The organism is Bradyrhizobium sp. Ai1a-2, from assembly GCF_000426245.1.
GTDB lineage: Bacteria > Pseudomonadota > Alphaproteobacteria > Rhizobiales > Xanthobacteraceae > Bradyrhizobium.
This window is the reverse complement of the sequence record NZ_AUEZ01000019.1, coordinates 1-54,998: the sequence shown is the minus strand read 5'-3', so window position 1 is coordinate 54,998 and position 54,998 is coordinate 1. Positions and strand designations below refer to the sequence as shown.

Here is a 54,998-nt window from a genome sequence, read left to right as displayed (position 1 = left end):
ATCTGCACATGGCAGAGGCCGGCGTCGGCGAGCGCCGCCAGTCTTTCCTTCGTCAGCAGCACGGCCGACGTGATCAGGTTGGTATAGAGCCCGACATCGTTAGCGTGCTGCACCAGCTCGACGAGATCCTTGCGCGCGGTCGGCTCGCCGCCGGAGAAATGGATCTGCAGCACGCCGAGCTCGACGAGCTCGGTCATCACCTTCTTCCATTCCTCGGTGGTGAGCTCGCTGCCGGAGCGGTCGAGCTCGACCGGGTTGGAGCAATAGGGGCATTGCAGCGGGCAGCGGTGCGTCAGCTCCGCGAGCACTGCCAGCGGAATGCCATAGCTCGTCGCAGTCGAGCGGCGCTGCTCCAGCACTGTAAGACCGTCAGTCGGAGCCACAGCCTCCGTCTTGCCTTCGGTGAGAATGTCGCTCATGGCGTCTTCTCCCGTACCTCCGTGAGAAAACCCTTGTCCGCCAGGTCCTGCAGCATCGCGATCACGTCGGTCAAGATCGCCTCGCGCGGTGCGGCGTATTTCGCGGCAAGGTGATCGACCATCTCGGCGACGCTGCGCTCGCCGTCGCAGAGCTGCAGCACTTCGACCGCGATCTCATCCGGCGCCAGCACGCGTTCCGGCGCCAGGATCACCCAGACCTGCCGTGTCTCGTCGAACTTCAGCTTGGCATGCCGCGGCAATTTCGGCCGGCTTGCCTCGCTGACGCTGATGTTGCGGCCCGCCATCAAAAAATCCTCTAGCTCGCCGTCGGCACGAAGGCGCCGGGCGGGATATGGCCGTCGACATAGGCATGATAGAGCGCGTCGAGCTGCACCCACAGCACGCTGGTCTTGAAGATCAGCGCATTGCAGACCGCCTCGCGCTCAGCCTGTGTCGTGGCGTGCTTCTTGACATAGTCGAGCGCAAAGCCGGCATCGCGCGGCGCCTGCTGCAGGCGGCGCTTGAAATAGCTCATGATATCAGGATTGACGAAGTCATAGTGCTGCAGCATCCCGGAGATGCGCTCCTCATGCAGGTTCGGCGCGAACAGCTCCGTCAGCGACGAGGCGATTGCCTCCAGGGGCGTGCGGTCGCGGCAGAAATGCACATAGGCTTCGACTGCAAAGCGCGTCGCCGGCAGGATGCCTTCGGTCGATTCGACATAGGCGCTGTCGAGGCCGAGACCTTCGGTCAGCTTCAGCCAGCGCTCGATGCCGCCTTCGCTATCGACGTCGCCGTCATGGTCCTCGATGCGGTGGCGCCATTCGATGCGGGTACTGCGGTCGCGGAAGCGCGAGATCACGATCGCGTCCTTGATCGGGATCGTGCTCTGGTAATAGTAGCGGTTCAGCGCCCAGGCCTGCACCTGGCCCTTGTTCAGCTTGCCGCCGTGCAAGAGCTTATGGAACGGATGCAGGTTGTGATAGCGCGTCGCGCCGATATGGCGCAGCACGGCTTCCAGCTCCTCGGCGCTATCAAGCGACACGCCCTTGCCGATCGAATAGGCGGTCATCGCGCTGGGTAAAGGTGCGTTCAAAGTTCAATCTCCGTTCCATCGGCGGGGATTTGCCAGCCGGCCCGCTCTGCGGCCTTCCGCTCGGGCGAACCTTTCAACAGGGCCGGGTTGGAGTTGTTGATATGCAGGAACAGTTTTCGGCCGATATCAAGCTCCGAAAGGCTCTCGATCGCGCCATGGCCGCCTGACATCGAAATATGTCCCATCCCCTGACCGGTCTTGTTGCCGAGTCCCGCCGCGATCAACTCGTCGTCGCGCCACACCGTGCCATCGAAGAACACCAGCGGCGCACCTGCAAGCCGAGATTTCAAATCGTCGGTCACGCGCGCGCAGGCGGCGAGGAAGTAGAAATATTTGCCGCTGGCCTTTTCCGCAATGCGTAAGCCCAGCGTATCGCCTGCGCCGTCACTGCCGGCCGGATGCGCCTTGCCCTCGAGATACCACGCGCCCTTGCCGGGAACCTCGAACGGCAGCACGTCGAGCCCGGAAGGCGAGCCGTCGGGCAAAGCGGGCTCGAAGGCGCGGTCCACCTCGATCGGCCGGCGCTTCACGTTCTTCTCGCTCAGCACGTCGAAGACGCTGTTGGACTTCAGGATCGCGAGCACCCGCTGGTGCGCGTAGATCGTGAACGGCGAGCCCTCGCGCATCGACAATAGTCCCGCGATCGCGTCGATCTCACCGTTGGTGAGGATGACGCCCGCGATCGGACTGTGGCGAAGCTCGCCACGCCTGGGGTGCAATTGCGGCGCAGCAATCACTTGCTGGCGCAGGTCCGGCGAGGCGTTGATCAGGAACCAATGCGCGCCGTCAGCGCTGACCGCGATCGAGGCCTGGGTGCTCTGCAGTTCCGGCGCTTCGCCTCTTGCCTTGATGCAAACCGGGCAGCCGCAGTTCCACTGCGGAATACCACCACCGGCCGCCGCGCCGAGGACGACGACGCGAAGCATGATCCGTCTCCTGGCGAAAACCCGATAGACAGGGACACAACAAAATAGACCCGGGCGTCAACATCCATCCCTTTTGGGGAAGGTCGGACGCCCGCAAGTCCAGCTTAGGTGAGAGGATTTGGCTGTCGCGTCCGCTTACTTGCGGGTCGCGCACATATACATGTTGATTTCCATGCCCACGGAAACTTCGACGATCTTTGGTGCTTTCCAGGCCATTGAGCCCTCCTTAATTGAAACCGGGACGTATTCCGCCCTACTCGACAAAGTAATGCGGGCGAAAAAGTTCGCCAGTTAAATTTTGACGTGCTGCGCTGCATCAGTCATGCTGCGTCGCACCAGGGAATTCACGCAGTTGTGCGAGAGCCGCAAATCAAATCGCACGTTTCGTTATTGTTCGCATTGCGATCAGTAGCAATTCTGGGTTTGAGAGGGGGCTTCCACCGCAAGGGGTCTCAACCGGAGTGTCTGCCGCCGATGCCGCGCTATTTCTTCAACACCCGTATCGGCGATGAGCTGATCTCCGACCCCGAAGGTGAAATCCTGCGGGATCCCGATCGCGCCTGGGAGATGGCACGCGCGATGATTCGGGAACTGTTGCGGACGGAAGGCGCCGACGCCACGCTTTTGAATGCGGTCATCGAGGTGACCGACGACGAGGGCGATATCGTGCTCGAATTTCCATTCTCCGAGGCGATCATCGGTTTGCCGGATCCAGGTTCGGTCACGAAACATTGAAGGTCTGCGCGGTCGTTCTGCGGTAAATCGCTTTCCCGCCACGATTCCGACCATCTTCCGGATTGCGCATCCGCGAATGAATGTTGGAAACTGCCAATCACGAAGCCACGCCGGCATGCGCAGGGCGCTGCGCATGCGAGGACCAACAGGCTTTCGCATCTGGGGAGAACCACCACAATGAACAACTTGACCATGCCGCGCGGCCTTGTTTTGGCCGGCGCCCTCGTTGGCGCATTCACGCTCGCCGCCCATGCCCAGCAGCCCGCCAATCCGCCCGCGGCAGACGCAGCACCCGCCGCGGCGCAGCCGCTGCCGCCAGGCTCGCCCCTGATCGGGCGGCCTGACAACGAGGCGGCTGCCAAGCTTGCCCCGGTCGCGCCGCCGCCGCTTGCGGCCGCGCCCGACAAATTGCCCCTCGCCAAGCTCAAGGTGCCGGCCGGCTTCAACGTCGAGGTTTACGCCGCCGGCATGGCGAATGCGCGCTCGCTGGCGCAGAGCGACAAGGGCACGGTGTTCGTCGGCAGCCGCCTGGTCGACAAGGTCTACGGCATCGTCAACAAGGACGGCAAACGGCAGGTGAAGGTGATCGCCTCAGGCCTCTACCGCCCGAACGGCGTCGCCTTCAAGGACGGCACGCTCTACATCGCGGAACTCTCGAAGGTCTCCAAGATCGAGAAGATCGACGACGTTATCGACAATGCGCCGAAGCCGACGGTGATCTACGACAATCTCCCGAAGGACGAGGCCCATGGCTGGAAGTTCATCGCCATCGGCCCGGACAACAAGCTCTATGTCCCGGTCGGCCAGCCCGGCAACAACGTGCTGCATGACGATGCGCATGGCCAGATCCGGCGCATCAATCTCGATGGCTCGGGCGCTGAAGTCTATGCGGTCGGCGTGCGCAACACGGTCGGCTTCGACTGGAATCCGGAGACCAAGAACCTCTACTTCACCGACAACGGCCGCGACTGGCTGTCGGAGACGGTGCCGGAGGATGAGCTCAACCGCGTGACCAAGGCCGGCGAGGATTTCGGCGCGCCGTTCTGCTACCAGGGCAACATCATCGACCAGGAGCTCGGCTGGGGCAAATCCTGTAGCGACTACACCCCGCCGGTCGGCCTGATGGGCCCGCACACCGCCGCGCTCGGCATGCGCTTCTACACCGGCAACATGTTCCCGAAGACCTACAAGAACGCGATCTTCGTCGCGCGCCACGGCTCCTGGAACAAGTCGAAGAAGCAGGGCGGTGACGTCGCCGTGGTCAAGCTCGACAAGGACGGCAAGGTGAAGTCGGTCGAGCCGTTCCTCACCGGCTTCCTCGAGGACAACAAATATGTCGGCCGTCCCGTCGACGTGATGCAACTGAAGGACGGTTCGCTGCTCGTCTCCGACGACTGGAACGGCGCCGTCTACCGCATCAGCTACGGCAAGCAGAAGGTTGCGGGGCAGTAGGTCGTACTCTCTCCGTCATTGCGAGCGAAGCGAAGCAATCCATTCCTCCACTTGCGGAGGCATGGATTGCTTCGTCGCTTCGCTCCTCGCAATGACGACAGCGCGAGGAAGAGCATGCACAAAGCAATAGTGATCGCCTTGGCGCTCGCATCCATCACCTTCGCCGCCGGTGCCGCGACCATCCAGGAGCGCGCCGCGCCCTGTCTTGCCTGCCATGGCGAGCGCGGCATGTCGGAGACCGAGAACACGCCTTCGCTTGGCGCCCAGCAGGCGCCTTACGCGTTGATCCAGCTCTTCATGTTCCGCGAGAAGCTGCGCGCGTTCGACACCATGAACGAGATGGCAAAGGATCTGTCGGACGACGACCTCCGCACCTTTTCCGATTTCATCGCCACGCTGCCGAAGCCGGCGCCGCCGGCGGATGCCGGCGATTCCGCCCGCATGGCGCGCGGCCAGGCGCTCGCGCATCAATATCTCTGCAACAACTGCCACAGGCCGGATTTCTCCGGCAACGACAACGTCCCGCGCATCGCCAACCAGCGCGAGGACTATCTCAACAAGACGCTCAGCGAGTACAAGGACAACAGCCGCCACGGCTATGACGGCACCATGGCCGACGTGATGCAGCCGGTGACCAAAGAGCAAATCGCCGACCTTGCCTATTACATCGCCCGCTACCGCTAGGATTGAGGCGCTCTGGCGCTGGTCATGATCTGCGTGCGACGCTATAGCATGATGCAGTAGGGTTGATCGGCGCGGCTCTTCACCTTTCCCGCTTGCGGGGGAGGTCGGCGCGTAGCGCCGGGTGGGGGCTCTCTCCCCACAGATAGTCCCGTCGTGGAGACACCCTCACCCCAGCCCTCTCCCGCAAGCGGGAGAGGGAGCGGAGGTCGCAACGGAGTTGGCAATGGAAGAACTTTGGCGCCTGTCGGCCGCGGATCTGGCCGGCCTGATCAAATCGAAAAAGGTATCGGCGAGGGAGGCGGCGACTGCTGCCCTGGCGCGGCTGGATGCGGTCAATCCCAAGCTGAATGCCGTGGTCGACCATAGGCCTTCGGACGTGCTGGCGCAGGCGGACGCCATCGATGCCGCAATCGCCCGCGGCGAGGAGGTCGGCGCGCTCGGCGGCGTCCCCGTCACGATCAAGGTCAATGTCGACCAGGAAGGGTTTGCCACCACAAATGGGTTGAAACTGCAGCACGACGTGGTCGCGAACGCCAACAATCCCGTGGTCGAGAATTTGCGCAAAGCCGGCGCCGTCCTGCTCGGCCGCACCAATTGCCCGGCCTTCTCCTATCGCTGGTTCACCACCAACCTGATCCATGGCGACACCAAGAACCCGCGTGATCCTGGCATCACGCCGGGCGGCTCCTCCGGCGGCGCCGGGTCCGCGGTCGCGGCCGGCATCGGGCACATCGCGCATGGCACCGATATTGCGGGCTCGATCCGCTATCCGGCCTATGCCTGCGGCGTGCATGGCCTGCGGCCAAGCATGGGCCGCATCCCCGCCTTCAACGCGGCGCTGCCGGAACGGCCGATCGGCCCTCAGATCAGCGCGGTCTCCGGTCCGCTGGCGCGCACCGTCAACGACCTGCGCATCGCGCTCGCGGCGATGTCGGCCCGCGATATCAGAGATCCCTGGTGGATGCCGGTACCATTGGAAGGACCTGCGGTGCCGAAGCGCGTCGCGATGTGCCTCGATCCCGACGGGCTCAATCCGGTCGCGGAGGTGAAGGCGGCGGTCGCGGATGCCGGCAAGCGGCTCGAGCGCGCCGGCTGGACCGTCGAGGAGATCATGACAACGCCGTCGCTGCGCGAGGCCGCCGACCTCCAGACCAAGCTCTGGCTCGGCGACGGCTATGAGGCACAGCTCGCCGCCGCCGAGCGCGAGGGCGATCCCGGCGCGCTCGCCTGCCTGCGCGGCAACCGCGACAAGGTGCACCCGTTCGACCTTTCCAAGGCGCTGACCCGGCGGGCGACATTGACGCGCGAATGGCTGACGTTCTTCGAACAATACGCGGTGCTGCTGATGCCGGTCTCCGGCGAATTGCCGTTCCCGGATCAGCTCGATTGCAAGGACGATGCCTCGTTTACCCGGGTCTGGCACGCGCAACTGCCGCAGATCGCCATTCCCTTCATGGGCCTCCCCGGTTTGGTTGTGAGCACAGGATTGGTGGGCCGCATTCCGGTCGGCGTGCAACTGGTCTCGGGCCGCTACCGCGAGGATCTCTGCCTTGCCGCGGGCGAGGCGATCGAAGCCGGCGGCACGCCGTCTGCGGTCGTCGATCCCGCAGGCTGATCGAAGAATCGAACATGATGGTCTTAGGTCGAAGCGACGGCGCTGCTTCTCCCTCTCCCCGTCCTTACGGGGAGAGGGGCGGGGCGAGGTAAAGCGAATGACAAGCGTCTACGATTTCACCGCTCGCTCGCTGGCCGGCGAGGATGTTCCCCTGAAGCAGTTCGAGGGGCGGGTGCTGCTCATCGTCAACACCGCCAGCGCCTGCGGCTTCACGCCGCAATACAAGGGTCTCCAGGAACTCTATCTGGGGCTCTCGCCACGCGGCTTTTCGGTGCTCGGCTTTCCCTGCAACCAGTTCGGTGCACAGGAACCGGGCGATGAAAAGCAGATCGCAGAGTTCTGCGAAACCAATTACGCGGTGACGTTCCCGATGTTCGCCAAGATCGAGGTGAATGGTACGAACGCGCATCCGCTGTACGACTACCTGAAGAACGAGAAATCGGGCCTGCTCGGGCCGTCGATCAAATGGAATTTCACCAAATTTCTGGTTGACCGATCGGGCAGGGCGGTGGCGCGCCATGCACCCACCGCGCGGCCCGAAGGACTGAAGACAGCAATCGAGGCCTTGCTATGAGCGAGAACAACGAACCCACCCATGATGAACTGCCGGACCGCCTGTCGGTCGATCCGAACAGCCCGTACTACAACGCGGATGTCCTGGCGCGCGATGTCGGCATCCGCTTCAAGGGCGTCGAAAAGACCAATGTCGAGGAGTATTGCGTCAGCGAAGGCTGGGTGCGCGTCACCGCCGGCAATGCCAAGGACCGCTACGGCAATCCGCTGACCATCAAGGTCCACGGCCCGGTTGAGCCGTATTTCCGCGATAAGAAGTAGCGCCAACAGCTCTCAGCCGTCATTGCGAGGAGCGAAGCGACGAAGCAATCCATGTCTCCACAAGCGGTGAAATGGATTGCCGCGCTTCGCTCGCAATGACGGTGTAGAAAACCCCCACTCTCCAAGGCCAAAGAAACATGTTCGTCCGCATCATCGACATCCGCGAGGTGACCAAACCGATCTCCTCGCCGATCCGCAACGCCTATATCGATTTCACCAAGATGACGACGAGCCTGGTTGCCGTCGTCACCGACGTCGTGCGCGACGGCAAGCGCGTGGTCGGCTACGGCTTCAACTCCAACGGCCGCTACGGGCAGGGCGGTCTGATCCGCGAGCGCTTCGCGCCACGGCTGCTCGAGGCCGATCCGAAAACGTTGGTTGACGCGAGCGGCGACAATCTCGATCCGGACAAGGTCTGGTCGACCATGATGTCGAACGAGAAGCCCGGCGGCCACGGCGAACGGTCGGTTGCGGTCGGCACCATCGACATGGCGGTGTGGGACGCGGTTGCGAAGATCGCGAACAGGCCGCTGTTTCGCCTGCTCGCGGAGCGGCATGGCGTCAGGGCCAATCCGCATGTCTTCGTCTATGCCGCCGGCGGCTATTACTATCCCGGCAAGGATCTGTCCGCGCTGCGCGCGGAGATGCGCGGCTATCTCGACCGCGGCTACAATGTCGTGAAGATGAAGATCGGCGGCGCGCCGATTTCTGAAGACAGCGAACGGATCGAGGCCGTGCTGAAGGAGATCGGCAAGGACGCGCAGCTCGCGGTCGACGCCAACGGCCGCTTCGATCTGGAGACCGCGATCGCCTACGCCAAGATGCTGCGCGACTATCCGCTATTCTGGTACGAGGAAGCCGGCGATCCTCTCGACTTCGCGCTGCAGGCGGCGCTCGCGGAATTCTATCCGGCGCCGATGGCGACCGGTGAGAACCTGTTCAGCCATCAGGATGCGCGCAATCTCATCCGCTACGGCGGCATGCGGCCGGATCGTGACTGGCTGCAGTTCGACTGCGCGCTGTCCTATGGCCTCTGCGAATATCAGCGCACGCTGCAAGTGCTGAAGACCCACGGCTGGTCGCCAAGCCGCTGCATCCCGCATGGCGGCCACCAGATGTCGCTGAACATCGCCGCCGGCCTCGGCCTCGGCGGCAATGAGAGCTATCCCGACTTGTTCCAGCCCTATGGCGGCTTCCCCGACGGCGTGCGCGTCGAAAATGGCCACATCACCATGCCCGACCTTCCGGGCATCGGCTTCGAAGGCAAGAGCGATCTCTACAAGGAGATGAAAGCGCTGGCCGCTTAGGAAGTAGGGTGGGTTAGCGAAGCGTAACCCACCACTTCTGTTTCACTCGCGAAGACGACGGTGGGTTACGCTTCGCTAACCCACCTCACGAGGTCTTTCCGTCATTGCGAGCGGAGCGAAGCAATCCACCTCTCCACGCGTGGCGCTATGGATTGCTTCGCTCCGCTCGCAATGACGATGTGGTTGATTTGGGTGCGACAAATCAACCCGACGGGCAAATCACCAAAAGTCTGTCCACCCCTCGCACAAAAAACATTCCGCTTCCGTCGTCGGGCAAATCAGTGATTTAACTCCGCGCGTCTCACGGCGGATGAGGGGCGGCTCGCGATCGTCACGAACGTTGCGGTGAGATGCGGTGGACGTGAAGTGTGTGACTGACGAGCACGCGCATCACGGACGGCGAAGTCGTGTGGTCCTGGCGCCCCGACGCTGGCGCTAAGTCCTGGGGGATGGAAACATCCCCAAGGGCGACGGTGGCAAGAAAGCCCGGTCACCGGGGAGAGCACGAAGTAAGCCGTAAAACCATCGCGCAGGGAAAGCCGGAATGCTCCGGTTGAACCTGTGGTCCTACCCCCGTGCTTTTTGTTGCACGGGACCCACGGGTGCAACCAGCACCCGGCTTTCCCTGCGCCCTCTGTTATGGAGGAGGGTGAAACGAACGCAAAGCTCGGACGCAACGCGCCGCGAGAATGCGAACTCACATCCTCATGCTGTTTGAAATTTGAATCGGATATCACCCCGCGTCGTCCTGGGCTTGCGCGCCGCGGCGAAGCCTCTTGGCGTAGCCGGGACCCGGGACCCATAACCACGGCGTTTGCGATGCGCTCCGCTGCGACCGCTTGCTCGCCCACGACACCATCCTGTGGTTATGGCGACGGCGGTGCGAGGCGTGAGAGAATCGTAGGATGGGTAGAGCGCAGCGAAACCCATCATGCGCGCCGCTTGCTCCGAAGCCGATGGGTTTTGCTGCGCTCTACCCATCCTATGGAGCTCAAGTGGCGCCCCTCACGACAGCCGCATCTCGAGCAGGCGGCGGCCTTCGCCCTTGAGCAGCTTCTTCACGGCGCTGGAGGCGATCACGTCGCCGTTGTTGGCGTAGGCTTCGTGATTCTTCTCGATGTCGTCGAGGCGATAGAGATAGTTGACCATGATGCCGGCGGATTCGCGCAGACCCTTGGGCGAGAGGTCGCCGAGCCAGTTGATGCGCTCCAGCCGTGCGCCGTTGCCGAGGTGGAAGCGCGCCACCGAATCGATCAGCCGTCCCTTCGGTGTCCGCGCTTTCAGGAAAAAATAGGCGGCGAGCGGCTCGAGCACGGTGCGGAGCTGCGCGGCCAGTTCGGTATTCTCGAACCAGTCGGGCTTGGCGAGACTTTCGAGCAGCAGCCGGTCATCGTCGGAGAGCGGTGCGTCGGACGCTTGCCTCAGCCATTGCATGAAACCCGGCACCGGCGACAGCGTCACGAAGGTGTCGAGCTTCGGCAATTCGCGGCGCAGTTCCTCGACCACCTGCTTGATCAGGAAACTGCCGAAGGAGATGCCGCCGAGCCCACGCTGGGTGTTCGAGATCGAATAGAACACGGCAGTGCGGGCGCGCTCGATCGAGACCAGTTCGCGCTGCTCGGCGAGCAGAGGCGCGATCGCGCCGGGGATCGTCTCGGTCAGCGCGACCTCGACGAAGATCAGCGGCTCGTCATTCAGCGCCGGATGGAAGAACGCGTAGCAGCGGCGGTCGATGGGATCGATGCGGCGGCGCAGGTCGTTCCAGTCACGGATCTCATGCACCGCCTCGTAGCGAATGATCTTCTCCAGAATATTGGCCGGCGTCGACCAGTCTATCCTGCGCAGCACGAGGAATCCCCTGTTGAACCAAGAAGAGAGCAGATGGGTGACGTCGCGGTCGAGCGACTCCAGATCCTTGTTGCCTTTCATCAGGTTGAGCAGATCGGCGCGCATCGCCACCAACTCGCTGGTGCCGCCCGGCGCGCGATTGAGCCGGCGGATCAGTTCCTGCCGGCGCGGCTCGGAGGCGAAATGCAACTCGCTGGCTTCGCCGTCGTCGGAACCCTTGCGCCAGGCCTCGATCGCCTGGATCAGCTTGGCACGGTCAGGGCCGAAATCCCGCGACAGCGTCTGGAAGAACGCCAGCCGTCCTGCAGCATCGAGGTGGTGGTAGCGGTCGAGCACCTCGCGCGCCATGGCGGTGCCGGAGGCTTCACCGCGGCCCGATAACAGCGCCTCGCACAATTCAAGAAGCTCGGAGGCGTCCTGCTTCGTTTCCAACGAATTGCCTCGCCGGAGCAGCGTGCGGCCGCGCTCGGAAATCGTTGCAAGCAGATCGGAGAAAAAGGCGTTGGCCATGGGAAGGATCGAATCCGGTTACACCGAACCTTACATAGGATTTAGGTTCCTGCCGACTATAATCAAGAACACCATTTTGTCATGACCTGCCGACGATGTCTTGCCTTCATTCCTTGCCCGCAAATTTCGTCGGCGTCTTGCCGGTTACCTGGCGGAACGCGTGAGAGAATGCCGGAACGCTGGCATAACCGAGGTCGGAGGCGATCTGCTTGATCGACACGTTAGATTCTGTCGACAATCGTTCGATTGCAGCTGCGATGCGGGCGCGCTGGCACCAACTCTTGAAACTCAACTGCGTTTCCGACGAGAACAGACGCGACAAGGTTCGCGCCGACGTGCCAACCTCGCGCGCCAGCGTCTCGATTTCATATTGCGCGGTGGGATTGGCGAGGACGATGTCGGCGGCACGCCGACAGCGTGGTTCCTGCGGCAACGGAATGAAGGTCGCGGAATCCTCGGCCTGGTCCAGTTCCAGCATGACCAGTTGCAGCAGAAGCCTGGTCCGCTCGTGGTGATCCTGCCTGTCGAACAGCGCCAGGATGGTCTGGTGCAAGAGCGGCGATATCCGCACCACGAATTCGGAGCCGATGCTGTTGCCGCGCGCGTTGCGCTTCAGCCATGGCAATTCGAAATACAGCGTCCGCATCTGGATGTCGGCGAGCACGTCGATCGAATGCTCCAGCAAGGCCGGCACCCACACCGCGCGATCCGGCGGCACCAGCCAGCGGCCCTTGGGCGTCGTTACCTGCATCGTGCCCTCGGCGGCGTAGACCAGCTGGGATTCGCGGTGCATGTGGGTGTCGAGCCGGACGCCGCGCCGATAGTGGCGCGCGACCAGATGCACGCCATCGCCGGTGGCGCGCTGGCCCCGCAAGATCGCGGCAATTGGCGTTTCGGCGACAGTCATTGGCGACATCCCGTCAGGACAACTGCCTATAACCTGGTTCGGGAAGCAAGAGGATTCCCCAAGAGGACTTCTAAAGAGATCGAAACGGGATCAACGCATGAACAGCCCCGGCCGGGTGATAGCCTACGTCAACGCCGCCCATTTCATTGACCACTATGCAATGCTGATCTTCGCCGCCGCCGTCATCGTGATGGGACCGGCGCTTGGCATGGCCTATTCGGAATTGCTGCCTTACGCCACTCCGGGCTTCATCGCCTTCGGCGCCGGCTCGCTTCTCACCGGCTGGCTCGGCGACCGCTGGAGCCGCCGTCATATGATGGTCATCTTCTTCATCGGCATCGGCCTGTCGATGATCTCGGTCGGCTTCGTGCAGACGCCGCTGCAGCTTGGCGCGGCGCTGCTCGCGATCGGCGTGTTCGCGTCGATCTACCATCCGGTCGGCACCGCCATGATCGTGTCCTATGCCGACAAGCTCGGCCGCGAGATGGGGCTGAACGGCGTCTGGGGCAATCTCGGCGTCGCCTCCTCGGCGTTGGTCACCGGCGTGATCGGCCAGTATCTCGGCTGGCGCTTTGCCTTCATCATTCCCGGCGTCGTCACCGTGCTGCTCGGCATCGCCTTCGCGCTCACCGTGGTGCATGAGGATCGCAAGGGCACCAAGCAGGCCGCAGCCCAGGCGCGCGTCGCGAAGAAGGACATGTGGCGGGTGATCCTGTCGCTCTTGATCGTGGTGATCGCGATCTCGACCACATTCAATGCGGTCACGGTGGCACTGCCGAAACTGTTCGCCGAACGGCTCGCCGACCTGACGAAAAGCCCGGCGCTGCTCGGCGTGATCGCAGCCGGCGTCTATGTGTTCGGCGCGATGACGCAGTACACGATCGGCAAGCTGCTCGACCGCCATGCGCTCAAGACGGTGGCGCTGCCGCTGTCCTTCATGCTGGCGCCCTTCCTCTATCTGGCAGCGACGCTGTCGGACCTGCCGCTGATCCTGGTGTCGATCGGCATCGTGATGGGCGCGTTCGGCCAGGTCACGGTCAACGACGCCATGGTCGGCAAATACACCAGCGAGGAATGGCGCTCGCGCGCCTATGCGGTGCGCTATTTCGTCGGCTTCACGGCGGCCGGCGCTTCGGTCGGGCTGGTCGCCTGGCTCTACGAGCAGGGCGGGTTTGTCACCATGCTCCGTGCGTTCGCCGGGCTTTGTCTATTGGCGATTGCAGCGGCTATTATCCTGCCCCGCGAGATCAGGACGCCGGCGCCGCAGGCGAGCTAAGGCTGGGGATATTTTGTCGCGGACACGTAAGGTTGATCGTTATGTGAACTGCATCACTTCATGCGCCGCACAATTTCTGGCAAACTTGTTCCGGGTGGAGAGTGTGATAGGCTCTTAATGGGTAGATCATTAGGTTTCGGGGGCTGAGGCGCTTATATTCTGCCTCGAACGCTGCATTTGCGGTTTGTGGAGCCCAACCGATCCATGGGTGAGATTAGAGACTTCAAGTCGGGTAGGCACGAGCGGCCGCCGGGCGATTCGACGCCGCGGCGGCTCGCCGCGATTGTTGCAGGCGACATCGCCGGCTACAGCCGCCTTATGCAGCTCGACGAGGAGGGCACGCACAGCCGCGTCAAGCGGATCGAGCGCGACCTGATCGAGCCCACCATTTTGGAGCATCACGGCAAGCTGGTGAAGACGACCGGCGACGGCTTCATTGCCATGTTCGACAGTCCGGTCGAAGCCGTCCGGTGCAGCATCGTGATCCAGCAGAACCTGGTCGGCCGCAACGCGGCGGTGCCGAAGGACTACTGGATCGAGTACCGGATCGGCGTCAATCTCGGCGATGTCATCATCGAGCCCGACGACATCTATGGCGACGGCGTCAACGTTGCCTCGCGCCTGGAAGGGATCGCGGAGCCCGGGCAGGTCTTCATCTCCGGCGGCATCTACGAGCAGATCAAGCACAAGCTGGTGTGCGGCTACGAATCGCTTGGCGACCGCAAGGTCAAGAACATCACCGATCCGGTGCGGGTCTATCGCGTGCTGCCGGATGCCTCGGCGTTCCACCGCACACGCCGGCGGCGCGAGAACATCCTGATCTTCCTGCTCAGCATCACGCTCGCGATCATCGCCGGCGGCATCCTCTGGTCCTTGCTGATGCCGCGGGGCGAGAAGGTGGCAGACCGCACGCCGGCGCCAGCCTCATCGCCGTCGCCCGTGGCATCGCCGAAGGCGGCCGAACCGGCACCCGCAACGAAACAGGCGGCAGCCCCGGCTGCCAGCCCCACGGCGCAACCGCAGCCGCCGAAACCGCAGCCCTCTGCGAGCCCGGCCGTCACTGCGGTCACCCCGCCGCCCGCTCTATCGATGCGGGAGCCCGAGATGGTCGCCCTTCAGGGCGGCAGCTTCTCGATGGGCAGCAACGATGATGCGTCGGAGCGGCCGATCCGAAGGGTGACGATCAAGCCGTTCTCCATCGGCAAATATCCGGTCACGGTCCGCGAATGGAACGCCTGCGCCGCCGCCAAAGCGTGCGGCTTCACTGCGACCGGAAAGGACGAGGCGCCGATCACCAATGTGAGCTGGACCGATGCCAAGCAATACGCCGCCTGGCTCGCGGACGTGACCAAGAAAGCCTACCGGCTTCCGAGCGAGGCCGAGTGGGAGTTTGCTGCCCGCGGCGGGACGCAGACCAAATATTGGTGGGGCGACCAGATGCAGCCGGGCATGGCTGGTTGCAAGGATTGCGGCGACAGCACCGCCGCCGAGCAGCCGACCAAGGTCGGCAACTTCAAGCCGAATCCGTTCGGCCTCCACGACATGGGCGGCGGGGTCGACCAGTGGGTAGAGGATTGCTGGCACAAGAACTACCAGGGCGCCCCGGCCGACGCTTCACCCTGGCTTGGGGCAGACTGCACCTCCCATGTACTCCGCTCCGGCTCCTGGAAGAATGATACGCGTTATGTGCGACCGGCCAATCGAGACAACTACGACACCAACGTTCGGTATCCGACCCACGGCTTCCGGGTCGCACTGTCACCTTAAAGTGCTTGAAGTATTTGAATCGGGGAGGGGGCAATGAGAATTGCGCGCGCACTTCTGATTTCGGCGGTCCTGTCGTCGCTTGCGAACATTGCGCAGGCGCAAGACAAGCCTGCGCCCAAGGACGCAGTCCTGTATTTCGTCTGGCCGCAGAACGGCGCGACCATCAAGGGCGCATTCTGGGCCCGCTTCGGCCTGCGCAACATGGGCGTGACCCATGCCGGCGATGACTATGCGAACGCCGGCCATCACCATCTGCTGATCGACGTGAACGAGCCGCTCAACCCGGACGAGCCAATCCCATCGGATAAGTCCCATCTGCATTTCGGCGCAGGCCAGACCGAAGCGCGCATCGAGTTGCCGCCGGGCAAACATACTTTGCAGCTCGTACTGGGCGACGCCAAGCACTATCCCTTCAAGCCGCCGGTCGTGTCGGAGAAGATCACGATTCGCGTCAGATAAATTTGCAGCGTTGGCTGGCTTGCGAAAACCGGCAGTTGCGTGTTCTCCCATCATGCGGTTTGTTGCTGCAACAGCCGGGCAACAGACCCTGCGTGGAGGAAGCCGATGTCCAGCCAACTGCCCCTTATCACAGGCCTTGTTGTCGCGATCGCCATGATGGCCGCGCCGGCCGGCGCCGATGCCCTGAAGGACGAGATCGCACCGACCGGCAAGCTCCGCGTCGCGATTGCGATCAGCCCGGCAGGCGGCGCGTTCTGGTCCACCAGGACCGAGACCGGCTATGCCGGCGTGCCGGTCGATCTCGGCAAGGCGATGGCCGCGCAACTCGGCATACCCGTCGAATATGTCGTGCACCAGAACTCCGGACAGATCACCGATGCGGCATCCAAGGGCACCTGGGACGTCACCTTCCTGCCCAAGGATCCCGAGCGCGAATCCAAGATGACGTTCGGCCCGATCTATGAGGTCGCGGACGCCACCTACATCGTCAAGCCGGGCTCGACGGTCACGAATTTCGCAGGCCTCGACCAGCCGGGCGTCAAGGTCGCTGCCGTCAACAGCACCACCACGATGCGCGGTGCGATCGCACACCTGAAGAGTGCGAAGGTGACGGGATATCAGACCTATGACGAAATCTTCAATCTCCTGAAAAACGGCGAGGTCGACGCATTCGCGCTCTCGCGCGACCAGCTCAACGCGATGGCGAAAAAGATTCCGGGAACGCGGGTGCTGGACGAGACCTTCAAGCAGACGGTAACCGCGGTTGCGGTCCCGCTGAACCATCCATTGTCGGCGACCTTCGCAACCAAGTTCATGACGGAAGCGGTTGCCAATGGCACCCTGCGCAAAGCCTATGACAACAACGGGCTGAAGGACACGCCGATCCGGACTCAGGCCAAATAAGCAGCGTGCGCGCCGTATAGGCAATTTGCCCAAATCGACGGCATGACGTTCCCCGAGCCGGCGCAGCGACAACTGCCAAAGTCTCTGCAATTCCAGGCTGTTCTCGGATCGACCGGCGAAGACGGCTGTTGGCACATCGATTGCTTTTAGATGCGCCAGTCAATGACGACTGCCGTCCTCCGGATCGCCTAAGCCAGCGTTGGCTCAAGGCACAGGGATCAAAGCGACCTCATTAGGACGCGGCGAGCAGTCGCTAAAGACGCCACCCCACATCCCCGCGCGGTAGATCCGGCGCGCATCCAGGACGGCCACTCATCCTTCATATCAGCGTCGCGGTCCAAAGCCGCGGTGCCCTTGGTTTTGCGAATAAGGGGAACAGGAATGGCCTATCTCGTGCCTTCGGAATTTGTCACCAAGATGGTGGACGCGGGTGAGTCGAAGATCTTCATGTCGACGCGCGACACGGTGATCCGTGCCTATATGGCAGGTGCGATCCTGGCGCTCGCCGCGGCCTTTGCGGTGAGCGTCAACGTATCGACCGGTGTGCCTATCGTCGGCGCCGCGCTGTTTCCGGTCGGTTTCTGCATGCTCTATCTGTTCGGCTTCGATCTTCTGACCGGCGTGTTCGTGCTGTCGCCGCTCGCCTGGATCGACAGGCGGCCGGGCGTGACGCTCGGCGGCGTGCTGCGCAACTGGGGCCTGGTGTTCGTCGGGAATTTTGCCGGCGCCTTCACCGTGGCTGTGATGATGGCGATCGTCTCGACATTCGGCTTCTCTTCGCCGCCCGACAAGGTCGGCCAGATCATCGGCACCATCGGCGAGAGCCGCACGGTCGGCTATGCGGCGCACGGCACAGCAGGGATGCTGACGCTGTTCGTCCGCGGCATGCTCTGCAACTGGATGGTCTCGGCCGGCGTCGTCGGCGCGATGATCTCGACCACCGTCAGTGGAAAAGTGATCGCGATGTGGATGCCGATCATGCTGTTCTTCTTCATGACCTTCGAGCATTCGGTCGTGAACATGTTCCTGTTCCCTTCGGGATTGCTGCTCGGCGGCAAGTTCACGATCATGGACTACCTGATCTGGAACGAGATTCCGACGGTGCTCGGCAACCTTGTCGGCGGTCTCGCGTTCACCGGGCTGACGCTCTACGCCACCCATGTCAAGACAGCGCCGAGGCGCGAGCGCCTCGCGGCTTGATCTTGTGGGCTGACAGGCCTCTCCCGTCTGAGAGACGTGTCAGCCTCCGACACGCGATGCCGCGCGAACTCAAAATATCGGTCGGGCAGTGTTCCGATCAGGGCCGCAAGGAAACCAATCAGGATTTTCATGGCGTCCTGATTCCGAGCGAGCCGCTGCTCGGCCTGAAGGGCATCGCCATCGTGCTCGCCGACGGCATCAGTTCGAGCAGCGTCAGCCGCATCGCGAGCGAGTCGGCCGTCAAAGCGTTCTTGACCGACTATTACTGCACATCGGAATCCTGGTCGGTGAAGACCTCGGCGCAACGTGTGCTGGAGGCCACCAATTCGTGGCTGCATGCGCAGACACGGCGCAGCCAAAACCCTTACGAAAAGGACAAGGGCTGTGTCTGCACCCTGAGTGCCATGGTGATCAAGTCGACCACCGCGCACATCTTCCACGTCGGCGACTGCCGGATCTATCGCCTCGCCGGCAACAGCCTCGAGCAACTGACCACCGATCACCGTGTGGTCCTGTCCTCGGTGCAGAGCTATCTCGGCCGCGCCTTGGGAGTAAATCCGCAGGTCGAGATCGACTATCAGTCGTTCAGGATCGAGCAGGGCGACACGTTCCTGTTGGCGACCGACGGCATCTATGAGCATGTCGCACCGCGCCAGTTGGCGAAGATGATCGCCGACGGCGCCGACGACCTCGACAAGGCGGCCAAGGCGATCGTCGAGCAGGCCTATGAGCGCGGTAGTCAGGACAATCTCACCGTCCAGATCGTGCGTATCGACGAGCTGCCGGAGAGCAGCGCCAGCGAGGCGTTCGGGCAACCGAGCGAGTTGCCGTTGCCGCCGCTCCTGGAAGCCAGAATGGCGTTCGACGGTTACACCATCGTGCGCGAACTGCATGGCAGCAGCCGCAGCCACATCTACCTCGCGGTCGATGACGACACCGGCACCATGGTGACAATCAAGATACCGTCGATCGATCTGCGCGACGATCCCGCCTATCTGAAGCGGTTCATGATGGAGGAATGGGTCGCCAAGCGCATCGACAGTCCCCATGTGCTGAAGCTTTGGACGCCGTCGCGCAAACGCAACTATCTCTACGTCGCGACCGAATTCATTGACGGGCAGACGCTCCGGCAGTGGATGATCGACAATCCGAAGCCGCAGCTTGAAACGGTGCGTGGCATCGTCGAGCAGATCGCCAAGGGCATCCGGGCCTTCCATCGCAAGGAAATGCTGCACCAGGACATCAGGCCCGACAACATCATGATCGACAAGACCGGCACGGTGAAGATCATCGATTTCGGCTCGACCAAGATCGCCGGCGTGGTCGAGGCGGCGCCATCGGATGACCACAACGACATCCTCGGCACCCAGCAATACACCGCCCCGGAATATTTCCTGGGCGAGCCCGGCACGCCGCGCTCGGACTTGTTCTCGCTCGGCGTCGTCACCTACCACATGCTGACGGGAAGACTGCCCTATCGCGCCCGGGTCGCCCGCGCGAGGACGCGATCGGACTTCAACAAGCTCGTCTACGGCTCGGCCACGCACATCTGTCCCGAGATCCCGATCTGGGTCGATCGAACGATGGAGAGGGCTGTGCATCCCAATCCATATAAGCGATATGACAGCCTGTCGGAGTTCTTGTTCGACCTCCGCAATCCCAACGCAAAATATCTGACGACGTCATCGACTCCACTGATCGAGCGCAATCCGCTGTTGTTCTGGAAATGCACGACGCTCGTGCTGGCGCTCACCCTGGTTCTCTTGCTGGCCTACTGCGCACATCGTTTTCACTAGCGAGCGTACTCAAAACTTCGGTCAGGTCCGCTTTCCTCCGAGGGGGACGTAATTGCTGCACGATAGCGAAATGGCGCAATGGGCAACAGCGAACATCGTTCGGGCCGCCTCCACCGCGACTCCAACCGTAGCTGCTCCCACCGTAGTTGTTCCAACCGGGGTTATTCCAACCAGGGCTGTTCCAACCGGAGTTGTTCCAGCCGAAGTTGCTCCCGCCGTAGTTCATAGCGGGCTGCGTCCGGGCGTAACTGTGATGCGTCCTGGCGCCTGACTTATGATGCTTCGTGTATGCAAGTGCGAACGTACTTGAGAGCGCGAACGCCGAAGCCAGTGCTATCGTCGCAAGTTTCATGGTCGTTCTCCCTTGGTTTAGGGAATTCAATGCTCCACCCTCTACGACCGCGAACGCAGCGAGCGCATCCGCCTTCCAAAAGGAAAGTGGCATGCCTGCCTATGCACTTCCGGCAGATCGCGGTCTCGTGATGATCGAGGTCGCGGCTATACAAATTCGGCCATTCTCGCATGACCGCCAGGCTGAGAAGCAGTCGCTTGCATCGATCGGGCTATGGCTGCGCGTTATTGAGTCCACGCCTAGTGCGTGGTGCTGCTGGTGGGAATCGGGTCCAGTCCGCTCCTGATCAGCTCAGCGCGAGCGTCGGGCGATGCGAGGAACTGGATCAGCGCCCGTCCGGCGTCGGGCTCCTTCGAGGCCCTGGCGATCCCCGCGGAAAACACCGTGATCTTCTGCAGCTCATCCGGCAGCGGGCCGACGATGTCGATACCGGCGACTGGCTTCAGTTCGCTGATCTGTTGGAAGCCGATCTCGGCTTCACCCTTGGCCACGATCTCGCCGACCGGCGTGGCTGGAATCTTCCTCGCTCTGTCCTTCATCGCCTCGGCAATGCCGAGCCTCTGGAACATATCGGTCGAGACATAGACGCCGCTGGCGCTGTCGGAATAGGCGATCGACTTTGCCGCGAGCAGCGCGCGCTTCACGGCATCTGATGAAGTGATGTCCGGCTTTGGCGCGCCTGATTTCACGGCGATCCCGATCGGCGATTTGACGAGATCGACGCGGCTGTCGGCTATCACCTTGCCTTGCGCAGCGAGGTCGTTGAGGGCGTAGCCGACCATGATGAGAACATCTGCGGGCTCGCCGCGCTCGAGCCGCACCGGAATCGCGTTGACGGTGGTTCCCATCGACGGTCCATAGGCGGTCGATACCTTGTGGCCGGTCTTGCGCTCGAATTCGGGCACCAGGGCCTTGTAGGCGGCAGTCAGCCCACCCGAGATCATCACGTGGATTTCGGCGGCGGAGGCAGAAGTGGTGAGGAAGAGTACGGAGACGAAGGCGAGGGCGAATGCGCGGAAGGTGGCGCGGTGCCGCATGGATGTTTCTCCCCAACGATTCTCTGATTGCTGCGGGCACGTTACTTCGGCAAGCAATACGCGGCTAGCAGTAACCGCTCACGCTGAAGTGGGTTCAGCCATGCTATTGGAGAGGGACGAGGCGCTCGTCGCCTGTCACGAATTCACGTGCACGAAGTCGCGCAATAGCGGATAGATCTCGTTGTTCCAGCGCTTGCCGCTGAACACGCCGTAATGGCCGACGCCGGCCTGCATGTGGTGCACCTTGCGATAGCCGCGCACGCTGGTGCAGAGGTCTTGCGCGGCCAGCGTCTGGCCGATCGAGCAGATGTCGTCGCGTTCGCCTTCGACCGTCATCAGGCCCATGCGCCTGATCGCGGCGGGATTCACCGGCCGCCCCCGGTGCATCAGCTTGCCCTGGGGTAGTAGATGCTCCTGGAACACGTCGCGCACGGTCTCGATGTAGAATTCCGCCGGCAGATCCATCACCGCGAAATATTCATCGTAGAAGGTCTTGATGACGTTCGCCTTCTCCTTCTCACCCTTGGCAAGATGATTGGCGAGGTCCATGTGCTGCTTGATGTGGCGCTCGAGGTTCATGGACACGAAGGCGGTGAGCTGCACGAAGCCCGGATAGACCTTCCGGAACGCACCCCGGCACTGGATCGGCACATAGTTGATGAGGTTGTGCTCGAACCACTTTATCGGCTTGCTCTTGGCAAACTCGTTGACCTTGGTCGGTTGGATGCGCGTATCGATCGGCCCGGCCATCAAGGTCAGCGATGCGGGCCGTGCGGGATGATTGTCTTCCGACATGATCGCCGCCGCCGCCAGCGCCGACACCGAAGGCTGGCAGATCGCGACCATGTGCGCGCGCGGGCCAAGCTTGTCGAGGAAAGTGATGAGATGGTCGGTGTAGTCCTCGAGCCCGAAACGGCCCTGGTTGAGCGGAATGTCGCGCGGATTGTGCCAGTCGGTGATGTAGACGTCGTGATCCTGCAGCAGGGTTGCGACCGTGCCGCGCAGCAGCGTTGCGAAATGACCCGACATCGGCGCCACCAGCAACAGGCGCGGGTGCTCGGGTCCGTCGACTTTCTTGAAGTGCAGGAGCGATCCGAACGGCGTGGCGTAGGTGACTTCCTCCCGCACCTCCAATGCCCGATTGCCCACCTTCACGCTGCCGATGCCATAGTCGGGGCGGGTGTAAGTCAGGGTCGAGCGCGAGATCAGTTCGAGTGCGGCCGCAAGCCGGCCGAATCGCCGGCCCGAGATCCCCTGGGGTACGAGATTAAGATATCTAAGTGCCGCTGCTGCCCCCGTGCGCCATGGTGCCGTCAGGTCCATGTGATTCTGGTAGGCTTGGTACATCATTGACATCATACGCGACCGCCCTTGCCCCCTGTTGCTATGCAATATCGGAGCCAAGGCGGAGTCGAAGAGCCCTCGAAATTGGCACGTGGCTTGCTGTTTGGGATAGTCGGCGCCCAGGCAATAAGTGGGGGGCGCTGTCCGCACGGGTCGGCTGGCGGCTTTGAGGCCCTGCGGTTGACGTTGAGGCGTGAGGGGAAGGCCCTATGGCAACGACTCTGACCATCAGCAGCAAGAACTACTCGTCATGGTCGCTGCGCGGCTGGCTGCTGGCGAAATTCGCGGGGCTGGAATTCGAGGAAGTTGTCACGCCGCCCGACGACGCCTCGGCGCGCGCGGAGCTGCTGCTGCTGTCGTCGTCGATCCTGGTGCCCTGCCTGCGCCACGAGGGCGCTACCGTCTGGGACACGCTGGCGATCGCCGAGTACCTCAACGAGATCAAGCCGAATGCCGGCCTGTTACCGGAAGACCGCATAAAGCGAGCGCATTGCCGCTCGATCTGCGGAGAAATCCACTCCGGCTTCACGACGTTGCGGGCCTCGCTGCCGGTCAATCTGAAAGGCCATTTCCCTGGCTTCAAGATCTGGTCGCGCGCCCAGGCCGATATCGACCGGGTCTGCACCATCTGGCGCGACTGTCTTGCGGAGTCCGGCGGGCCATTCCTGTTCGGTGAGCGCCGGACCATGGCGGATGCGATGTATGCCCCGGTCGTCACCCGCTTCATCACCTATGACGTCAAGCTCGAGCCGACGCTTGCGGCCTATGCCGCGACCATCATGTCGATGCCGGAAATGCGGGAGTGGGGCGAGGCGGCCAAGGCTGAGCCCGCCGACGTCGAGGAGCTGGAGGTCGAATATTAGGCAGCGCTGCCTGCCGGCTGCGCGGTCAGCGGGCTCAAGCACGGTGCAGGTCCTGCCTAAAGCCCGTGCCATGGAAGCCGCGCACGAATAGCGGCGGCCAAGCGCTGGTTGCACCGCGAAAAACCGCCCGACTCAAATTCAGGCACGGTTCCAGACGCTTCGCCTGTCTGGCGACAGCGATCTGCAAAAATCGCCGCACCGCAACGCGGCTGGCGCGGATTTCGCATGGCAGCAATCAAGCTGTGAACGCGACGATGCGACGCTGCCGAAAATTTGGACGCCTTGCGTAGCCGCGCTCTCGCGATCGAGAACGTTGGAGGCTTCAAATGAACCAGCATGCCGTTGTCAGCAAGTTCTCTCACGTCAAACCAGGCGATACCGAATTCAAGGGCGGGGGCCTGCGCGACTTCTTCCTCTACCGCGATCTCGGCATAGCCGATGCCACCGGCGGCCAGGTGATCTGCCATCTGGTCAAGGCCAATCCCGATTGCCCGCCCGAGGACGGCACCGGTTGGCATCGCCATGATTGCGATTTTCAGATCGTGATCATGATGAAGGGCTGGGCGCGCTTCATGTACGAGGACAAGCCGACGCTGGTGCAGGCCGGCGACGTCGTGCACCAGCGGCCGGGCATCGTGCACTACCTCTTCGACTACTCACCGGACATGGAATATCTGGAAATCGTGAGTCCGGCGGACTTCAAGACCGTCGACATGCCGCCGGCTACCGACAATGTGCCGCCGGTGACGCCTTGGAAGTAACTGATTGGAGGTGACCGATCATGTCGTCCCCGGAGGAATTAACTTTTGTCGTTGGCCGATGGCTGCGGCCGCTGGTTGTTCTCCTGCATGTGGTGCGCTGGCTCGGATTGGCGCCGACATCTAGCCGTGAACAACAGCGTACGGCACTCCATCACTGATTCGGACGCGCTTCGTTCCACCGACGTTCCGAACCTTAAGGCGACGAATTTGCCGTCGCATTTTGATACAACCAGATGCGAGAGGGATGATGCTTCATCCCTCTCGCATGTCTTGTTTCAGCGTGAGCTTCGCGTGTCTCGCGAAGCAGAAGCCGATCGCAACTCTTCTGTTCTCTCCTAGGCTGCACCCGTTTGCTTGACGCGTGGAAAGCGCCAGGCGATCACGGTCGCTTCGACCGTGCCGCCGGATTCGTCATTGAGCCAATGACCGTCGGTAAAGCGACAGGCGAACGGCAGCTGATATGTGCCGCTCTGATCTTCGCAAAGCACTTCGACGATCTCGTTCGCCGGAGGCTCGCCGTTGCCATCGAATTGCGCCAGTCGCTTTTCGCGCGTTGCCATCTGATTATTCTCCACTTCCGATGCGTGGAAACGTTTGGGTTCCCAAAAGCCCCCCGCACCCCGCAATAAGTGAAAGACAACGCCGGAATGCGGTTACAGTGTGGTATCTCTGACGATGTCGCCGCGCTTTGCGCACATTGCCGTGAGCGCGTGGAGGATTTAATGAACGTTAAGATGATGATCGCCGCGCTCATGATGCTTGTGCCCAGCGCACTGGCATTTAACAAAGTTAATGCTCAGGATGTTCCGGGCATCGAGATCTGTACGGTCGAGAAGACCTGGGAGCGGCGTACGAGCTGCCTGCAGAGCAACGTCGACTTCCTACAGAAGACGATCACGAAGCTTGTGACCGATCATCAGCAGAAGCTCGATGCTGCCAATCGCCAGATTGAAGGACTCAAGAGCGCATCCGTTGCCTTGCAGAAGCGTGTGGATGATCTCTTGGCTGCGCAGAAGAAGACGGACGAGGATTTGAAGAAGAAGGCCGACATGCCGCTGGCAAAGGACAGTGCGCCGGCGGCGAAAGAGGGCGGCAAGTGATCTGAGTCCGTCATTGTGAGCGCAGCGAACCAATCCATGCCGCCGCTTGCGGAGACATGGATTGCTTCGTCGCTATCGCTCCTCGCAATGACGCCCTGCAATGACCCCTGGGGTGTCGAGCCTCCTCAGGACACGCGGTACTGCTCCATCACGTCTCTGTCGGGCTCATAGCCGAGTCCTGGCCCTTGCGGCACCTCGACGCCGCCACTTGCATCGACATCGGCGCGGCCGCGCCAGAGGCAAGCCGGCCGTTTCATATAGAAGACTTCGATGAAGCCGTCGTCCCTGATCGACATCAGGTGCAGCGTCGCCAGGAAGCCCGGCCCGAAATAGGGCGAGTGCGGAACGATCTTGACGCCGAGTTCGTCGGCGAGCGCCGCAACTCTCAGGAACTCAGTGATGCCGCCGACCTTGATCACCGAAGGCTGTGCATGGCTGACGGCGCCCGCCGTCATCATCTGGCGGAACTGGTGCACGGTGCAGGCATTCTCTCCGGCCGCGATGTCGAGGCCGCCCTTGGCGCGCACGTCGGCAAGCGTGGCAAAATCCTCCGACGGCCAGACCGGTTCCTCGAGGAACATCGGGGTTGCCGCCTGACAAGCCTGTGCGAAAGCGATCGCGCTCGGGCCGTCCAGCGGACAGTTCATGTCGACCATCAGCGGGATGTCGCTGCCGATCGCGTTGCGTGCCGCGAACACCGCAGGCGTCGTGGTCTCATGCAGCTTGATCGCGCCGTAGCCCTGGCGGATCGCGGCTTCGCATTCGCTCGCGATATGTTCCGGCGTGCCGATCCGCAACAGGCTTGCATACGCCGGGATCTTTGGACGTGTGGCCTCGCCGATCAGCCGATGCAGCGGCACGCCCTTGATCTTCCCGGCAAGGTCCCACAGCGCGATGTCGAGCCCCGAGATCGCGAACATGGTGATGCCGTAGCGGCCGAACAGGTGCAGGTTGCGCTGGATCTGTTCCATCACGGCGGGAATGCCGGCGGCATCAGGCACGTCGAGGCCGCGCGCCTGTGGCGCAATCATCTCCTCGACCGCGGTGCAGGTCGTGCGTGGACAGACATAGGCGAAGGCGTCGCCCCAGCCGGTGAGGCCGGCGTCGGTCGAGACTTCGACCAGCACCATGTCGAGCGCTGCGATTGCCGAAGCGCCCTGCCGGAAGCTCGCGGGGCCGGCGTCATAGGGGACGCGGATGTGGTGTGCACGGACATCAGTGATTTTCATGGCATTTCTCCCGGGCGGAATGACGTATCCCGCACGAGCGGGATACGCCGATTTGAAGCAATGGCTACTTTTAAGAATGGCTACTTTTTAAGAGCTCTTCTCGCCGCTCATGACGGGGCCGAATCGTTCCCAGCTCTCGCCCTTGAAACGCATCATCTGGAGCTGCTCGATCGGCGAAAAGTCGGTCGGGCTGGTCTTGATGCGGGTGCCCGGCAGGTAGATGCCGATCTGGAAATCGAGATTGGCCGCTTGCTTCATGACGTTCTCGCGGGTGAGGTTGTCGCCGCATTGGCGCAGCACCTGTTCGACCCCCTTGGCGACGCCGTAGCCGAACACGGTCGCGGCATCGTCGAGATCGCCTTCGGGATACCATTTGGCCATGAATGCCCGCCACTCGTTCATCGCGGGATCGTTCTTCCATTCGGCGTCCTTGGGATCCTTTAGATAGGCGGTGGACAGCACGCCCTGGCTCGCTTCATAGCCGGCAGGCTTCATGACACCGCCGATCGAGCCGGAAACATTGGTGAGGAACTGTACCGGGTGCCAGTCCAGTTCGGCGATCTTCTTGATCGCCTGCGCCGCGAATTTTGGCGTGGCGATGTTGACGAAGATGTCGGGATTGGCGCCCTTGATCTGCACCACCTGCGAGTCCACCGTGGGCGAACTGGTTTCGTAGGAAGCCTCCACAATGATCAATTTGTTGGCCTGGTCGCCGAGGCCTTCGCGCAGGCCGATCACATAGTCCTTTCCGAAATCGTCGTTCTGGTAGAGCACGCCGATCGTCTTGCCGGGATAGTTCTGCAGGATGTACTTGCCGTAGATCCGGGCTTCGACCTGGTAGCTGGGCTGCCAACCCATGGTCCACGGAAAATTCTTCGGGTCGTTCCACTTGGCGGCGCCGGTGGAGACGAAGAGCTGCGGCACCTTCTTCGAGTTCATGTATTTCTGGATCGCGGTGTTGCCCGGCGTGCCCAGCGGGTTGAAGATCAGCAGCACCTCGTCGTTCTCGACGAGCTTGCGTGCCTGCTCGACCGTCTTCGGCGGGCTATAGGCGTCGTCATAGGTGATGAAGTTGACCTTGCGGCCGTTGATGCCGCCTTCCGAATTGAGCTTGTTGAAATAGGCCGCTTCGGTCTTGCCGATGGTAGCATAGGCGGAAGCCGGGCCGGAGTAGGGCATGATGTTGCCGATCTTGATTTCGGTGTCGGTTGCACCGGGGTCGTATTTTTTCTGGGCGCTGGCTGTTCCCACGAGCGCGACAGCGAGAAGTCCCGCGAGCAGCGCGGATTGGGCATGGTTCAAGAGTCGGTGGTGCATCATTGTCCTCCCTGACAGTTCGCCGCGGCTCTTGCAGTCTTGATTATGTGCAGCTTGATGTGAGCCGTCGGATCGATGCGTCAGCGAGTATGCACGATTGGCTATGCCTTGCCAGCGAAGGGGTGGGTTGCAATTTCCGTGGGACGGAACGAGGCTCTGGTCGGCGAGAGACAGCAAGGACTGTCAAACGAGGCAGGGCGCGATCGCGCATGATGGATGCGTTTCGAGGGAAGGCCCGACAGCCATGAATCCAGCGCAGAAGGCGCTCTGGTACATCGAGAGCCATCTTGGTCAGCCGCTGACGCTCGACGAGATCGCCGGCATCGCCGGTGTCTCGCGCTTCCATTTGGTGCGCGCGTTTGCTGCAGGGACGGGGTTTTCGGTGATGCGTTACGTGCGCGCCCGCCGTCTCAGCGAGGCGGCTCGCGCGCTTGCGAGCGGCGCGCCGGATATTCTCAGCCTGGCGCTGGATGCGGACTACGGCTCCCACGAAGCGTTCACCCGCGCGTTCCGCGACCATTTCGGCGTCACGCCCCAAACGGTTCGCGCCACGACGTGCCTCAGCAAGCTGAAACTACAGGAGCCGATCATGATGGATTCAACCGCGCTCGATCATCTCAGCCCGCCGCGCATTGCGACCGGCAAGGCGTTCCTCGTTGCCGGTGTCGGCGAACGCTACAATCACGGGAATTGCGAGGGCGCCGGCATTCCGAACCAGTGGCAACGCTTTCAGCAGACGGTCGGCAATATTCCCGGCCGCATCGGCAACGTCGCCTATGGCGTCTGCTGCAACGGAGATGACGCCGGCAATTTCGATTACATCGCCGGCGTCGAGGTCGCCGACTTCTCCGACCTGCCGCGCGAGTTCAGCCGGGTGCGAATCCCCGAGCAGAAATATGCGGTCTTTACCCATCGCGAGCATATCTCGACGATCCGGCGGACCGTGAATACGATCTGGAATCACTGGCTGCCGCAATCCGGTATGAAGGCGGCGGATGCGCCGAACTTCGAGCGCTATGACGAGAAGTTCGATCCGACCACCGGCAATGGCGGCCTCGAGATCTGGGTGCCCGTGAAGGAGTGATGGACTCGTAGGATGGGTAGAGCGAAGCGAAACCCATCAATGCACCAGCTGTGATGGGGGCGAGATGATGGGTTTCGCTTCGCTTTACCCATCCTGCGACAGCTCGCAAAGCTGCCCTGCTTCGCGCTTGCTTGGCAAGCAACGGCGTCTTTGCCATAACTCCGCGCCAACAACACGTTGCGTGGGGCGGTTGAAAAAATCCCCTTGCAGCCATAAGCAGCCGGGAGGATTTCATGGCCAATATCCGCGTTCTCGCCACCGATCTCGAATTTCCGGAAGGGCCGGTGGTGATGCCGGACGGATCGGTGGTGCTGGTCGAAATCCGTGGCCGGCGATTGACGCGGGTCTATCCAGACGGGCGCAAGGAAGTGGTGGCGCAGATTCCAGGCGGCCCCAACGGCGCGGCGCTCGGTCCCGACGGCAAGATGTACATCTGCAACAATGGCGGCTTCAGCTGGATCCCGACGCGCAACATGATCATGCCGGGGCCGCAGCCGGAAGACTATATCGGCGGCTCGATCCAGCGCGTGGACCTGCAGTCGGGCAAGGTCGAGACCGTCGTCGACAAATGCGGCGAGCATGCCTTGAGAGGACCGAACGACCTCGTCTTCGACAGGCACGGCGGGCTCTGGTTCTCCGATCTCGGCAAGCGCCGTGCCCGCGAGATGGATGTCGGCGCGTTCTATTACATCAAGCCCGGCATGAAGGAGATCGTCGAAGGCGTGCACGGCCTGCTGCCGGCCAACGGTATCGGCCTGTCGCCGGACGAGAACACGGTTTACATCGCCGAGACGCCGACGGCGCGGCTCTGGGCCTACGATCTCTCCGCGCCCGGCACGGTCAAGCCGCGCGATGTGATCTATCGCGGCGAGCGCGGCAAGCCGATAGCCGGGCTCGGCGGCTACCAGATGTTCGACTCGCTCGCCGTGGAAGCGAGCGGCAATGTCTGCGTGGCGACGCTGGTCACCGGCTGCATCTCGGTGATCGCGCCTGACGGCACGCTGGTGGAGCAGGTGCCGACCGGCGACCGCGTCACCACCAACATCGCCTTCGGCGGGCCTGAGCTGAAGACCGCCTACATCACGCTGTCGGGCAAGGGCGAACTGATCGCGATGGATTGGCCGCGGCCTGGGCTACCGCTGAATTTTTTGAACAAGTGATGTAGTACGTCATTGCGAGGAGCGAAGCGACGAAGCAATCCATGGCGCTGCGCGGGAAAGAATGGATTGCTTCGCTTCGCTCGCAATGACGGAGAGGATGTTGCATGCCCTGGCTTGAACCGATCACCCTTCGCGGCGTACATGCGCGGCTCGAGCCGTTGTCGCCGGATCACGTCGATGGTCTTGTCGAGGCCGTGAAGGACGGCGAGCTCTGGAAGCTCTGGTACACTTTCATCCCGCGTCCCGAAGACATGCGGAAGGAGATCGAGCGCAGGCTTGGCCTGCAGGCGGCCGGATCGATGCTGCCGTTCACGGTGTTCGATGCCTCCGGCACCATCTCGGGCATGACGACCTACATGAATGTCGATACACCGAACCGGCGCGTCGAGATCGGTTCGACCTGGTACGCCAAGCGTGTGCAGCGCAGCGCGGTCAATACGCAGTGCAAATTGCTGTTACTGACCCACGCCTTTGAGGCACTCGATTGCATTGCAGTAGAGTTCCGCACGCATTTCTTCAACCACCAGAGCCGCCGCGGCATCGAGCGGCTCGGCGCCAAGCTGGACGGCGTCCTGCGCAGCCATCAGATTGCACCAAACGGCACGTTGCGCGACACCGTCGTCTACAGCATTATCGCCAGTGAATGGCCGACGGTGAAGGCGCATCTCAATTATCAACTCAACGAAAAGCCGCGGTAGCTGTTCTGCCGCGCCAGAAACGAGACGATGGAAACGTTCGATTATGTGATCATCGGCGCGGGCTCCGCCGGTAGCGTTCTCACCAACCGCTTGAGCGAGGATGCCGGCACCACGGTGTGCGTGCTCGAAGCGGGTCCCAGCGATTGGCACCCCTACATCCATTTGCCGGCCGGCTTCATCAAGACGTTCCACATGAAGAGCGTCAACTGGGCCTACCAGCAGGAGCCGGGCCCCTGGACCGGCGGCCGCAGCATCTATGCGCCGCGCGGCAAGACGCTCGGCGGTTCGTCGTCGATCAACGGCCATATCTACAACCGCGGCCAGCGCCAGGACTTCGACACCTGGGCGCAGCTCGGCAACCGCGGCTGGGGCTATCCGGACGTGCTGCCCTATTTCAAGCGGATGGAACGCCGCGTCGGCGATTGCGACGAGACCTATCGCGGCCGCGATGGCAGCCTCACCGTCACCACCATGGACTGGCAGGACCCGCTCTGCGAGGCCTTCATGGCGGGCGCCGTCAGCCTCGGCATTCCGCGCAACCCCGACTATAACGGCGCGATCCAGGAGGGTGTGTCCTACTGCCAGCGCACGATCCAGAACGGCCTGCGCATGAGCGCGGCGAAAGCGTTCCTGCATCCGGCGCGCAAGCGGCCGAACGTCAATGTGCGCACGCATGCGCATGTCACCAACATCATCTTCGAGGGCAAGCGCGCGGTCGGCGTGCGCTATCTTCGGGGAGGGCGGGGCGGCGAGCCCATCGAGGTGCGCGCCAACAAGGAAGTGATCCTCTCCGGCGGCGCCTACAACTCGCCGCAGGTCCTGCAATTGTCCGGCGTCGGCTCGCCCGAACTGTTGCAGTCGCACGGCATCGAGGTGCGTCACGCATTGCCCGGCGTCGGCGAGGGATTGCAGGACCACTACGCGCCGCGCTCGGTGGCGCGCGTCAAGAACATCAAGACCATCAACGAGCTCAGGCGCGGCCTCAGCCTGTGGGTCGAGGCGTTGAAATGGGCGACGACGCGGCGCGGCCTGCTGTCGCTGTCGCCGACCATGGTCTATTGCTTCTGGCATTCGGGCGAGACCACCGAGAGCTCGGATCTCCAGCTCACCTTCACGCCCGCAAGCTACAAGGAAGGGGTGCAGGGCCAGCTCGAGGACCAGCCCGGCATGACGGTGGCATCCTGGCAGCAGCGGCCGGAGAGCCGCGGCTTTGTCCGCCTCCGCTCGTCGGACCCGTTCGCGCCGCCGATCATCCAGACCAACTATCTGGTCGAAGAGCTCGACCGCCGCGTCGTCGTCGCCGGCATGAAGCTGGCGCGGAGGCTGCTGAAGTCGGCGCCGCTGGCGCCTTACTACGATTATGAAGATTTTCCTGGCCCGAGCGTGCAGACCGACGACGAGTTCCTGGCGGCAGCAACGGAGCGCGGCACTACCACCTTCCATCCCGGCTGCACCTGCCGGATGGGTCCGGCGGATGCCAAATGGGCTGTGGTCGACGATCAGCTCCGTGTCCATGGTTTGCAGGGCCTACGCGTGGTCGACGCCTCCATCATGCCGCGCATGATCTCGGCCAACCTCAACGCCTCGACGATGATGATCGCCGACAAGGCCTCCGACATGATCCGCGGCAAGCAGGCGGCGGCCGCTGTGGCGCTGACGGAATACGCCTAGCGCGCGCCGCTCTCTCCCCTCATCCTGAGGAGCGCGAAGTGCGTCTCGAGGGATGAGGTCACAGGCGGGGCCGCATGGTTCTCCCGGCGATGCGAAGCGCCGTCCGGAGACGGCGCTTGCGCGCCTCCTCACCATGACGGTCTACCCGTACACGAACGCCTTGTCCTTCAGATCAATCGTCGGAAACTCGTCCTTTTCGGCCCAATAGTCCTGGTTGTGCTGCCATTCCGGCTTTTCGCCGCGCTTCGGCAACAAATGCATGCCGCGCAGCATGTAGCCGGGGTTGAAGTTCTCTTCGTCGATCCACGGCAGGACAGGCATGTTGTGGTCTTCCGGCCGCAACGCCGGCGTGACCTTCTTCGCACCCGTTTCCTTCATGTGCGTGAGCAGGCGGCAGACGAAGTCGGCGACGAGGTCGACGCGCAAGGTCCAGCTTGCGCGGAAATAGCCGAACACCCAGACGAGATTGGGCACGCCCGTGAACATCATGCCGCGATAGGTCACGGTATCAGCGAAATCGAGCGGCTTGCCGTCGAGCTCGAATTCGATGTCGCCAGTGGCGCAGAGATTGAAGCCGGTCGCGGTGACGATGATGTCGGCCTCGAGCTCCTTGCCGGACTTCAGCAGGATGCCCTTCTCGGTGAAGCGCTCGATCTCGTCGGTGACGACGGAAGCCTTGCCGGCCCTGATGCCCTGGAACAGGTCACCGTCGGGGATGAAGGCGATGCGTTGCCGCCACGGGCGGTAGCGCGGCGTGAAGTGAGTGGCGATGTCATAATCCTTGCCGAGATAGGCTTCGACCGCCGACAGCAAATCCTTCTTGGCCTCTTCAGGCTTCTCGAAGGTCTTGCGGGTGAAGGCGTTCTGGTCGAACAGGATCTTGCGGCGGGTGATCTCGTGAATCCATTTCTCGTCGACCTGCAACTGCCGCAGTTGCTCGGCGATCTCGATCGCGTTGCGGCCGGTGCGGAAATAGGTCGGCGAGCGCTGCAGCATTGTGACATGGCCGGCGTCCTTGGCCATCGCCGGGATCAGCGTCGCGGCGGTGGCGCCGGAGCCGATCACCACGACGCGCTTGCCCTTGTAGTCAAGGTCTTCGGGCCATTTCTGCGGATGCACGATCGTGCCCTTGAACTTGGCCATGTCCTTCCATTCGGGCGTGTAGCCCTCGGCATGACGGTAATAGCCCTGGCACATCCAGAAGAAGTTGGTGGTGAATCGGAAGTGCTCGCCGGTGTCGGTGCGCGTGGCGTCGATGGTCCAAAGGTTGGTTTCGCTCGACCATTTCGCCGACGTGATGGTGTGGCGGTAGCGGATGTGGCGGGCGAGGTCGTTCTCCTCGATCACCTCGCCCATATATTTCAGGATCTCGGCGGCGGTTGCGATCGGCGCGCTGGTCCACGGCTTGAAGCGGTAGCCGAAAGTGTGCAGGTCGCTGTCGGAGCGGATGCCGGGATAGCGATGCGTGCTCCAGGTGCCGCCAAACGTCTTCTGCGTTTCCAGCACCACGAAGCTGGTCCCTGGGCATTGCGTGGTCAGGTGGTAGGCGGCGCCGACGCCGGAAATGCCAGCGCCCACGATCAATACGTCGAAATGCTCTGAGGTGACGGACTCGGCAGCCCGTATCTGTGTCTGGACGTTCATCTTCCCCGCTCTATTATTGTTTAATTGATACATGCGCGAAGCGCCGGAATCTCCGGCGCTTCGTAAACGTCAAGTCAGACTTCGCGGCGGCTCAGGAAGGCCAGCCGCTCGAACAGGTGCACGTCCTGTTCGTTCTTGAGCAGTGCGCCATGCAGCGGCGGGATCAGCTTGCGCGGATCGCGCTCCCGCAGCATCTCCGGCGTGATGTCCTCGTTCAGGAGCAACTTCAGCCAGTCGAGCAATTCGGAGGTCGAAGGCTTCTTCTTCAGGCCGGGCACTTCCCGCACTTCGAAGAAGATGCGCAAGGCCTCTTCCACCAGGCGCTTCTTGATGCCGGGGAAATGCACGTCGACGATCTTCTCCATCGTGTCCGCATCGGGGAACTTGATGTAGTGGAAGAAGCAGCGGCGCAGGAAAGCATCCGGCAACTCCTTCTCGTTGTTGGAGGTGATCATCACGATCGGGCGCAGCTTGGCCTTGATGTTCTCGCCGGTCTCGTAGACGAAGAACTCCATGCGATCGAGCTCGAGCAGGAGATCGTTGGGGAATTCGATATCGGCCTTATCGATCTCGTCGATCAAGAGCACCGGGCGCTTCTCGTTGGTGAAGGCTTCCCACAGCTTGCCGCGCTTGATGTAGTTCTTGATGTCGGAGACGCGCGCGTCGCCGAGCTGGCTGTCGCGCAGCCGTGACACCGCGTCATATTCGTAGAGGCCCTGCTGTGCCTTGGTGGTGGATTTGATGTGCCAGGTCAGAAGCGGTGCATCGAGCGCCTTGGCGACCTCTTCTGCCAACACCGTCTTGCCGGTGCCGGGCTCGCCCTTCACCAGAAGCGGGCGCTCCAGCACGATGGAGGCGTTGACAGCGACTTTGAGGTCATCAGTGGCGACATAATCCTTGGTGCCGGTGAACTTCATACTACCCCGTTGGAATGAGTTTCAATTTGATACTAAAGGAAAAACCCCGCAGGTCTAGCGTGGATTCCAGCGCCTGCACGCAACTGGGACCATGGCTACCGCCTTGAAATTAGGCGCATTGTTTCCGCCCGGCGGAATGGTCCTCACGCCCGCGCCGTGATGACGCAAAGGTCCGGGTGCCCTTGACGGCGCGACGGCGGCGCGCGATCTATGGAACATGTTCTTGCAATTCTTCACCTCGCTGCGCGAGGCCCAGATCCCTGTGACCTTGCGCGAATATCTGACGCTGATGGAGGCGCTCGACGCCGACCTCGCCGAGCAGAGCGTCGAGAATTTCTATTATTTGTCGCGCTCGGCGCTGGTGAAGGACGAGCGCAACCTCGACAAGTTCGACCGCGTCTTCGGCACCGTGTTCAAGGGGCTGGAGAGCCTGCTCGACGCCATGGGCAAGGCCGAGATCCCCGAGGAGTGGCTGAAGAAGCTTGCGGAAAAATACCTCACCGAGGAAGAGAAAAAGCAGATTGAAGCCATGGGCTGGGACAAGCTCATGGAGACGTTGCGCAAGCGGCTCGAGGAACAGAAGGGCCGGCACCAGGGCGGCAACAAGTGGATCGGCACCGCCGGCACGTCGCCCTTCGGCGCCCAGGGCTACAATCCCGAAGGCATCCGCATCGGCCAGGAGAAGAACCGCAACAACCGCGCCGTGAAGGTGTGGGACAAGCGCGAGTTCAAGGATCTCGACGGCAATGTCGAGCTCGGCATCCGCAACATCAAGGTCGCGCTGCGGCGGCTGCGCAAGTTCGCGCGCACCGGCGCGCCCGACGAACTGGATCTCGACGCCACGATCAAGGAAACCGCCAATCACGGCTATCTCGACGTGCACATGCGTCCAGAGCGCCGCAACGCGGTGAAGGTGCTGGTGTTCTTCGATATCGGCGGCTCGATGGATTCGCACATCGAGCAGGTCGAGGAATTGTTCTCGGCCGCCAAGACCGAATTCAAGCACATGGAGTATTTCTACTTCCACAACTGCCTCTATGAGGGCGTGTGGAAGCAGAACAAGCGGCGCTTCACCGACCGCACGCCGACGTGGGACGTGCTGCACAAATACCCGCACGACTACAAGGTGGTGTTCGTCGGCGACGCCTCGATGTCGCCTTACGAAATCATGGTTCCCGGCGGCTCGGTCGAGCACGTCAACGAGGAGGCCGGTTCGGTCTGGCTCGATCGCATCATCCGCACCTATCCGCATGCGGTGTGGCTCAACCCGGTGGCGCAGAAGCACTGGGACTATTCGGAATCGACCACCATCATCCGCCGCATCTTCTCCGAGCGCATGTACCCGATCACGATCGAAGGTCTGGAGAATGCGATGAAGGAACTGGTACGGTAGCTTTCGTCATTCCGGGACGTCAGAAAGGACGAGCCCGGAATCCATTTAGCCACTTGCACCGGCGGAGGAATGGAGTCTCTGATGTGCAATTGCACATCATAGTTCGATGCTTAGGCATCGCCCCGGAATGACAATCAACAATCGAGGGAGAGCCCCATGCCCCAGAGCATTCACCGCGGCATCAAGCAGATGATGGACGAAGCCAATGCCGAGATCGAGACCGTCAGCGCCGCTGACGCGATCGAGTTGCTCCCGAACGATGACGTTGTCATCGTCGATATCCGCGATCCCCGCGAGATCGAGCGCGATGGCAAGATTCCGGGCGCTTTCTCCTGCACCCGCGGCATGCTCGAATTCTGGATCGATCCTGCGAGTCCCTATGCCAAGCCGATTTTCCAAGAGGACAAGAAGTTCATCTTCCATTGCGCTGGCGGCATGCGCTCGGCCCTGGCTGCGAAGACCGCGCAGGACATGGGGCTGAAGCCGGTCGCTCATATGGGCGGCGGTTTCGCCGCCTGGCGTGACGCCGGCGGTCCGATCGAGAAGTGGGAGCCGAAGAAGAAAGATTAGAGCGTTTTCGAGCGAAGTGGATACGGTTCGCGTGAAGAAAACGCGTCACAACAAGAGTCTAAAGCTTCGGTTCTGATTCAATCAGAACCGAAGCTTTAGAGACGCGACGGCGTTTCTCTTCTGGTCATTCCAAGGCACGCCAACGGTCTGCACGAAACGCGGCCCGATGATTGGGTGCGCGCGCAAGTTCGCACGAGGACCATCACCTCGCGGTGACCTTCAAACGCGCATTCACAGAGCGTTCACCTGTGCGACTTAGAAGCGCTCGCGGGGCTTGGAATCAAGGAAATGCAAATGAAGAAGGTTACTCTTGGGTTCGCTGCCGCTGTCGTGGTCGGCTTGTCGTCTTTCTCGGTTCCTGCCACGGCCATGCCGATGCATCAGGTCGGCGCTGCTAACTCAGAGGTCATCCAGGCCCGCTATCACCGCAAGGTGTGCACGGTGCGCAACGTGGTTACGCGTGGCCCGCATGGCAGGCGGATCGTGAAGCACGTGCGTGTGTGCAGGTGACGGTTACATTTCTCTCGACCTGAGAAACAGGGCCGCCTGCGGGATGCAGGCGGCTCAAGTCTAGGGAGGAAACGTCAGCATGACTTCAACCGATGACCCACTCGTCTCCACCGACTGGCTTGCCGCTCATCTCGGCGATCCCAAGGTCAAGGTGATCGACGCCTCCTACAAGATGCCGGGCGTGCTGCCGTTGCCGGCAGACGATTTCATCACCGCCCACATTCCCGGTGCGGTATTCTTCGACGTCAATGCGATCGCCGACAAGAACGACCCGCGTCCGCACATGTATCCGAATGCCGAGCAGTTCGCGCAGGACGTCGCTGCGCTCGGCATCTCCTCCGATGACACGGTGGTCGCTTATGATGCCGGCGGCTGGGTCGCGGCGCCGCGGGCGTGGTGGATGTTCCTGTCGTTCGGACTTTCGAACGTGAAGGTGCTCGACGGTGGCCTGCAGAAGTGGAAGTCCGAGGGACGTCCGACGGAATCTGGTCCCGTGACGCCGAAGCCTGGAAAATTCCAAGCCAGGCTCGATCCGAGCTTCGTCCGCAGCAAGCAGCAATTGCTCGGCAATATCGAAACGAAGAAGGAGCAGGTGATCGATGCGCGGCCGCGCCCGCGGTTCGAGGGCGCGGTGGTCGAGCCATGGCCGGGCCGGCGCTCCGGGCACATCCCCGGCAGCCGCAACGTTCCCTATGCCGATCTGTTCGATGCCAAGACCGGGGCGATGAAGCCGCTCGACGAACTCCGCAAGGCTTTCACGTCGGCCGGCGTCGATACGGCGAAGCCGATCGTCACCAGTTGCGGCTCCGGTGTCTCGGCGCTGGTGCTGACGCTCGCGCTCTATCGCCTCGGCGTGCGCGGCAGTGCGCTCTATGACGGTTCGTGGGCCGAATGGGGATTGCCGGACGGGCCGCCGATCGCGACGGGACCCGCGTGATTTCGGACGGTCAACGCGTCGGCCGCACGAGCATCGGCTGACCGAACGGATCGAGCAACTGCTGCGGCGGCGCCTGCCGTGCCGGCTGTTGGCGCTGAGCCATCCGCCGGCGTTCCCTGGCACGTTCCGCCCGTGCGCGTTTCCTGGCCGCGCTTTGATCCGGCTTCGCGTCAGCCTTCTTTGCTGACGTTTGTTCCTCGACGGTGACCGCGGGGCCGCCCAGCGTCGCGATCTTGGTCGCCGCCGGACTCTCCTCCGCTGCGGCCGGCGCCTCTTGTGCGGAGGGCGTGACGTCGCTCGCCGACGGAGCCTCTGCGATCGCCGCGGGCTTGGCTTCCTCGGCCGGAGCAGGGATTTCCGCGGCGGGAGCAGGGGAGTTGGTCTCGGCCGCCGTCTGCGGCGGAGCCTGGGGTTCCGGCGCATTTGCCACGAGCGACTCGGCTGGCGGCGCCTCGGTCGAGGCAGGCTCCTCGGGCTTCACGGCGGCCATCTGCTCGGGCTCGGCTGACGCGGGCGCATCGGCGGTTGGCGCGGCGGGAGCGGGGGACGGTTCAGCGCTCTCCGGGGCCCTTTCTGTTTCTTTCGTTTCCGCCGCGGGCGGCTCGACGCGCAGCATGGCGAGCGTGGGCGGCGGCTCCGTCGGCAGCTTCTCTTGCGCGAAGACAGGCTCCGGCGGGCTGCGTCGCGCCGGGATATTCGCGACCTCCTCATGGGCGGCCCGGAGCAGCGCGGCGGCGCCAAGTCCGAAGATCAGGACCGACGTCGACAGCACAATCGCCGCGAACAGGAAACGAAGGCCGGGGAGCATGGGCGCGGTTCCGTCTTTGCCGAAGTGTTCTTTTGAGCCAGAGGAAACGCGGTGACCACAGGGAAGAGCCGGCTCGCGGGTAGCGAATCAGGCCGATTCGAGGATATCGCAACCAATGTTCGAAGGAATGACGCCCGTAGTCATCCGGAACAACTTTTCCCGGACGGTGAGGCATCTTTGCCGCAGCGGTCGCTGCCCGATCACAAAATGACCGATTCGGGCCTGATTTCGCGGAATTGTCTTGAATGCGCCGCTATCTTCCTGCAACTGCCGTTAACGGTCCGGTGTGGCTTGGGGACTATACAAGAGCGATGATGATCAACCGCATTCTGACGATTTGTGCTGCTGCAGCGTTCGGCGCGGCAGGAGCTTCGGTTGCCCAGGCGCAGCAGGCCTACCCCGCAGGGCCTGGTCCGGTCTATGCCGCTCCTCAGGGCTCCTATCCGCCGCCGGCTCCCGGCTATGGGCGCGACGATCGCCGCCCGTCGGATTTCGATGTCTTTGAAGGAGAGGACGACGAGGCGCCGAATGGCCAGGACACGGCGGCGCTGTCGCCGCCCGGACCGGTGCTCTCGCCCAACGATCCCCGTTACGGTCGCCCGATGGGCGCGCCGCCACCGGCCTATTCGGATCGTAACGTGCCGACCGGCCCGGTCATGTCGCCGGATGATCCGCGCTACGGCCGTCCGGCAGGCCCGCCGCCGGTGATCTATGCCGATCGTCCCCCGGGGCCGCCGCAGAACAATTACTACAATTATCCTGATCGCGGCGACGACCGCGCCCTGCGTCCGCCGGGGTCGGTGGGCGCGGCGGGCGGTGCGCCCGCCGTCACCGGCGCTGTGCAGCAGCCTCAGGTCGGCAGCGATGGCCGGCCGATGATGGTCGCGGCGCTGCCGCCGGAAGAGCAGCCGGAAGCCGCTCCCGCGCAATTGCCGCCGAACCTGCGCCGCCAGGAAGTCTCGTTTGCGACCAAGGAGCCGGCAGGCACCATCGTGGTCGACACGTCGAACACCTACCTCTACTACATCCTCGGCGGCGGCCGCGCGGTCCGCTACGGCGTTCGCGTCGGCCGCGACGGCTTCACCTGGACCGGTGTGCAGAAGATCAGCCGCAAGGCGGAGTGGCCGGACTGGTATCCGCCGACCGAGATGATCGAGCGTCAGCCTTATCTGCCGCGCTTCATGGCCGGCGGTCCCGGCAACCCGCTCGGCGCGCGTGCGATGTATCTCGGCTCGACCGTGTACCGCATCCACGGCACCAACCAGCCGTCGACGATCGGCAAGTTCGTGTCCTCGGGCTGCATCGGCATGCTGAACGAGGACGTCTCCGACCTCTTCGATCGCGTGAAGGTCGGCACCCGCGTGGTGGTGCTGCCTGGTGGTCCGCTGCCTGGAACCGCCACCGCCTCCGCTGCGCCGCCGCCCGGCGGTCCGGTTGCCGCCGCCCCGGCGCCGACCCAGGCGCAGGCCGCCGCGCCGGTGCCCGGGACGCAGCCGACCACGGTGCCGCCGTTGCCGGCGCCGGTCACGATCCGCTAGAGCGTTTTCGAGCGTTCAACATTGGAAGGCGCGCGAACAGCGCGCCTTTTTTGTTTGCTGCAACCGGATTGGAAAGCTTTGCACGTCTGTCAAATTCCCGCGCTTGAATTCGTGTTCGGTTGGATTACGTGCGAAGGGGGCTGCAACCAACGTGGGACAATGCCATGCGCATCCTCGTTGCAGGCGCTACCGGCGCTATTGGCCGACAACTCGTTCCCGCCCTGATCCGGGCCGGCCATTCGGTGATCGGTACCACGCGAACACCAGCGAAAGCCGAGTTGATCGGGCAGATGGGCGTCGAGCCCGTCATCGTCGATGGGCTCGATGCACAAGCCGTCCGCGCGGCGGTCATTGCGAAGCAGCCCGAGGTGATCGTCCATCAGATGACGGACCTCGCTAACGTCACCGATCTCCGCCATTTCGATCGCGCCTTCGCCGTCACCAACAGGCTGCGCACCGTCGGCACCGATTGCCTGCTGGCCGCCGCGCGCGAAGCCGGTGTCAGGCGTTTCGTCGCCCAGAGCTTCTGCGGCTGGACCTATGGCCGAAGCGGCGCACCGGTCAAAACCGAGGCCGATCCGCTCGATCCCGATCCGCCACAGGAATTGCGCCGCACGCTGGAAGCGATCCAGCATCTGGAGCGGGCCGTCACCGGCTCGGAACAGCCGGAAGGAATCGTGCTCCGATACGGATCATTCTACGGCCCCGATAGCGGAATATTGTCGCGGGCGATGATCGATCAATTGCGGCGCCGTCGCGTGCCGATGATCGGCGATGGCGGCGGCTGGTGGTCGTTCATCCATGTCGCCGACGCGGCATCCGCCACCGTTGCCGCGATCGAGCGCGGTAGAGCCGGCAACATCTACAACATCGTCGACGACGAACCCGCGGAAGTCAGCGAATGGCTGCCGGCGCTTGCGGCGATCGTCGGCGCCAAGCCGCCATTCCATGTGCCGACCTGGCTCGGTCGATTGCTCGCCGGCGAACACATGGTGGCGATGATGACCGAGGTGCGGGCGGGCTCGAACGTCAAAGCCAGGCGCGAGCTCGGCTGGCAGCCGGCGCATCCATCCTGGCGCGCCGGCTGTGCCGAAATCGTCGGGCACTCCGGCGGCCACAGCGCGGCCGCTTGAACGTTACGCCAATCGCCGCGGCGGTTCGGCGCCCTTGGTCCAGGCATCGATGCACTCGACCATCTGGCCGTAGTGGATGCCGAGGCTCTCCTGGGTGGCGTAGCCGAGATGCGGGGTGAGCACGAGGTTGTCGAGCCTGCGGAAGGGATGGTCGACCGGCAGCGGCTCCACCGAGAACACGTCGATGCCGGCGCCCGCGATCTTCTTCTCGGTCAGGACTTCCAGCAGCGCGTTTTCGTCGACGATCGGCCCGCGCGCGGTATTGACGAGATAGGCCGTCGGCTTCATCCGAGCGAGATCGGCCGCGCCCACAAGTCCGCGCGAGCGTTCGCTCAGCACCACATGGATGGTGACGATGTCGGCGGTCGCAAACAATTCTTCCTTGCTGGCATAGCCGACGCCGATCTCCCTGCACTTCTCGGCCGTCAGGTTGGGGCTCCAGGCGATGACGTTCATGCCGAACGCCTGCGCGAGCTTCGCCACCCGGCTGCCGAGCTTGCCTAACCCGACCACGCCGAGCGTGCGGCCCTCGATCTCGACGCCGGCAAAGATCTGCCAGGGCTCGCCGGCATGCATCCGCGCGTTTTCGCGGCCGACGCCGCGGGTGAGTTCCAGGATCAGGCCGAGCGTCAGTGCCGCGGTCGGGTCGCGGCTATACTGCGTGCCGCATAGCACCACCTTGTGCTCCTTGGCGGCGTCCACGTCGATCGCGGCATTGCGCATGCCTGACGTTAGCAGGAGCTTCAGCTTCGGCAGCGCCGCGAACAGCGTGCGCGGGAACGCGGTGCGTTCGCGCATCGCGCAGATGATCTCGAAATCGGCAAGTGCGCTCGCGGCTGCCGCCTGGCTCGCAAACGGTTCCCTAAACACGGTGATGTCGACCCGGTCCTTGATCTTGGACCAGTCTGCGATCGAAAGTGACAGGTTGAAATAGTCGTCGAGGATTGCACAGCGCAGCCGCGTCATCGGAGAATCCGTAGATGGCGAATAGGACGGCGAAGATGCCGTCAGGGGAGATCGCCATGGTTGCGCGCAATCGTCGCGTCGCGCAAGCGGGGTTCGCGGAATGGCGGCTTCAAATATCCGACGGGCTCAACTCAACCGGCCCCTGTGCTTGGCGCGCCAGGCCGGTCCAGGTCCGCGCATATAGTGCAGTTCCGGCCGGTAGGGATTGAATGCCCTGATGAAGAACTGGCGCCAAAAGGCGCGGAATTCGGCGACAATCCTGGCAAGGCCGGCGCTGTTGGCCGCGGGGGCGGGCAGGGAAGTGCTCGTTGCCATGACAAAGCCCTCCTGTTGGTGATGCGCTGTCGCGCAAAATGCCGTTTTCGACGCTGAAAACGAGATTTCGCCCGATTTATTAAAAGAAGGTTTCAATTGTCGTCATCTTCCGCACACATGGTTTCGATCCCGTATTCATCGGGGTGAACGGATGGAAAACGCATGGGTGTGCGGTTGCGCTTTGAAGGCCCGGCAGCTACATCGGCGGCAGCAAAAATTTCCGCAAATCCTGTCGATTCCAGGGGACTCAATGGCCCGTCAGTTCGTCTATTTCATGCAAGGTCTGACCAAGAGCTACCCGACCCGCAAGGTGCTCGATAACGTCCACCTCAGCTTCTACCCGGATGCCAAGATCGGCGTGCTCGGCGTCAACGGCGCCGGTAAATCGACGCTGCTCAAGATCATGGCCGGCATCGACAAGGAATACACCGGCGAGGCCTGGGTCGCCGAAGGCGCCCGCGTCGGATACCTCGAGCAGGAACCTCACCTCGATTCCACGCTGACCGTCCGTGAGAACGTGATGCAGGGCGTCGCCAAGCAGAAGGCGATCCTCGACCGGTACAATGAGCTGGCGGTGAACTACTCGGATGAGACCGCCGACGAAATGACCAAGCTGCAGGACGAGATCGAGGCCCAGGGCCTGTGGGATCTCGACAGCAAGGTCGACCAGGCGATGGACGCGCTGCGCTGCCCGCCTGACGACGCCGATGTCACAAAACTCTCCGGCGGCGAGCGCCGCCGCGTCGCGCTGTGCCGGCTCTTGCTCGACCAGCCCGAGCTGCTGCTGCTGGACGAACCGACCAACCATCTCGATGCCGAATCTGTGTCCTGGCTCGAAGGTCACTTGAGGCAGTATCCCGGCGCGATCCTGATCGTCACCCACGACCGCTACTTCCTCGACAATGTCACGGGCTGGATTCTCGAGCTCGATCGTGGCCGCGGCATTCCCTATGAGGGCAATTACTCCTCCTGGCTGGTGCAGAAGCAGAAGCGGCTCGAGCAGGAAGGCCGCGAGGACGCGGCGCATCAGAAGACGCTGGCGCGCGAGCAGGAGTGGATCGCATCCTCGCCCAAGGCCCGCCAGGCCAAGTCCAAGGCGCGTTATCAGCGCTACGAGGAGCTGCTCAAGAAGGCGAGCGAGAAGCAGACTCAGACCGCGCAGATCATCATCCCCGTCGCAGAGCGGCTCGGCCAGAACGTCGTCGACTTCGAAGGCCTGACCAAGTCGTTCGGCGACCGCATGCTGATCGACAATCTCACCTTCAAGCTGCCGCCGGGCGGCATCGTCGGCGTGATCGGTCCGAACGGCGCCGGCAAGACGACGCTGTTTCGCATGATCACCGGGCAGGAAAAGCCCGACCAGGGTACGATCACGGTCGGCGAGTCCGTCCATCTCGGCTATGTCGACCAGTCGCGCGACGCGCTCGACGGCAGCAAGACCGTGTGGGAGGAGATTTCCGGCAACAACGAGCTGATCCTGCTCGGCAAGCGCGAGGTGAATTCGCGCGGTTATTGCTCGGCCTTCAATTTCAAGGGCGCCGACCAGCAGAAGAAGGTTGGCGCACTCTCGGGCGGCGAACGCAATCGCGTGCATCTCGCCAAGATGCTGAAGTCGGGTGCCAACGTGCTGCTGCTCGACGAGCCGACCAACGACCTCGACGTCGACACGCTGCGCGCGCTCGAAGAAGCCCTGGAGGATTTCGCCGGCTGCGCCGTGATCATCAGCCACGATCGCTGGTTCCTCGACCGCATCGCGACGCACATCCTTTCCTTCGAAGGCGACAGCCATGTCGAATGGTTCGAAGGCAACTTCCAGGATTACGAGAAGGACAAGATGCGCCGTCTCGGCCAGGATTCGATCATCCCGCATCGCGTGAAGTACAAGAAGCTGACGCGGTGATGGTGTTCCGGAGCATGATTCGGAAAAGTGGATACCGGTTTTCCGAAAAGATCTTGCTCAGACAAGAAGATAGAGCGCGATGATGATTCGAAGAAAAATCATCACGCTCTATCGACGATTGCTGCGGCCAGTTGTCGCTTTTCACCACGGCGAGATTGCGTAGATATGGCGCTCCGCAATCTCACATCCTGTAACGAGCAATTCATAATGTCTGCCACCTCCGACGCACGTGTGCCGCCGAAGATCGCTTCGCTGCGCCCGGTTCCCATGCTGATCTTCGGATCGCGCTGGCTGCAATTGCCGCTCTATGTCGGGCTGATCATCGCCCAGGGCGTCTATGTGGTGCTGTTCATCAAGGAACTGTGGCACCTCTTCGCTCATGCCTTCGATTTCAGCGAGCAGCAGATCATGCTGGCGGTGCTCGGCCTGATCGACGTGGTCATGATCTCGAACCTTCTGGTGATGGTGATCGTCGGCGGCTACGAGACCTTCGTCTCGCGACTCAACCTGCAGGGCCATCCCGACGAACCGGAATGGCTGAGCCACGTCAACGCCAGCGTGCTCAAGATCAAGCTGGCGATGGCGATCATCGGCATCTCCTCGATCCACCTGCTGCGGACATTCATCGAGGCCGGCGGACTGACGTCCGGCAAGACCAACTATACTGAGACCGGCGTGATGTGGCAGACGATCATCCACACCGTCTTCATCCTGTCCGCGATCGGCATAGCCCTCGTCGACAAGCTGTCGAATGCGTCGATCGAAGGAGCCAAGCAGTCGACCCGACATTGAGGATGCGGCGCTTGCGAGGCCGTGCTAGGTTCACAAACGGGGGGCGCGACTGATGTCCGACTCGAAAGCAGGACAGCATTCCGATTGGACCGCTGAGTGAACAAGCCGTTCGACTTGCCCTTCCTCCGCACGCTCGCCTTCGGTCTTCTCTTCTTGGTGCTACCAACGGCCTCGCCCGCGCAAGCCGCCGATGCCGCCTTCAGCCAATTCATCGCTTCGCTGTGGCCGGAGGCGCAGGCGGCTGGCGTGTCGCGCGCGACATTTGACCGTGAGACGCGCGGGCTCGAGCCTGATTACAAGCTGCCCGACCTGCTCCTGCCGGGCAGGCCCGCGACCGGCGCGCCGTCGCAGGCTGAGTTCGTCCAGGTGCCCGCGGATTACGTCAAGGAAGCATCGATCGGGCGGCTTGCCGGCGAGGGGCAGCGGCTGATGCAGAAATATCGCGCTGACCTCAACGAGATTGAAAATCGCTTCGGCGTGCCAGCACCCGTGGTGCTCGCGATCTGGGGCCGCGAGACCGACTACGGCCGCTACAAGCTTCCTTACGACACGCTGCGGGTGGTCGCGACCCAGGCCTATGTCGGCCGCCGCAAGGACCAGTACCGCACCGAGTTCATCCTCGCGCTCAAGATCCTCGGCGAGGGCGCAGTGACGCGCCAGGAGATGCGCTCGTCCTGGGCCGGCGCCACCGGGTTCACGCAGTTCCTGCCGTCCGAATACTACAAGCACGGCGTCGATCTCGACGGCGACGGCCGCATCGACATCTGGCACTCGGTGCCGGATGCGCTCGCTTCTGCGGCGCAGCAGCTCGTCAACAAGGGTTGGCAGAAGGGCGTGCGCTGGGCCTATGAGGTGAAGGCGCCGGCCAATGCCGATTGCACGATGGGCGTGCCTGAGGTGACGAAGCCGATCGGCGAATGGCTGCACGCGGGCTTTGTGCCGGTGCGCGGGCAGAAGCTCAGTGCGACGGAGCAGGCGCAGCCCGCCTCGCTGTTGCAGCCCGAGGGCATCTACGGCCCCGCGTTCCTGACCACGAAGAACTACTTCGTCATCAAGGAATACAATTTCTCCGATCTCTACGTGCTGTTCGTCGGCCATCTCGCCGACCGCATGACGAGCCCGCAGCCGTTCGCGACGCCCTGGTCGGCGACGACGCAATTGCGTACCGCCGACGTCGAGGCGATGCAGCGCCATCTCACGCGGATCGGCCTCTACAAGGACAAGCTCGACGGCAAGGCCGGGATGCAGACCCGCGCCGCGCTCGGCGCCTATCAGAAATCGGCAGGCCTGAAGGTCGATTGCTGGCCGAGCGAGGCAGTGCTGCGCGCGATGACGGCGGCGCGGTAGGGGCTTTGCGGTCGGCAAACAAAAACCCGGCCGCAAAGGGCCGGGTTTTGAATTTGGTGGGCTTTTAAGCTTAGTCGCAAACCTCAACGCGACGGAAACGCCAGCCGTAGCCGTCCCAGAAGCGTTCGCGAACCATGCGGCACGGCGCTTCTTCAACGTAGACGGGGGCCGGTGCGACATAGACCGGAGCCGGACGGCTCGCAGCAATGGCGCCGCCGAGCAGCGCACCGCCGATCAGGCCGCCGGCAACGCCGGCTGCGACCGCGCCGTCTCTGGCGTTAGCGGCCGGCGCGACAGCCAGCGAACCGGCAATCGTGGCGACGGCGACGAAGGCAGCTAATGTCTTCTTCATGTCTTGGGCTCTCCTGGATGGCGCCTAAAGCCGACGCCGGTTTAACGATGACTCGCACGCTGGTTTCGAATTCCCGTGTCGCAAAAAGAGCGCACAACAGTCAATCGAAAGTAAACGTCCGCGAGCTAATGGCCTGAAAAAAACGGTTTTTTCGGGCCATCACCTGTTGTTGTGCGGGAAAACCCGGGGTTTCCGGCATCCTGTGTGAGATTTAATGAAGGTGAATGCGCGTTAATAGCAGACGCGCACGCTGCGGACCCGCCAGCCATAGCCGTCCCAGAAGCGCTGACGCTGCCAGGTGCAGGGCGGGCCGTACGCCAAGGGATCAGCGTAATAGCCGGGGCCTGGGCCGTAGTAGTAGCCGGGACCGTAGTACCCGTTTTGCGAAGCGATCGCACCTCCAACTATGGCGCCGCCGATCAGTCCGGCCGCGACGCCCGCGGCGACGCCGCGTTGCGCATGCGCAGGAGGAGGCGCCGCCACAATCGAGCCTGCCAACGCAATGGCGGCAAATCCGAGCAATGTCTTCCTCATGGCTTCACCTTTCTCCGGGTCATCCCTTCTGGAGCGCTGGTCCCGGGCAGAGTTCCATATTTCCCTGTAGCGATCAATCAACGCCCCAGCCCATCGTCGGAGAAGTGATGGCCGCCGGGCCGCGCTATGCTGCGGCGCATATTTAGAGCCGTTCCAATTTACCGTCCTCATCAGTTTGGAATTGCTTCAAATTCCAGTTTTTCCTTTTGCGTCGCTTGCTCGCGTTCAATATCTCTTATGTCAGCATCACCGACCGGACCCGCCTTTTCGATGATCGTTTGTTCCTGCAACGTCCTCAGCGACCACGACGTCCGCAATGCCGTGAGCGTCAGCGGGTCCTTGCCGCGGAATGCCAAGCAGCTTTATGGCTGCCTCGGCTGCAGTGCTGAATGCGGCCGCTGTGCCCGGACGATCAAGACCATCATCGACGAGGCGCTTGGTCCGTGTGCCAAGTCCTGCTGTGCCGGCTGCCCGCACAGCCATGAGGCAGTCGACGACGTCGACAACACCGAGTTCGCACTCGCGGCCTGCTGAGCCGCCGGGATTTCCCCAAGATCTCTTGGCAAGTGCCCTCCCCAGAGGAGGGTTGCTCTTGTTCATAATCTGATTTAGAAGCGTTCTAAAGTTAGATTCGAGGCCCGCTGGGGGCCTTTAAGCTTTTGGAGTGGACTATGCAGGGCGACCCTAAGGTCATCGAATATCTCAACAAGGGCCTGCGCAGCGAACTCACGGCGATCAACCAGTATTGGCTGCACTATCGCATCCTGAACAACTGGGGCCTGCTGGAGATGGCCAAGGTCTGGCGCAAGGAATCGATCGAGGAGATGAACCACGCCGATCGCTTCACCGACCGCATCCTGTTCCTCGACGGCTTTCCCAACATGCAGGTGCTCGATCCCTTGCGGATCGGTCAGAACGTCCAGGAGATCATCGAGTGCGACCTTGCTGCCGAGGTCGGCGCCCGCTTGCTCTACCAGGAGGCCGCCACCTACTGCCACGGCGTGAAGGACTATGTGAGCCGCGACCTGTTCGAGGACCTGATGAAGGACGAGGAACATCACATCGATTTCCTCGAAACCCAGCTCGACCTGATCAAGCGCATCGGCCTCGAGCTCTACACCCAGAAGCACGTCGGCCACCTCGAGAGCGAGCACTGAGCGCTGCAGATTTTCACTCTCCCCGAAAGGGAGAGTGACATCGGCGCGAGCCCGTCAGAGCTGCGTCTTGTAGCGCTCTTCCACGACCGCCTGGCTCTCCGGCTCGCCGAGCGTCGTCTGGTCGTGGATCACTTCGCTGATGCTCGGGAATACCTTGCGCTCGACGCGTGTGTCCGCCGACCACAGTTTCGAGCGCATCAAGGCCTTGCCGCAGTGGAAATAGGCTTCCGCGACGTCGATGCGCAGCACGGCGCGCGGCGGCTTGCCGAATTCCACCATCGAGGCCAAGAGTTCCCGATCGGCCGAGAGGCGTCCCTTGCCGCCGACACGCAGCGTCTCGTCGATCCCCGGCACGAAGAAGATAAGCTGCACGAAGCCCGAGCCCTCGACGATGTTCCGGAAGCTGTCGATGCGGTTGTTGCCGGAGCGGTCCGGCATCAGCAAAAGACTCGGCGAAGCGACGCTGACGAAGCCCGGATTGCCGCCGCGCGGCGAGGCATCGACGCTGCCGTCAGAACCGGAGGTCGCCAGAACGCAGAACGGCGACATGCCGATGAACTTGCTCGCATGCAGATCGATCTCTGGCCGCGCCTTCGCGATCACGCGCGCGGTCGGCTTTGGATAGATCGAGGCGAGGTCGGCACCGGCAAGGTCGGTCACGGGCGTTCTCCGGATGTTGTATTTGTGACAAGCGTATCACCGTGACGTTCGGCCGTCATCCCGCACTCGAAGCGCAATGCGGCGGACGTCCTTTCGCTGACATCGCGTGCTCGCCTGCGATCACATGGTCCGCTGCGGCGCGGTCTGCAGCAATTCGCGCAGCCGCTCCGCAAAGAACTTCGCGTTGCCGGTCGTGAGATGGCCGCGTGTCTCGGAACTGGCGGGGATCAGGAAGATCCGCCCGTGCTTGATCCGCTTCACCGCGTCCTCGGTGACGCCGGTCTCCGGCGGGTTGCGCTCGTCATCGGCGGCGTTGATTGCGAGCGTCACCGCCTCGATCTTCTCCATGCCGCCTGAAGGGTCGTAATCATGCGACGCTTCCCATTGATAGATGAAATCATTGGCATCGGCCGTCACGGGCGTCGCCAGCCGCTCGTCGACCAATTTGTCCGCCTTGACCGTGGTGGGCGCGAGGGCCTGATAGCCGAGCGTGCCGCCGCCGGTCGCGATCTGGTAGGCGGCGATCGCGTATTTCATCATGCGCGGCGGGGCCGTGTAGCGGCCGCTATCATAGTCGGGATCGCTCCGGATGGTCTCCAGCATCATCCGCCGCAGCATCCAGTTGCGCGCCGCCATCGCTGTCGGCTGCGAGGCCATCGGCACCAGCGCGTCCATCATCTGCGGGTAGCGCACGCCCCAGATCCACGCATGCATGCCGCCCATCGAATTGCCGATCACGAGCCTCAAATGCTTGAGGCCGAGACCTTCGGTGACAAGGCGATACTGCGCATCCACCATGTCGTCGTAATTGTATTTCGGAAACGCCGTCTTCATCCCGTCCGATGGCCTTGCCGATTTGCCGTGGCCGAGGGCATCGGGAATGATGATGTAATATTTCGCCGCATCGAGCGGCTGGCCTGGGCCGAACAATTCGCCTGCAAAGGCAGCCGTGAGCAGGTTTTGCGCCGAGCCACCTGAACCGTGCAGCACCAGCACCGGCTGTCCATCGGGTGCGCCGATCGTGGTGTAGTGCAGCCGCAGTTCCGGCATGGTCTCGCCGGTGTGGAATTTGAAATCTCGCGCGATCCAGTCGCCTTCCTTGGGCGCTGGATAGTCCGCGGCATGTGCGGCAAACGATGTCACGGCAACAGCGGCTGCAAGCGCCGCACGCAAGATCTCCATGAGGCTTCTCCCATTGCACGGGCCGTCTCGATGCGGCCTCTTGGGCAAAGACCTAGCATGTCGGGCGCGCCGAGCCGAGACGGCGGCATGCTGGAACCTCCGGGAAAATTTTTGCGGGGCAGCGTCATGTCGGGCGGAATATTCTCAGCCGCGATCCTCGACATCAGTCTCCGGCCGGTCGCTGCCGGCAGCGGTCTCGGTGTGCCATCGGCCATCAGGAGTTTCATACTCGATCGCCTCGGTGCGGCCGGGCACGCGCTGCTCGGCGGCGGCACGCCGGGCAGCGGCCAGCGCCGCGGCATGGGTCGCAAACGGTTCGGAAAACACGCCGTCCACCGTGTAGGCCCATCCGCCGTCATGTTCGACGATCTTGTAGATCACATGGCTCATCGGGAACTCGCTTCGTGGTTGCCGCCGGGAGGGGTGAAGCCACCGGCGCTTTCATGACAGAATAGGCGATGATGTAGGAATTTCCATGGACCGATCGTCCTTGGGTAGGCAACGGATCCGGGCTGCCGGTGACAGGAGCAAAGCATGTGCCGCAACATCAAGACGCTGTTCAACTTCGAGCCGCCCGCGACCGAGGAGGAAGTCCACGCTTCCGCACTGCAATTCGTGCGCAAACTGTCCGGCTTCAACAAGCCGTCGCAGGCCAATGAAGCCGCCTTCGATCGCGCGGTTGCCGAGGTCTCGGACGCCGCGCGCCGGCTTCTCGCTTCGCTCCACACCACGGCACCGGCGCGCGATCGCGAGGTGGAGGCGGAGAAGGCGAAGGAACGCTCGCGGCTGCGGTTCGGGTGAGCCGCGCGGCGGGCGTGACGTGGCTCACGGTGCGGTGAAGCTGCGGCGGGCAAGGATGGCGCTCTACCTGCCATCGGAGAACGCCATGCAGACCACGATCCCGCTCAAGCTTGCCTCGATCGCCTTCGCCGTCGCGTGGACCGCCTGGATGATCTGGTCGACCGCCTCATTCGACAGCGTCGGCATCATCATCCTGACCATGTGCGGCACGCTGGCCGGCATCGCCTGGTATTTCGTGATGCGCTGGCTGTTCCGGCTCATCCACCTGCTGCCGCGCAACGGACACTAGAGCTTCGGTTCTGATTGAATCAGAACCGAAGCTCTAGATTCTTGTTTTGACGCGTTTTCTTCACGCGAACCGGTGTCCACTTCGCTCGAAAACGCTCTAGCCCTGTCCACGAAAATGGCGGCGATCGATGCGCGGCCTATTTCTTGTCCTTGTGCTTCTTCTTTTTCTTGTCCTTGCGATCCTCGTCATCATCGCCATCGTCGAATTCGTCGGGCTGCTCGGCCACGGCCGCAGCCAAGGCTTCACGCTCGGCTGCCTCCTGCTCGCGCTGGCGGCGATAGTCTTCCCAGGCGTCGAAGATCATGTGGAGCCACGGCATCACCTGTTCGATCGACGGCAGTTGCCCGGGCGGGCCCGGCTCGCCGCGCGGACCGGCCGGTCCCTGCGGCCCGGCGCCGCCTTTCGGACCGGGCGCACCCTGCGGGCCCGCTTCACCACGCTTGCCTTGTGCACCAGGCTTGCCAGGCGCTCCCGGCTTGCCTTGCGGGCCGGGTTTGCCGCGCGCACCGTCGGGACCGCGCCGGCCGGGATGTCCCTGCGGTCCCGGCCGTCCCTGTTCGCCGGGCTGACCGCGTGGGCCCGGCGCGCCCGCTGCTCCGCGCCGGCTGGAAGCATCATCGGCCACTGCTGCACTCCGAAATAAAATTGCGTCCCGCGCGTTTTTAGCGGCGTTTGGCGACCGCTTCAATTCCGCGGGCAACGATTGCCGGATTGATCAACATCAATGATGCGATCGCGCTGCATGGCATCGTCGCGATGTGATGGTGGAATGGGAGCGATGCCATGAACGCAGGCTGGAAGATCTTCTTGCTGTCGCTGGGCGTGTTCGCGCTCGCCTTCGGTGCCGAGCGGCTGTTGGTGCCCGACATCGTGCCGATAGCCTATGCCGAGGAGCCGCAGCGGCTGTTGCTGGTGGAGACCGCCTTCGTGCTGCGCGCGATCGTGCTGATCGCGGGAAGCGTCGCGGCGATCTCGCTCGTCATCACGCTCGGCGCCTGGTTGAGAGGTCGCATCAACAAACAGCCGCCGCCGTCATGGCGCACGCGATCGCACGCTTGAGACAGCTCCGCTCAATCGTTCGGCGCGGGGACCTCGATCCCGTCAGCCGAATAGCTCCTGATCTTGTTGCGTAACGTGCGCACGGAAAAGCCGAGCACGCGCGCGGCGCGGGTGCGGTTTCCATTGCAGCGGATCAGGGTTTGCAGCACCAACTCGCGCTCGACTTCGCCGACGGTAGCTCCGATCAGGAGCGGCACGATTTCGTTGGGAGCCAGTGAGGACGCCGGAATCTCCGGCAGGGGCTGCGTGGACACATAGGACATGACACCTCCCGAGCAACGCCCGTTCGCAACGTGCGAATCGGAAACATCGAGAACTCCAAACCCCTGGCCCGCGCGAGACGGTGGCCTCAGTTGGTTAACAAACGATTAACGAAATCGCTACCATCGACATTTGTGCGCGGTTCCAGTTTGCTGGCGCTCACACTGCCCGGTAGCCGCCATCCACCATCACGATCGATCCCGTGACATAGGCCGACAGGTCGGAGGCGAGGAAGATCGCAGGTCCCACGATATCCTCGGCCTTGCCGGCGCGGCCGAGCGGAGTGTGCGCGATGAAGGTCTTGGCGAGTTCCGGATTGTTCGCGCGCGTCTGGGCGTTGAGCGGCGTCTCGATGAAGCCGGGACCGATCGCGTTCACGCGCACGCCTTCCTTGCCGAGCTCGGCGGCGAGCGCGCGGGTGAAGCCGAGCACGCCGTGCTTGGAGGCCGTGTACGCGGGCGAGCTCGGCGTGCGCACATGCACGAAGGACTGGATCGATCCGATGTTGACGATGCGTCCCTTCGCCGCGCGGATCTGCGGCAGGAACGCATGCGTCACGTTGAAGACGCCAGTGAGGTTGATCGCGATGACGTCTTCCCAGTCCTTGATGACAGCCTCGTCCGCACCGAGCATGCCGTTGCGCCGCGCAATGCCGGCATTGTTGACGAGGATCGACACCTGTCCGACCTTGCCTGCGATCTCCTTTGCAAGCGCGACGCAATCCTCGCGCCTGGTGACATCGAGCGCAAAGCTGTCGGCCTTGCCGCCGGCGTCGCGGATCTCCTTCGCCGCTTCCGCTGCCGCGCTTGCATTGACATCGAGCAGCACGACGCGCGCGCCTTCGCGTGCGTAGCCGGCTGCGATCGCGCGCCCGATGCCGGAACCCGCGCCGGTGATGACGGCGATGTGATTTTCGAGAAGGCCCATGGATGTTTCCTTTTGCTTGTTCTTGAACGTCGCGGAGAGGCTAATCCAATTCGTGGTGTGGGCAAAGCGGCGCGGCGCGCAAGCCCGGGACGAGGTGGGCTTGGTTTCTGATTCAAATGTCAAACAGCGGACCGTAGGATGGGTAGAGCGAAGCGAAACCCATCGCGATGGAGCAAGGCGCGCGAATGATGGGTTTCGCTTCGCTCTACCCATCCTACGTGGATTCAAACAGCGGATGTGAGTCCGCATTCCCGCGACGCATTTGCGTCCGAGCTTTGCGTCTCGGTTCACCCTCTCATCGAACAGAGGGCGCAGGGAAAGCCGGGTGCCGGCTGCACCCGTGGGCCCCGTGCAACAAAAAGCACGGGGGTAGGACCACAGGTTCAACCGAAGCATTCCGGCTTTCCCTGCGCGATGGTGTTACGGCTTACTTCGTGCTCTCCCCGGTGACCGGCTATCCGATTCACACATTTTCGAGCCTCAAAGTGGTGCCGTATTTGATGCGGCGGAAGGCTTCGAGGCCTAGGCGCATCACCTTTGGGCCAGGCTTTCCGTAATAGGCGGTCCATCCTCCGAGCCGAGCAATGACCCACGCAGCGAAGGCGAGCGTGCCTTTTGGATGTGGGTTCTTTTGCTTCGCGGTAGTCCCCTCGAGT

General features: G+C 62.7%; 60 protein-coding genes and 1 pseudogene (1 of these 61 running past the window's edge). 34 read left to right on the top strand and 27 right to left on the bottom strand.

Annotated features, from left to right (window positions below):
• The 5 genes from pqqE to pqqA form a co-directional block, all read right to left on the bottom strand.
• A protein-coding gene (gene pqqE, locus K288_RS0115350; RefSeq protein ID WP_027580370.1) for a pyrroloquinoline quinone biosynthesis protein PqqE crosses the window boundary here: on the bottom strand, nt 1–419 show its 5' end (the start). It extends 790 nt beyond the left edge of the window; 419 of the gene's 1,209 nt are visible here — the first part of the coding sequence; its start codon is at nt 417–419; its stop codon lies beyond the left edge, outside the window.
• Nucleotides 416–724 carry a pyrroloquinoline quinone biosynthesis peptide chaperone PqqD gene (pqqD, locus tag K288_RS0115345; RefSeq protein WP_027580369.1) on the bottom strand — a complete coding sequence of 103 codons (309 nt, stop codon included), beginning with the start codon at nt 722–724 and terminating at the stop codon, nt 416–418. Before pqqD ends, pqqE begins: the two co-directional genes overlap by 4 nt.
• Nucleotides 725–735: 11 nt before the next feature.
• On the bottom strand, nt 736–1,515 hold the full coding sequence (gene pqqC, locus K288_RS0115340; RefSeq protein WP_027580368.1) for a pyrroloquinoline-quinone synthase PqqC: 780 nt from the start codon (nt 1,513–1,515) through the stop codon (nt 736–738).
• Complete coding sequence (gene pqqB / locus K288_RS0115335; RefSeq protein WP_027580367.1) at nt 1,512–2,441, bottom strand: pyrroloquinoline quinone biosynthesis protein PqqB; 930 nt, start codon at nt 2,439–2,441, stop codon at nt 1,512–1,514. The genes pqqC and pqqB overlap by 4 nt, the downstream gene beginning before the upstream one ends.
• A gap of 135 nt (nt 2,442–2,576) precedes the next feature.
• Nucleotides 2,577–2,657 (bottom strand): pyrroloquinoline quinone precursor peptide PqqA, encoded by an 81-nt coding sequence (gene pqqA / locus K288_RS50570; RefSeq protein WP_035635412.1) that lies wholly within the window; start codon nt 2,655–2,657, stop codon nt 2,577–2,579.
• 258 nt (nt 2,658–2,915) lie between these two features.
• On the opposite strand from pqqA, the gene K288_RS0115325 reads away from it, so the two are divergent.
• The 7 genes from K288_RS0115325 (at nt 2,916) to K288_RS0115295 (ending at nt 9,068) form a co-directional block, all read left to right on the top strand.
• Nucleotides 2,916–3,176, top strand: coding sequence for a hypothetical protein (locus K288_RS0115325; RefSeq protein WP_027580366.1), 261 nt, complete (start codon nt 2,916–2,918; stop codon nt 3,174–3,176).
• A 177-nt stretch (nt 3,177–3,353) separates the two neighbouring features.
• On the top strand, nt 3,354–4,628 hold the full coding sequence (locus K288_RS0115320; RefSeq protein WP_027580365.1) for a PQQ-dependent sugar dehydrogenase: 1,275 nt from the start codon (nt 3,354–3,356) through the stop codon (nt 4,626–4,628).
• Nucleotides 4,629–4,742: 114 nt separating this feature from the next.
• Entirely contained in the window at nt 4,743–5,312 is a 570-nt protein-coding gene (locus tag K288_RS0115315) for a c-type cytochrome (RefSeq protein WP_027580364.1), read from the top strand.
• A gap of 223 nt (nt 5,313–5,535) precedes the next feature.
• Nucleotides 5,536–6,927, top strand: a complete 1,392-nt coding sequence (locus K288_RS0115310; protein ID WP_027580363.1) for an amidase family protein — start codon at nt 5,536–5,538, stop codon at nt 6,925–6,927.
• A 97-nt stretch (nt 6,928–7,024) separates the two neighbouring features.
• Nucleotides 7,025–7,501, top strand: coding sequence for a glutathione peroxidase (locus tag K288_RS0115305; RefSeq protein ID WP_027580362.1), 477 nt, complete (start codon nt 7,025–7,027; stop codon nt 7,499–7,501).
• Nucleotides 7,498–7,761 carry a DUF3297 family protein gene (locus K288_RS0115300; protein WP_027580361.1) on the top strand — a complete coding sequence of 88 codons (264 nt, stop codon included), beginning with the start codon at nt 7,498–7,500 and terminating at the stop codon, nt 7,759–7,761. Before K288_RS0115305 ends, K288_RS0115300 begins: the two co-directional genes overlap by 4 nt.
• Nucleotides 7,762–7,898: 137 nt before the next feature.
• Nucleotides 7,899–9,068 carry a mandelate racemase/muconate lactonizing enzyme family protein gene (locus K288_RS0115295; protein ID WP_027580360.1) on the top strand — a complete coding sequence of 390 codons (1,170 nt, stop codon included), beginning with the start codon at nt 7,899–7,901 and terminating at the stop codon, nt 9,066–9,068.
• A gap of 1,005 nt (nt 9,069–10,073) precedes the next feature.
• Here the strand turns inward: K288_RS0115295 and K288_RS0115290 are convergent.
• Nucleotides 10,074–11,426: a malonyl-CoA decarboxylase gene (locus tag K288_RS0115290; RefSeq protein WP_027580359.1), complete on the bottom strand. Its 1,353-nt coding sequence runs from the start codon at nt 11,424–11,426 to the stop codon at nt 10,074–10,076.
• Between the two features lie 106 nt (nt 11,427–11,532).
• A complete protein-coding gene (locus tag K288_RS0115285; protein WP_043159938.1) occupies nt 11,533–12,333 on the bottom strand; it encodes a helix-turn-helix transcriptional regulator in 801 nt (266 codons plus the stop codon).
• Between the two features lie 97 nt (nt 12,334–12,430).
• On the opposite strand from K288_RS0115285, the gene K288_RS0115280 reads away from it, so the two are divergent.
• The 6 genes from K288_RS0115280 (at nt 12,431) to K288_RS0115255 (ending at nt 19,734) form a co-directional block, all read left to right on the top strand.
• Entirely contained in the window at nt 12,431–13,609 is a 1,179-nt protein-coding gene (locus K288_RS0115280) for an MFS transporter (protein WP_027580357.1), read from the top strand.
• 204 nt (nt 13,610–13,813) lie between these two features.
• Nucleotides 13,814–15,376 (top strand): SUMF1/EgtB/PvdO family nonheme iron enzyme, encoded by a 1,563-nt coding sequence (locus K288_RS0115275; RefSeq protein ID WP_027580356.1) that lies wholly within the window; start codon nt 13,814–13,816, stop codon nt 15,374–15,376.
• A gap of 33 nt (nt 15,377–15,409) precedes the next feature.
• Nucleotides 15,410–15,835 carry a DUF4399 domain-containing protein gene (locus tag K288_RS0115270; protein WP_027580355.1) on the top strand — a complete coding sequence of 142 codons (426 nt, stop codon included), beginning with the start codon at nt 15,410–15,412 and terminating at the stop codon, nt 15,833–15,835.
• 156 nt (nt 15,836–15,991) lie between these two features.
• The gene (locus K288_RS0115265) at nt 15,992–16,738 is read left to right on the top strand and encodes a transporter substrate-binding domain-containing protein (protein ID WP_043159937.1); all 747 of its coding nucleotides are present in this window, start codon (nt 15,992–15,994) and stop codon (nt 16,736–16,738) included.
• Nucleotides 16,739–17,119: 381 nt separating this feature from the next.
• Complete coding sequence (locus K288_RS0115260; RefSeq protein ID WP_027580353.1) at nt 17,120–17,938, top strand: formate/nitrite transporter family protein; 819 nt, start codon at nt 17,120–17,122, stop codon at nt 17,936–17,938.
• 56 nt (nt 17,939–17,994) lie between these two features.
• Complete coding sequence (locus K288_RS0115255) at nt 17,995–19,734, top strand: bifunctional protein-serine/threonine kinase/phosphatase (RefSeq protein ID WP_027580352.1); 1,740 nt, start codon at nt 17,995–17,997, stop codon at nt 19,732–19,734.
• A gap of 591 nt (nt 19,735–20,325) precedes the next feature.
• On the opposite strand, the gene K288_RS0115250 is transcribed toward K288_RS0115255, so the two are convergent.
• Complete coding sequence (locus K288_RS0115250; protein ID WP_027580351.1) at nt 20,326–21,123, bottom strand: substrate-binding domain-containing protein; 798 nt, start codon at nt 21,121–21,123, stop codon at nt 20,326–20,328.
• Nucleotides 21,124–21,258: 135 nt separating this feature from the next.
• Nucleotides 21,259–22,482 (bottom strand): polyhydroxyalkanoate depolymerase, encoded by a 1,224-nt coding sequence (gene phaZ / locus K288_RS0115245; protein WP_027580350.1) that lies wholly within the window; start codon nt 22,480–22,482, stop codon nt 21,259–21,261.
• A 194-nt stretch (nt 22,483–22,676) separates the two neighbouring features.
• On the opposite strand from phaZ, the gene K288_RS0115240 reads away from it, so the two are divergent.
• Both K288_RS0115240 and K288_RS0115235 read left to right on the top strand, forming a co-directional pair.
• Nucleotides 22,677–23,330: a glutathione S-transferase family protein gene (locus tag K288_RS0115240; RefSeq protein ID WP_027580349.1), complete on the top strand. Its 654-nt coding sequence runs from the start codon at nt 22,677–22,679 to the stop codon at nt 23,328–23,330.
• A 326-nt stretch (nt 23,331–23,656) separates the two neighbouring features.
• Nucleotides 23,657–24,091 (top strand): cupin domain-containing protein, encoded by a 435-nt coding sequence (locus K288_RS0115235; RefSeq protein ID WP_027580348.1) that lies wholly within the window; start codon nt 23,657–23,659, stop codon nt 24,089–24,091.
• 335 nt (nt 24,092–24,426) lie between these two features.
• On the opposite strand, the gene K288_RS0115230 is transcribed toward K288_RS0115235, so the two are convergent.
• Nucleotides 24,427–24,651 carry a hypothetical protein gene (locus tag K288_RS0115230; protein ID WP_027580347.1) on the bottom strand — a complete coding sequence of 75 codons (225 nt, stop codon included), beginning with the start codon at nt 24,649–24,651 and terminating at the stop codon, nt 24,427–24,429.
• Between the two features lie 174 nt (nt 24,652–24,825).
• Between K288_RS0115230 and K288_RS0115225 the strand changes: the two genes are divergently transcribed.
• On the top strand, nt 24,826–25,191 hold the full coding sequence (locus K288_RS0115225) for a hypothetical protein (RefSeq protein WP_244443152.1): 366 nt from the start codon (nt 24,826–24,828) through the stop codon (nt 25,189–25,191).
• Nucleotides 25,192–25,316: 125 nt separating this feature from the next.
• On the opposite strand, the gene K288_RS0115220 is transcribed toward K288_RS0115225, so the two are convergent.
• Nucleotides 25,317–26,420 (bottom strand): mandelate racemase/muconate lactonizing enzyme family protein, encoded by a 1,104-nt coding sequence (locus tag K288_RS0115220; protein ID WP_027580345.1) that lies wholly within the window; start codon nt 26,418–26,420, stop codon nt 25,317–25,319.
• Nucleotides 26,421–26,507: 87 nt separating this feature from the next.
• Nucleotides 26,508–27,740 (bottom strand): ABC transporter substrate-binding protein, encoded by a 1,233-nt coding sequence (locus tag K288_RS0115215; protein ID WP_043159916.1) that lies wholly within the window; start codon nt 27,738–27,740, stop codon nt 26,508–26,510.
• 241 nt (nt 27,741–27,981) lie between these two features.
• Here K288_RS0115215 and K288_RS0115210 point away from each other — a divergent pair, with 241 nt between their 5' ends.
• The 4 genes from K288_RS0115210 (at nt 27,982) to K288_RS0115195 (ending at nt 32,350) form a co-directional block, all read left to right on the top strand.
• Nucleotides 27,982–28,821, top strand: a complete 840-nt coding sequence (locus tag K288_RS0115210) for an AraC family transcriptional regulator (RefSeq protein ID WP_027580343.1) — start codon at nt 27,982–27,984, stop codon at nt 28,819–28,821.
• A 233-nt stretch (nt 28,822–29,054) separates the two neighbouring features.
• Nucleotides 29,055–29,981: an SMP-30/gluconolactonase/LRE family protein gene (locus K288_RS0115205; protein WP_027580342.1), complete on the top strand. Its 927-nt coding sequence runs from the start codon at nt 29,055–29,057 to the stop codon at nt 29,979–29,981.
• Between the two features lie 104 nt (nt 29,982–30,085).
• A complete protein-coding gene (locus K288_RS0115200) occupies nt 30,086–30,679 on the top strand; it encodes a GNAT family protein (RefSeq protein ID WP_027580341.1) in 594 nt (197 codons plus the stop codon).
• Nucleotides 30,680–30,706: 27 nt separating this feature from the next.
• The gene (locus K288_RS0115195) at nt 30,707–32,350 is read left to right on the top strand and encodes a GMC family oxidoreductase N-terminal domain-containing protein (RefSeq protein WP_027580340.1); all 1,644 of its coding nucleotides are present in this window, start codon (nt 30,707–30,709) and stop codon (nt 32,348–32,350) included.
• 141 nt (nt 32,351–32,491) lie between these two features.
• On the opposite strand, the gene K288_RS0115190 is transcribed toward K288_RS0115195, so the two are convergent.
• Together K288_RS0115190 and K288_RS0115185 are read right to left on the bottom strand one after the other, a co-directional pair.
• A complete protein-coding gene (locus tag K288_RS0115190) occupies nt 32,492–33,994 on the bottom strand; it encodes an NAD(P)/FAD-dependent oxidoreductase (protein ID WP_027580339.1) in 1,503 nt (500 codons plus the stop codon).
• A gap of 74 nt (nt 33,995–34,068) precedes the next feature.
• A complete protein-coding gene (locus K288_RS0115185; protein ID WP_027580338.1) occupies nt 34,069–34,911 on the bottom strand; it encodes a MoxR family ATPase in 843 nt (280 codons plus the stop codon).
• A gap of 217 nt (nt 34,912–35,128) precedes the next feature.
• Between K288_RS0115185 and K288_RS0115180 the strand changes: the two genes are divergently transcribed.
• The 4 genes from K288_RS0115180 to sseA all read left to right on the top strand — a co-directional run bounded on the left by K288_RS0115180 (nt 35,129) and on the right by sseA (nt 38,321).
• Entirely contained in the window at nt 35,129–36,304 is a 1,176-nt protein-coding gene (locus K288_RS0115180) for a VWA domain-containing protein (protein ID WP_027580337.1), read from the top strand.
• Between the two features lie 156 nt (nt 36,305–36,460).
• On the top strand, nt 36,461–36,874 hold the full coding sequence (locus K288_RS0115175) for a rhodanese-like domain-containing protein (RefSeq protein ID WP_027580336.1): 414 nt from the start codon (nt 36,461–36,463) through the stop codon (nt 36,872–36,874).
• A 294-nt stretch (nt 36,875–37,168) separates the two neighbouring features.
• Nucleotides 37,169–37,384 carry a hypothetical protein gene (locus tag K288_RS0115170; RefSeq protein ID WP_027580335.1) on the top strand — a complete coding sequence of 72 codons (216 nt, stop codon included), beginning with the start codon at nt 37,169–37,171 and terminating at the stop codon, nt 37,382–37,384.
• 79 nt (nt 37,385–37,463) lie between these two features.
• Complete coding sequence (gene sseA / locus K288_RS0115165) at nt 37,464–38,321, top strand: 3-mercaptopyruvate sulfurtransferase (RefSeq protein WP_027580334.1); 858 nt, start codon at nt 37,464–37,466, stop codon at nt 38,319–38,321.
• 10 nt (nt 38,322–38,331) lie between these two features.
• On the opposite strand, the gene K288_RS45540 is transcribed toward sseA, so the two are convergent.
• Entirely contained in the window at nt 38,332–39,129 is a 798-nt protein-coding gene (locus K288_RS45540; protein WP_043159914.1) for a hypothetical protein, read from the bottom strand.
• Between the two features lie 311 nt (nt 39,130–39,440).
• Here K288_RS45540 and K288_RS0115155 point away from each other — a divergent pair, with 311 nt between their 5' ends.
• Nucleotides 39,441–40,667, top strand: a complete 1,227-nt coding sequence (locus K288_RS0115155; RefSeq protein ID WP_027580333.1) for a L,D-transpeptidase — start codon at nt 39,441–39,443, stop codon at nt 40,665–40,667.
• A 164-nt stretch (nt 40,668–40,831) separates the two neighbouring features.
• Nucleotides 40,832–41,800: an NAD-dependent epimerase/dehydratase family protein gene (locus tag K288_RS0115150; RefSeq protein WP_027580332.1), complete on the top strand. Its 969-nt coding sequence runs from the start codon at nt 40,832–40,834 to the stop codon at nt 41,798–41,800.
• Between the two features lie 3 nt (nt 41,801–41,803).
• Here the strand turns inward: K288_RS0115150 and K288_RS0115145 are convergent, their stop codons facing one another.
• Complete coding sequence (locus tag K288_RS0115145; RefSeq protein ID WP_027580331.1) at nt 41,804–42,766, bottom strand: D-2-hydroxyacid dehydrogenase family protein; 963 nt, start codon at nt 42,764–42,766, stop codon at nt 41,804–41,806.
• A 126-nt stretch (nt 42,767–42,892) separates the two neighbouring features.
• Nucleotides 42,893–43,081, bottom strand: coding sequence for a hypothetical protein (locus K288_RS0115140; protein WP_027580330.1), 189 nt, complete (start codon nt 43,079–43,081; stop codon nt 42,893–42,895).
• Nucleotides 43,082–43,331: 250 nt separating this feature from the next.
• Here K288_RS0115140 and ettA point away from each other — a divergent pair, with 250 nt between their 5' ends.
• The 3 genes from ettA (at nt 43,332) to K288_RS0115125 (ending at nt 47,120) form a co-directional block, all read left to right on the top strand.
• Nucleotides 43,332–44,981, top strand: coding sequence for an energy-dependent translational throttle protein EttA (ettA, locus tag K288_RS0115135; protein WP_027580329.1), 1,650 nt, complete (start codon nt 43,332–43,334; stop codon nt 44,979–44,981).
• A 207-nt stretch (nt 44,982–45,188) separates the two neighbouring features.
• Nucleotides 45,189–45,773 (top strand): TIGR00645 family protein, encoded by a 585-nt coding sequence (locus K288_RS0115130; RefSeq protein WP_027580328.1) that lies wholly within the window; start codon nt 45,189–45,191, stop codon nt 45,771–45,773.
• 153 nt (nt 45,774–45,926) lie between these two features.
• Nucleotides 45,927–47,120, top strand: coding sequence for a lytic murein transglycosylase (locus K288_RS0115125; RefSeq protein ID WP_027580327.1), 1,194 nt, complete (start codon nt 45,927–45,929; stop codon nt 47,118–47,120).
• A 70-nt stretch (nt 47,121–47,190) separates the two neighbouring features.
• Here K288_RS0115125 and K288_RS0115120 read toward each other — a convergent pair whose 3' ends face one another.
• The 3 genes from K288_RS0115120 to K288_RS54110 form a co-directional block, all read right to left on the bottom strand.
• On the bottom strand, nt 47,191–47,472 hold the full coding sequence (locus K288_RS0115120) for a hypothetical protein (protein ID WP_027580326.1): 282 nt from the start codon (nt 47,470–47,472) through the stop codon (nt 47,191–47,193).
• A 231-nt stretch (nt 47,473–47,703) separates the two neighbouring features.
• Nucleotides 47,704–48,006 carry a hypothetical protein gene (locus tag K288_RS0115115; RefSeq protein ID WP_027580325.1) on the bottom strand — a complete coding sequence of 101 codons (303 nt, stop codon included), beginning with the start codon at nt 48,004–48,006 and terminating at the stop codon, nt 47,704–47,706.
• 170 nt (nt 48,007–48,176) lie between these two features.
• On the bottom strand, nt 48,177–48,362 hold the full coding sequence (locus K288_RS54110; protein WP_201449684.1) for a hypothetical protein: 186 nt from the start codon (nt 48,360–48,362) through the stop codon (nt 48,177–48,179).
• Here K288_RS54110 and K288_RS54700 point away from each other — a divergent pair.
• Entirely contained in the window at nt 48,277–48,540 is a 264-nt protein-coding gene (locus tag K288_RS54700) for a (2Fe-2S)-binding protein (protein WP_027580324.1), read from the top strand. The genes K288_RS54110 and K288_RS54700 overlap by 86 nt on opposite strands.
• A gap of 137 nt (nt 48,541–48,677) precedes the next feature.
• Nucleotides 48,678–49,163: a bacterioferritin gene (gene bfr, locus K288_RS0115105; RefSeq protein ID WP_027580323.1), complete on the top strand. Its 486-nt coding sequence runs from the start codon at nt 48,678–48,680 to the stop codon at nt 49,161–49,163.
• A gap of 54 nt (nt 49,164–49,217) precedes the next feature.
• On the opposite strand, the gene K288_RS0115100 is transcribed toward bfr, so the two are convergent.
• The 3 genes from K288_RS0115100 to K288_RS0115090 all read right to left on the bottom strand — a co-directional run bounded on the left by K288_RS0115100 (nt 49,218) and on the right by K288_RS0115090 (nt 51,395).
• Nucleotides 49,218–49,823, bottom strand: a complete 606-nt coding sequence (locus K288_RS0115100) for an MSMEG_1061 family FMN-dependent PPOX-type flavoprotein (protein ID WP_027580322.1) — start codon at nt 49,821–49,823, stop codon at nt 49,218–49,220.
• Between the two features lie 120 nt (nt 49,824–49,943).
• Entirely contained in the window at nt 49,944–51,005 is a 1,062-nt protein-coding gene (locus tag K288_RS0115095) for an alpha/beta fold hydrolase (protein WP_027580321.1), read from the bottom strand.
• Nucleotides 51,006–51,149: 144 nt separating this feature from the next.
• Entirely contained in the window at nt 51,150–51,395 is a 246-nt protein-coding gene (locus K288_RS0115090) for a DUF2188 domain-containing protein (RefSeq protein WP_027580320.1), read from the bottom strand.
• 144 nt (nt 51,396–51,539) lie between these two features.
• On the opposite strand from K288_RS0115090, the gene K288_RS0115085 reads away from it, so the two are divergent.
• Nucleotides 51,540–51,806, top strand: coding sequence for a DUF2277 domain-containing protein (locus tag K288_RS0115085; protein WP_027580319.1), 267 nt, complete (start codon nt 51,540–51,542; stop codon nt 51,804–51,806).
• 85 nt (nt 51,807–51,891) lie between these two features.
• The gene (locus tag K288_RS0115080) at nt 51,892–52,095 is read left to right on the top strand and encodes a hypothetical protein (RefSeq protein ID WP_043159932.1); all 204 of its coding nucleotides are present in this window, start codon (nt 51,892–51,894) and stop codon (nt 52,093–52,095) included.
• Nucleotides 52,096–52,231: 136 nt separating this feature from the next.
• On the opposite strand, the gene K288_RS0115075 is transcribed toward K288_RS0115080, so the two are convergent.
• Entirely contained in the window at nt 52,232–52,720 is a 489-nt protein-coding gene (locus K288_RS0115075; protein ID WP_027580317.1) for a collagen-like protein, read from the bottom strand.
• Between the two features lie 158 nt (nt 52,721–52,878).
• On the opposite strand from K288_RS0115075, the gene K288_RS45535 reads away from it, so the two are divergent.
• Nucleotides 52,879–53,154, top strand: coding sequence for a hypothetical protein (locus tag K288_RS45535; protein WP_051334545.1), 276 nt, complete (start codon nt 52,879–52,881; stop codon nt 53,152–53,154).
• Between the two features lie 11 nt (nt 53,155–53,165).
• Here the strand turns inward: K288_RS45535 and K288_RS0115060 are convergent, their stop codons facing one another.
• From K288_RS0115060 to K288_RS54500, 3 genes and pseudogenes are all read right to left on the bottom strand, one after another.
• On the bottom strand, nt 53,166–53,417 hold the full coding sequence (locus K288_RS0115060; protein ID WP_027580316.1) for a helix-turn-helix domain-containing protein: 252 nt from the start codon (nt 53,415–53,417) through the stop codon (nt 53,166–53,168).
• A 157-nt stretch (nt 53,418–53,574) separates the two neighbouring features.
• Nucleotides 53,575–54,342: an SDR family oxidoreductase gene (locus K288_RS0115055; protein WP_027580315.1), complete on the bottom strand. Its 768-nt coding sequence runs from the start codon at nt 54,340–54,342 to the stop codon at nt 53,575–53,577.
• 463 nt (nt 54,343–54,805) lie between these two features.
• Nucleotides 54,806–54,998 (bottom strand): annotated as a pseudogene (locus tag K288_RS54500) (transposase); the annotation flags it as partial.

Coding starts and splice junctions, on each gene's coding strand:
- pqqD (WP_027580369.1), bottom strand. CDS start 724: ATGGCGGGCCGCAACATCAGCGTCAGCGAGGCAAGCCGGCCGAAATTG.
- pqqB (WP_027580367.1), bottom strand. CDS start 2,441: ATGCTTCGCGTCGTCGTCCTCGGCGCGGCGGCCGGTGGTGGTATTCCG.
- pqqA (WP_035635412.1), bottom strand. CDS start 2,657: ATGGCCTGGAAAGCACCAAAGATCGTCGAAGTTTCCGTGGGCATGGAA.
- K288_RS0115325 (WP_027580366.1), top strand. CDS start 2,916: ATGCCGCGCTATTTCTTCAACACCCGTATCGGCGATGAGCTGATCTCC.
- K288_RS0115320 (WP_027580365.1), top strand. CDS start 3,354: ATGAACAACTTGACCATGCCGCGCGGCCTTGTTTTGGCCGGCGCCCTC.
- K288_RS0115315 (WP_027580364.1), top strand. CDS start 4,743: ATGCACAAAGCAATAGTGATCGCCTTGGCGCTCGCATCCATCACCTTC.
- K288_RS0115310 (WP_027580363.1), top strand. CDS start 5,536: ATGGAAGAACTTTGGCGCCTGTCGGCCGCGGATCTGGCCGGCCTGATC.
- K288_RS0115305 (WP_027580362.1), top strand. CDS start 7,025: ATGACAAGCGTCTACGATTTCACCGCTCGCTCGCTGGCCGGCGAGGAT.
- K288_RS0115300 (WP_027580361.1), top strand. CDS start 7,498: ATGAGCGAGAACAACGAACCCACCCATGATGAACTGCCGGACCGCCTG.
- K288_RS0115295 (WP_027580360.1), top strand. CDS start 7,899: ATGTTCGTCCGCATCATCGACATCCGCGAGGTGACCAAACCGATCTCC.
- K288_RS0115290 (WP_027580359.1), bottom strand. CDS start 11,426: ATGGCCAACGCCTTTTTCTCCGATCTGCTTGCAACGATTTCCGAGCGC.
- K288_RS0115285 (WP_043159938.1), bottom strand. CDS start 12,333: ATGACTGTCGCCGAAACGCCAATTGCCGCGATCTTGCGGGGCCAGCGC.
- K288_RS0115280 (WP_027580357.1), top strand. CDS start 12,431: ATGAACAGCCCCGGCCGGGTGATAGCCTACGTCAACGCCGCCCATTTC.
- K288_RS0115275 (WP_027580356.1), top strand. CDS start 13,814: ATGGGTGAGATTAGAGACTTCAAGTCGGGTAGGCACGAGCGGCCGCCG.
- K288_RS0115270 (WP_027580355.1), top strand. CDS start 15,410: ATGAGAATTGCGCGCGCACTTCTGATTTCGGCGGTCCTGTCGTCGCTT.
- K288_RS0115265 (WP_043159937.1), top strand. CDS start 15,992: ATGGCCGCGCCGGCCGGCGCCGATGCCCTGAAGGACGAGATCGCACCG.
- K288_RS0115260 (WP_027580353.1), top strand. CDS start 17,120: ATGGCCTATCTCGTGCCTTCGGAATTTGTCACCAAGATGGTGGACGCG.
- K288_RS0115255 (WP_027580352.1), top strand. CDS start 17,995: ATGCCGCGCGAACTCAAAATATCGGTCGGGCAGTGTTCCGATCAGGGC.
- K288_RS0115250 (WP_027580351.1), bottom strand. CDS start 21,123: ATGCGGCACCGCGCCACCTTCCGCGCATTCGCCCTCGCCTTCGTCTCC.
- phaZ (WP_027580350.1), bottom strand. CDS start 22,482: ATGATGTCAATGATGTACCAAGCCTACCAGAATCACATGGACCTGACG.
- K288_RS0115240 (WP_027580349.1), top strand. CDS start 22,677: ATGGCAACGACTCTGACCATCAGCAGCAAGAACTACTCGTCATGGTCG.
- K288_RS0115235 (WP_027580348.1), top strand. CDS start 23,657: ATGAACCAGCATGCCGTTGTCAGCAAGTTCTCTCACGTCAAACCAGGC.
- K288_RS0115230 (WP_027580347.1), bottom strand. CDS start 24,651: ATGGCAACGCGCGAAAAGCGACTGGCGCAATTCGATGGCAACGGCGAG.
- K288_RS0115225 (WP_244443152.1), top strand. CDS start 24,826: ATGATGATCGCCGCGCTCATGATGCTTGTGCCCAGCGCACTGGCATTT.
- K288_RS0115220 (WP_027580345.1), bottom strand. CDS start 26,420: ATGAAAATCACTGATGTCCGTGCACACCACATCCGCGTCCCCTATGAC.
- K288_RS0115215 (WP_043159916.1), bottom strand. CDS start 27,740: ATGATGCACCACCGACTCTTGAACCATGCCCAATCCGCGCTGCTCGCG.
- K288_RS0115210 (WP_027580343.1), top strand. CDS start 27,982: ATGAATCCAGCGCAGAAGGCGCTCTGGTACATCGAGAGCCATCTTGGT.
- K288_RS0115205 (WP_027580342.1), top strand. CDS start 29,055: ATGGCCAATATCCGCGTTCTCGCCACCGATCTCGAATTTCCGGAAGGG.
- K288_RS0115200 (WP_027580341.1), top strand. CDS start 30,086: ATGCCCTGGCTTGAACCGATCACCCTTCGCGGCGTACATGCGCGGCTC.
- K288_RS0115195 (WP_027580340.1), top strand. CDS start 30,707: ATGGAAACGTTCGATTATGTGATCATCGGCGCGGGCTCCGCCGGTAGC.
- K288_RS0115190 (WP_027580339.1), bottom strand. CDS start 33,994: ATGAACGTCCAGACACAGATACGGGCTGCCGAGTCCGTCACCTCAGAG.
- K288_RS0115185 (WP_027580338.1), bottom strand. CDS start 34,911: ATGAAGTTCACCGGCACCAAGGATTATGTCGCCACTGATGACCTCAAA.
- K288_RS0115180 (WP_027580337.1), top strand. CDS start 35,129: ATGTTCTTGCAATTCTTCACCTCGCTGCGCGAGGCCCAGATCCCTGTG.
- K288_RS0115175 (WP_027580336.1), top strand. CDS start 36,461: ATGCCCCAGAGCATTCACCGCGGCATCAAGCAGATGATGGACGAAGCC.
- K288_RS0115170 (WP_027580335.1), top strand. CDS start 37,169: ATGAAGAAGGTTACTCTTGGGTTCGCTGCCGCTGTCGTGGTCGGCTTG.
- sseA (WP_027580334.1), top strand. CDS start 37,464: ATGACTTCAACCGATGACCCACTCGTCTCCACCGACTGGCTTGCCGCT.
- K288_RS45540 (WP_043159914.1), bottom strand. CDS start 39,129: ATGCTCCCCGGCCTTCGTTTCCTGTTCGCGGCGATTGTGCTGTCGACG.
- K288_RS0115155 (WP_027580333.1), top strand. CDS start 39,441: ATGATGATCAACCGCATTCTGACGATTTGTGCTGCTGCAGCGTTCGGC.
- K288_RS0115150 (WP_027580332.1), top strand. CDS start 40,832: ATGCGCATCCTCGTTGCAGGCGCTACCGGCGCTATTGGCCGACAACTC.
- K288_RS0115145 (WP_027580331.1), bottom strand. CDS start 42,766: ATGACGCGGCTGCGCTGTGCAATCCTCGACGACTATTTCAACCTGTCA.
- K288_RS0115140 (WP_027580330.1), bottom strand. CDS start 43,081: ATGGCAACGAGCACTTCCCTGCCCGCCCCCGCGGCCAACAGCGCCGGC.
- ettA (WP_027580329.1), top strand. CDS start 43,332: ATGGCCCGTCAGTTCGTCTATTTCATGCAAGGTCTGACCAAGAGCTAC.
- K288_RS0115130 (WP_027580328.1), top strand. CDS start 45,189: ATGTCTGCCACCTCCGACGCACGTGTGCCGCCGAAGATCGCTTCGCTG.
- K288_RS0115120 (WP_027580326.1), bottom strand. CDS start 47,472: ATGAAGAAGACATTAGCTGCCTTCGTCGCCGTCGCCACGATTGCCGGT.
- K288_RS0115115 (WP_027580325.1), bottom strand. CDS start 48,006: ATGAGGAAGACATTGCTCGGATTTGCCGCCATTGCGTTGGCAGGCTCG.
- K288_RS54700 (WP_027580324.1), top strand. CDS start 48,277: ATGATCGTTTGTTCCTGCAACGTCCTCAGCGACCACGACGTCCGCAAT.
- bfr (WP_027580323.1), top strand. CDS start 48,678: ATGCAGGGCGACCCTAAGGTCATCGAATATCTCAACAAGGGCCTGCGC.
- K288_RS0115095 (WP_027580321.1), bottom strand. CDS start 51,005: ATGGAGATCTTGCGTGCGGCGCTTGCAGCCGCTGTTGCCGTGACATCG.
- K288_RS0115090 (WP_027580320.1), bottom strand. CDS start 51,395: ATGAGCCATGTGATCTACAAGATCGTCGAACATGACGGCGGATGGGCC.
- K288_RS0115085 (WP_027580319.1), top strand. CDS start 51,540: ATGTGCCGCAACATCAAGACGCTGTTCAACTTCGAGCCGCCCGCGACC.
- K288_RS0115080 (WP_043159932.1), top strand. CDS start 51,892: ATGCAGACCACGATCCCGCTCAAGCTTGCCTCGATCGCCTTCGCCGTC.
- K288_RS45535 (WP_051334545.1), top strand. CDS start 52,879: ATGAACGCAGGCTGGAAGATCTTCTTGCTGTCGCTGGGCGTGTTCGCG.
- K288_RS0115060 (WP_027580316.1), bottom strand. CDS start 53,417: ATGTCCTATGTGTCCACGCAGCCCCTGCCGGAGATTCCGGCGTCCTCA.
- K288_RS0115055 (WP_027580315.1), bottom strand. CDS start 54,342: ATGGGCCTTCTCGAAAATCACATCGCCGTCATCACCGGCGCGGGTTCC.